The sequence below is a fragment of the Paraburkholderia strydomiana genome (assembly GCF_046030495.1).
Taxonomy (GTDB): Bacteria; Pseudomonadota; Gammaproteobacteria; order Burkholderiales; family Burkholderiaceae; genus Paraburkholderia; species Paraburkholderia strydomiana_A.
Genome location: NZ_JAQQCJ010000001.1, coordinates 628,251 through 683,786, shown reverse-complemented (window position 1 = coordinate 683,786; position 55,536 = coordinate 628,251). Strand labels below are relative to the sequence as shown.

Annotated in this window: 55 protein-coding genes, 1 pseudogene and 1 riboswitch (2 of these 57 running past the window's edge); of the genes and pseudogenes, 23 read left to right on the top strand and 33 right to left on the bottom strand. The window is 63.6% G+C overall.

What is annotated here, in order from left to right:
* Both PQQ53_RS03135 and PQQ53_RS03130 read right to left on the bottom strand, forming a co-directional pair.
* Positions 1-112: the start of an NADP-dependent malic enzyme gene (locus PQQ53_RS03135; RefSeq protein ID WP_408140350.1), read on the bottom strand. It extends 2,171 nt beyond the left edge of the window; the window shows 112 of its 2,283 coding nt (coding positions 1-112); its start codon is at positions 110-112; its stop codon lies off the left edge, out of view.
* Positions 113-438: 326 nt separating this feature from the next.
* Positions 439-1,671, bottom strand: a complete 1,233-nt coding sequence (locus PQQ53_RS03130) for an MFS transporter (RefSeq protein WP_408140348.1) — start codon at positions 1,669-1,671, stop codon at positions 439-441.
* 393 nt (positions 1,672-2,064) lie between these two features.
* Between PQQ53_RS03130 and PQQ53_RS03125 the strand changes: the two genes are divergently transcribed.
* A complete protein-coding gene (locus PQQ53_RS03125) occupies positions 2,065-2,751 on the top strand; it encodes an orotate phosphoribosyltransferase (RefSeq protein ID WP_042326936.1) in 687 nt (228 codons plus the stop codon).
* A 91-nt stretch (positions 2,752-2,842) separates the two neighbouring features.
* Here PQQ53_RS03125 and PQQ53_RS03120 read toward each other — a convergent pair whose 3' ends face one another.
* Entirely contained in the window at positions 2,843-3,532 is a 690-nt protein-coding gene (locus PQQ53_RS03120; protein WP_408140410.1) for a response regulator, read from the bottom strand.
* Between the two features lie 264 nt (positions 3,533-3,796).
* Here PQQ53_RS03120 and PQQ53_RS03115 point away from each other — a divergent pair, with 264 nt between their 5' ends.
* The 6 genes from PQQ53_RS03115 (at position 3,797) to PQQ53_RS03090 (ending at position 10,554) form a co-directional block, all read left to right on the top strand.
* Positions 3,797-4,396, top strand: a complete 600-nt coding sequence (locus PQQ53_RS03115; protein WP_408140347.1) for a YbhB/YbcL family Raf kinase inhibitor-like protein — start codon at positions 3,797-3,799, stop codon at positions 4,394-4,396.
* Positions 4,397-4,598: 202 nt separating this feature from the next.
* Positions 4,599-5,171: a flavodoxin family protein gene (locus tag PQQ53_RS03110; RefSeq protein ID WP_408140346.1), complete on the top strand. Its 573-nt coding sequence runs from the start codon at positions 4,599-4,601 to the stop codon at positions 5,169-5,171.
* 189 nt (positions 5,172-5,360) lie between these two features.
* Positions 5,361-6,308: an N-acetyl-gamma-glutamyl-phosphate reductase gene (gene argC / locus PQQ53_RS03105; protein WP_175165037.1), complete on the top strand. Its 948-nt coding sequence runs from the start codon at positions 5,361-5,363 to the stop codon at positions 6,306-6,308.
* 486 nt (positions 6,309-6,794) lie between these two features.
* Positions 6,795-8,210: a DUF2957 domain-containing protein gene (locus PQQ53_RS03100; protein ID WP_408323263.1), complete on the top strand. Its 1,416-nt coding sequence runs from the start codon at positions 6,795-6,797 to the stop codon at positions 8,208-8,210.
* A gap of 100 nt (positions 8,211-8,310) precedes the next feature.
* Complete coding sequence (locus PQQ53_RS03095; protein ID WP_408323262.1) at positions 8,311-9,558, top strand: DUF2957 domain-containing protein; 1,248 nt, start codon at positions 8,311-8,313, stop codon at positions 9,556-9,558.
* Positions 9,559-9,729: 171 nt separating this feature from the next.
* Entirely contained in the window at positions 9,730-10,554 is an 825-nt protein-coding gene (locus tag PQQ53_RS03090) for an OmpW/AlkL family protein (RefSeq protein ID WP_408152818.1), read from the top strand.
* Between the two features lie 291 nt (positions 10,555-10,845).
* On the opposite strand, the gene PQQ53_RS03085 is transcribed toward PQQ53_RS03090, so the two are convergent.
* A complete protein-coding gene (locus PQQ53_RS03085; protein WP_408140339.1) occupies positions 10,846-11,481 on the bottom strand; it encodes a LysE family translocator in 636 nt (211 codons plus the stop codon).
* A gap of 181 nt (positions 11,482-11,662) precedes the next feature.
* On the bottom strand, positions 11,663-12,532 hold the full coding sequence (locus tag PQQ53_RS03080) for an NAD(P)-dependent oxidoreductase (protein WP_408323261.1): 870 nt from the start codon (positions 12,530-12,532) through the stop codon (positions 11,663-11,665).
* A gap of 94 nt (positions 12,533-12,626) precedes the next feature.
* On the opposite strand from PQQ53_RS03080, the gene PQQ53_RS03075 reads away from it, so the two are divergent.
* Both PQQ53_RS03075 and PQQ53_RS03070 read left to right on the top strand, forming a co-directional pair.
* Positions 12,627-13,382 carry a Mut7-C RNAse domain-containing protein gene (locus PQQ53_RS03075; protein WP_408323260.1) on the top strand — a complete coding sequence of 252 codons (756 nt, stop codon included), beginning with the start codon at positions 12,627-12,629 and terminating at the stop codon, positions 13,380-13,382.
* A gap of 173 nt (positions 13,383-13,555) precedes the next feature.
* Positions 13,556-13,834, top strand: coding sequence for a hypothetical protein (locus tag PQQ53_RS03070; RefSeq protein WP_408323259.1), 279 nt, complete (start codon positions 13,556-13,558; stop codon positions 13,832-13,834).
* Between the two features lie 143 nt (positions 13,835-13,977).
* Here the strand turns inward: PQQ53_RS03070 and PQQ53_RS03065 are convergent, their stop codons facing one another.
* Positions 13,978-14,190 carry a hypothetical protein gene (locus tag PQQ53_RS03065; protein WP_408323258.1) on the bottom strand — a complete coding sequence of 71 codons (213 nt, stop codon included), beginning with the start codon at positions 14,188-14,190 and terminating at the stop codon, positions 13,978-13,980.
* 223 nt (positions 14,191-14,413) lie between these two features.
* Positions 14,414-15,167: pseudogene (locus tag PQQ53_RS03060) on the bottom strand (IclR family transcriptional regulator domain-containing protein).
* A 307-nt stretch (positions 15,168-15,474) separates the two neighbouring features.
* Here PQQ53_RS03060 and PQQ53_RS03055 point away from each other — a divergent pair.
* On the top strand, positions 15,475-16,404 hold the full coding sequence (locus PQQ53_RS03055) for a DMT family transporter (RefSeq protein ID WP_408323257.1): 930 nt from the start codon (positions 15,475-15,477) through the stop codon (positions 16,402-16,404).
* Between the two features lie 85 nt (positions 16,405-16,489).
* On the opposite strand, the gene PQQ53_RS03050 is transcribed toward PQQ53_RS03055, so the two are convergent.
* From PQQ53_RS03050 to PQQ53_RS03040, 3 genes are all read right to left on the bottom strand, one after another.
* Complete coding sequence (locus PQQ53_RS03050) at positions 16,490-16,741, bottom strand: hypothetical protein (protein WP_408140328.1); 252 nt, start codon at positions 16,739-16,741, stop codon at positions 16,490-16,492.
* Between the two features lie 770 nt (positions 16,742-17,511).
* Complete coding sequence (locus PQQ53_RS03045) at positions 17,512-18,198, bottom strand: DUF2242 domain-containing protein (RefSeq protein WP_408140324.1); 687 nt, start codon at positions 18,196-18,198, stop codon at positions 17,512-17,514.
* A gap of 177 nt (positions 18,199-18,375) precedes the next feature.
* The gene (locus tag PQQ53_RS03040) at positions 18,376-19,014 is read right to left on the bottom strand and encodes a lytic transglycosylase domain-containing protein (RefSeq protein WP_408152813.1); all 639 of its coding nucleotides are present in this window, start codon (positions 19,012-19,014) and stop codon (positions 18,376-18,378) included.
* Positions 19,015-19,589: 575 nt separating this feature from the next.
* On the opposite strand from PQQ53_RS03040, the gene PQQ53_RS03035 reads away from it, so the two are divergent.
* Together PQQ53_RS03035 and PQQ53_RS03030 are read left to right on the top strand one after the other, a co-directional pair.
* Entirely contained in the window at positions 19,590-19,850 is a 261-nt protein-coding gene (locus PQQ53_RS03035; RefSeq protein ID WP_408140321.1) for a DUF6723 family protein, read from the top strand.
* 112 nt (positions 19,851-19,962) lie between these two features.
* Positions 19,963-20,517, top strand: a complete 555-nt coding sequence (locus PQQ53_RS03030; RefSeq protein ID WP_408323256.1) for a hypothetical protein — start codon at positions 19,963-19,965, stop codon at positions 20,515-20,517.
* A 189-nt stretch (positions 20,518-20,706) separates the two neighbouring features.
* Here the strand turns inward: PQQ53_RS03030 and PQQ53_RS03025 are convergent, their stop codons facing one another.
* Positions 20,707-21,435: a thioesterase family protein gene (locus tag PQQ53_RS03025; RefSeq protein ID WP_408323255.1), complete on the bottom strand. Its 729-nt coding sequence runs from the start codon at positions 21,433-21,435 to the stop codon at positions 20,707-20,709.
* A gap of 159 nt (positions 21,436-21,594) precedes the next feature.
* On the opposite strand from PQQ53_RS03025, the gene PQQ53_RS03020 reads away from it, so the two are divergent.
* A complete protein-coding gene (locus PQQ53_RS03020) occupies positions 21,595-21,930 on the top strand; it encodes a hypothetical protein (RefSeq protein WP_408140315.1) in 336 nt (111 codons plus the stop codon).
* A gap of 1,179 nt (positions 21,931-23,109) precedes the next feature.
* Here the strand turns inward: PQQ53_RS03020 and glmS are convergent.
* The 5 genes from glmS to PQQ53_RS02995 all read right to left on the bottom strand — a co-directional run bounded on the left by glmS (position 23,110) and on the right by PQQ53_RS02995 (position 28,756).
* A complete protein-coding gene (glmS, locus tag PQQ53_RS03015) occupies positions 23,110-24,927 on the bottom strand; it encodes a glutamine--fructose-6-phosphate transaminase (isomerizing) (protein WP_408140313.1) in 1,818 nt (605 codons plus the stop codon).
* A 60-nt stretch (positions 24,928-24,987) separates the two neighbouring features.
* Positions 24,988-26,349 carry a bifunctional UDP-N-acetylglucosamine diphosphorylase/glucosamine-1-phosphate N-acetyltransferase GlmU gene (glmU, locus tag PQQ53_RS03010; RefSeq protein ID WP_408323254.1) on the bottom strand — a complete coding sequence of 454 codons (1,362 nt, stop codon included), beginning with the start codon at positions 26,347-26,349 and terminating at the stop codon, positions 24,988-24,990.
* A 127-nt stretch (positions 26,350-26,476) separates the two neighbouring features.
* Complete coding sequence (gene ttcA / locus PQQ53_RS03005; RefSeq protein ID WP_408323253.1) at positions 26,477-27,451, bottom strand: tRNA 2-thiocytidine(32) synthetase TtcA; 975 nt, start codon at positions 27,449-27,451, stop codon at positions 26,477-26,479.
* Positions 27,452-27,454: 3 nt separating this feature from the next.
* Positions 27,455-27,850 carry a dihydroneopterin aldolase gene (locus tag PQQ53_RS03000; RefSeq protein ID WP_149669888.1) on the bottom strand — a complete coding sequence of 132 codons (396 nt, stop codon included), beginning with the start codon at positions 27,848-27,850 and terminating at the stop codon, positions 27,455-27,457.
* 87 nt (positions 27,851-27,937) lie between these two features.
* Positions 27,938-28,756, bottom strand: coding sequence for an SDR family oxidoreductase (locus tag PQQ53_RS02995; RefSeq protein WP_408152809.1), 819 nt, complete (start codon positions 28,754-28,756; stop codon positions 27,938-27,940).
* 13 nt (positions 28,757-28,769) lie between these two features.
* Here PQQ53_RS02995 and PQQ53_RS02990 point away from each other — a divergent pair, with 13 nt between their 5' ends.
* Positions 28,770-29,960: a class I SAM-dependent methyltransferase gene (locus PQQ53_RS02990; protein WP_408152808.1), complete on the top strand. Its 1,191-nt coding sequence runs from the start codon at positions 28,770-28,772 to the stop codon at positions 29,958-29,960.
* Positions 29,961-29,992: 32 nt separating this feature from the next.
* The gene (locus PQQ53_RS02985; protein WP_408323252.1) at positions 29,993-30,187 is read left to right on the top strand and encodes a DUF2905 domain-containing protein; all 195 of its coding nucleotides are present in this window, start codon (positions 29,993-29,995) and stop codon (positions 30,185-30,187) included.
* Between the two features lie 68 nt (positions 30,188-30,255).
* Here PQQ53_RS02985 and PQQ53_RS02980 read toward each other — a convergent pair whose 3' ends face one another.
* The 4 genes from PQQ53_RS02980 to PQQ53_RS02965 all read right to left on the bottom strand — a co-directional run bounded on the left by PQQ53_RS02980 (position 30,256) and on the right by PQQ53_RS02965 (position 35,179).
* Positions 30,256-31,488 carry a multifunctional CCA addition/repair protein gene (locus PQQ53_RS02980; RefSeq protein ID WP_408323251.1) on the bottom strand — a complete coding sequence of 411 codons (1,233 nt, stop codon included), beginning with the start codon at positions 31,486-31,488 and terminating at the stop codon, positions 30,256-30,258.
* Positions 31,485-32,138 carry a glutathione S-transferase family protein gene (locus PQQ53_RS02975; protein ID WP_408323250.1) on the bottom strand — a complete coding sequence of 218 codons (654 nt, stop codon included), beginning with the start codon at positions 32,136-32,138 and terminating at the stop codon, positions 31,485-31,487. Before PQQ53_RS02975 ends, PQQ53_RS02980 begins: the two co-directional genes overlap by 4 nt.
* 38 nt (positions 32,139-32,176) lie before the next feature.
* Positions 32,177-33,130 (bottom strand): complex I NDUFA9 subunit family protein, encoded by a 954-nt coding sequence (locus tag PQQ53_RS02970; protein WP_408140298.1) that lies wholly within the window; start codon positions 33,128-33,130, stop codon positions 32,177-32,179.
* A gap of 81 nt (positions 33,131-33,211) precedes the next feature.
* Entirely contained in the window at positions 33,212-35,179 is a 1,968-nt protein-coding gene (locus PQQ53_RS02965; RefSeq protein WP_408152805.1) for a lytic transglycosylase domain-containing protein, read from the bottom strand.
* Positions 35,180-35,256: 77 nt separating this feature from the next.
* Between PQQ53_RS02965 and PQQ53_RS02960 the strand changes: the two genes are divergently transcribed.
* Positions 35,257-35,799, top strand: coding sequence for a 5-formyltetrahydrofolate cyclo-ligase (locus PQQ53_RS02960; RefSeq protein WP_408323278.1), 543 nt, complete (start codon positions 35,257-35,259; stop codon positions 35,797-35,799).
* 56 nt (positions 35,800-35,855) lie between these two features.
* On the opposite strand, the gene PQQ53_RS02955 is transcribed toward PQQ53_RS02960, so the two are convergent.
* The gene (locus PQQ53_RS02955) at positions 35,856-36,368 is read right to left on the bottom strand and encodes a winged helix DNA-binding protein (RefSeq protein WP_042327041.1); all 513 of its coding nucleotides are present in this window, start codon (positions 36,366-36,368) and stop codon (positions 35,856-35,858) included.
* 205 nt (positions 36,369-36,573) lie between these two features.
* Between PQQ53_RS02955 and pxpB the strand changes: the two genes are divergently transcribed.
* The 6 genes from pxpB (at position 36,574) to PQQ53_RS02925 (ending at position 41,564) form a co-directional block, all read left to right on the top strand.
* Complete coding sequence (gene pxpB, locus PQQ53_RS02950; RefSeq protein WP_408323249.1) at positions 36,574-37,227, top strand: 5-oxoprolinase subunit PxpB; 654 nt, start codon at positions 36,574-36,576, stop codon at positions 37,225-37,227.
* Positions 37,224-38,276, top strand: coding sequence for a 5-oxoprolinase subunit C family protein (locus PQQ53_RS02945; RefSeq protein ID WP_408323248.1), 1,053 nt, complete (start codon positions 37,224-37,226; stop codon positions 38,274-38,276). Before pxpB ends, PQQ53_RS02945 begins: the two co-directional genes overlap by 4 nt.
* Positions 38,277-38,295: 19 nt before the next feature.
* Positions 38,296-39,048 (top strand): 5-oxoprolinase subunit PxpA, encoded by a 753-nt coding sequence (gene pxpA, locus PQQ53_RS02940; RefSeq protein WP_408152802.1) that lies wholly within the window; start codon positions 38,296-38,298, stop codon positions 39,046-39,048.
* A gap of 294 nt (positions 39,049-39,342) precedes the next feature.
* Positions 39,343-40,092 (top strand): DUF969 domain-containing protein, encoded by a 750-nt coding sequence (locus PQQ53_RS02935; protein WP_408140287.1) that lies wholly within the window; start codon positions 39,343-39,345, stop codon positions 40,090-40,092.
* Positions 40,089-41,045 (top strand): DUF979 domain-containing protein, encoded by a 957-nt coding sequence (locus PQQ53_RS02930; RefSeq protein WP_408323247.1) that lies wholly within the window; start codon positions 40,089-40,091, stop codon positions 41,043-41,045. Before PQQ53_RS02935 ends, PQQ53_RS02930 begins: the two co-directional genes overlap by 4 nt.
* Before the next feature lie 366 nt (positions 41,046-41,411).
* The gene (locus PQQ53_RS02925; protein ID WP_408323246.1) at positions 41,412-41,564 is read left to right on the top strand and encodes a hypothetical protein; all 153 of its coding nucleotides are present in this window, start codon (positions 41,412-41,414) and stop codon (positions 41,562-41,564) included.
* Between the two features lie 22 nt (positions 41,565-41,586).
* Here PQQ53_RS02925 and PQQ53_RS02920 read toward each other — a convergent pair whose 3' ends face one another.
* The 7 genes from PQQ53_RS02920 to PQQ53_RS02890 form a co-directional block, all read right to left on the bottom strand.
* The gene (locus PQQ53_RS02920; protein ID WP_408140282.1) at positions 41,587-42,747 is read right to left on the bottom strand and encodes a TraB/GumN family protein; all 1,161 of its coding nucleotides are present in this window, start codon (positions 42,745-42,747) and stop codon (positions 41,587-41,589) included.
* The gene (locus PQQ53_RS02915) at positions 42,740-43,759 is read right to left on the bottom strand and encodes a peptide ABC transporter ATP-binding protein (protein WP_408140280.1); all 1,020 of its coding nucleotides are present in this window, start codon (positions 43,757-43,759) and stop codon (positions 42,740-42,742) included. The genes PQQ53_RS02920 and PQQ53_RS02915 overlap by 8 nt, the downstream gene beginning before the upstream one ends.
* Positions 43,756-44,760: an ABC transporter ATP-binding protein gene (locus tag PQQ53_RS02910; protein ID WP_408140278.1), complete on the bottom strand. Its 1,005-nt coding sequence runs from the start codon at positions 44,758-44,760 to the stop codon at positions 43,756-43,758. The genes PQQ53_RS02915 and PQQ53_RS02910 overlap by 4 nt, the downstream gene beginning before the upstream one ends.
* Position 44,761: 1 nt before the next feature.
* Positions 44,762-45,679: an ABC transporter permease subunit gene (locus tag PQQ53_RS02905; protein ID WP_408140276.1), complete on the bottom strand. Its 918-nt coding sequence runs from the start codon at positions 45,677-45,679 to the stop codon at positions 44,762-44,764.
* A gap of 89 nt (positions 45,680-45,768) precedes the next feature.
* Entirely contained in the window at positions 45,769-46,779 is a 1,011-nt protein-coding gene (locus PQQ53_RS02900) for an ABC transporter permease subunit (RefSeq protein ID WP_042327049.1), read from the bottom strand.
* A gap of 150 nt (positions 46,780-46,929) precedes the next feature.
* On the bottom strand, positions 46,930-48,558 hold the full coding sequence (locus PQQ53_RS02895; RefSeq protein ID WP_408140273.1) for an ABC transporter substrate-binding protein: 1,629 nt from the start codon (positions 48,556-48,558) through the stop codon (positions 46,930-46,932).
* Between the two features lie 195 nt (positions 48,559-48,753).
* Complete coding sequence (locus tag PQQ53_RS02890; RefSeq protein WP_408140271.1) at positions 48,754-50,397, bottom strand: ABC transporter substrate-binding protein; 1,644 nt, start codon at positions 50,395-50,397, stop codon at positions 48,754-48,756.
* Between the two features lie 175 nt (positions 50,398-50,572).
* On the opposite strand from PQQ53_RS02890, the gene PQQ53_RS02885 reads away from it, so the two are divergent.
* Positions 50,573-51,205: a class I SAM-dependent methyltransferase gene (locus PQQ53_RS02885; protein WP_408140269.1), complete on the top strand. Its 633-nt coding sequence runs from the start codon at positions 50,573-50,575 to the stop codon at positions 51,203-51,205.
* A gap of 57 nt (positions 51,206-51,262) precedes the next feature.
* Here PQQ53_RS02885 and metF read toward each other — a convergent pair whose 3' ends face one another.
* The 5 genes from metF to PQQ53_RS02860 form a co-directional block, all read right to left on the bottom strand.
* Positions 51,263-52,093 (bottom strand): methylenetetrahydrofolate reductase [NAD(P)H], encoded by an 831-nt coding sequence (metF, locus tag PQQ53_RS02880; protein ID WP_408140267.1) that lies wholly within the window; start codon positions 52,091-52,093, stop codon positions 51,263-51,265.
* 11 nt (positions 52,094-52,104) lie between these two features.
* A complete protein-coding gene (locus PQQ53_RS02875; protein ID WP_121315967.1) occupies positions 52,105-52,458 on the bottom strand; it encodes a phage holin family protein in 354 nt (117 codons plus the stop codon).
* A gap of 128 nt (positions 52,459-52,586) precedes the next feature.
* Positions 52,587-54,008, bottom strand: coding sequence for an adenosylhomocysteinase (gene ahcY, locus PQQ53_RS02870; RefSeq protein ID WP_408140265.1), 1,422 nt, complete (start codon positions 54,006-54,008; stop codon positions 52,587-52,589).
* A 33-nt stretch (positions 54,009-54,041) separates the two neighbouring features.
* Positions 54,042-54,178, bottom strand: a riboswitch (S-adenosyl-L-homocysteine riboswitch).
* A 111-nt stretch (positions 54,179-54,289) separates the two neighbouring features.
* Positions 54,290-55,054, bottom strand: a complete 765-nt coding sequence (locus tag PQQ53_RS02865) for a glycosyltransferase family 2 protein (protein ID WP_408323245.1) — start codon at positions 55,052-55,054, stop codon at positions 54,290-54,292.
* A gap of 110 nt (positions 55,055-55,164) precedes the next feature.
* Positions 55,165-55,536: the 3' portion of an LrgB family protein gene (locus PQQ53_RS02860; RefSeq protein WP_408140262.1), read on the bottom strand. The gene runs 351 nt beyond the window's last position; the window shows 372 of its 723 coding nt (coding positions 352-723); the start codon falls outside the window, past its right edge; its stop codon occupies positions 55,165-55,167.

Below are 55,536 nucleotides of genomic sequence, written 5' to 3'. Positions count from 1 at the left end.
CGAGCGACAGATCGAGCTGATTCGATAGCGGCTTGGTGGGCGTAACCGAAATCTTGCCGGGTTTCGGATTCTGGTGGTATGCGAGAGCGCTTTGCTTAAGTTGTTCGTCCATTTTTTGGCCTGCGAGACGTAAGAAATTGGGCCCGGCACACCGCACAGCCGGCGTCGCCTGCATCTGTCGAATGAAGCACCGACCGAGGCGGTTTTGCGCATGCGCCGGGTAGGCGTGACGTTGAACCGCGACGACGAACAGGGCAATGCGAGGACGATACGGAGTGCTTCGCGGGCCGGTTAGTGTACACCCCGCATGCGTCGATGCACTGAGTGGTTAACACGACTCGCCATCGGCGAAACAAGGGCTGGCGATGCTGCGGCGCCGCACGCATTGCGCGGTTTGTCGTCCGCACGTGATACGCAGGCCATGGCGGCCCGTCACGCTCATTCGAGCTCGGCGCCGCGTCGTTCGGGAATCAGAAAAAGTGTCGCGAAGATGTCGAGCAGATAGATCGACGCGAGCAAGGCAAGCGCCGCGCCGAACGAATAACGTGCGGCCAATGCGCCCACCACCACCGGCCCAAACCCGCCGACCGCCCGGCCGACGTTGAACAGCACGTTCTGGGCGGTGGCGCGCGCATCGGTCGGATAGAGCTCGGAAATCAGCGCGCCGTAACCGCCGATCATTCCATTGACGAACACGCCCATCGCCGCGCCGCCGAACAACAGAGCCATGGGCGTGCTCAGGTGCGCGTAGACGAACACCATCACCACGGCACCCGCCTGGTAGAACAGAAAAGTCGGCTTGCGGCCGAAGCGATCGGCCGCGATGCCGAACAGCCAGATGCCGCTCGCCATGCCGAGTATCGTCGCCGCGGTCCAGATGCCGGACTTGGTCAGCGAATAGCCGAAGGTCTGCGACAGATAGCTCGGAAGCCAGATCATGAGACCGTAATAGCCGAAGTTCTGCACCGAACATAGGATCGCCACACCGATGCTGGCGCGCGTGGTGCGACCATCGGCGACCAGCAGTTTGAACGGCAACTTGCGCATGCCGCGCGCCACGCGCTCGTTGAAGAGCGCCGGCTCCTCGACGCGGCGCCGCACGAAGAACGAGACGACGGCGGGCAGCAGTCCGAGGGCGAACATGCCGCGCCAGCCGATCACCGGCAATAGCAATGGGGTCAACAAAGCGGCCGCCAGCACGCCGGCCTGCCAGCCGAGCCCGACATACGACGATGCACGCGCCCGCTGCGACGCCGGCCACGCTTCGGCCACCAGCGCCATGCCGATGCCGAATTCGCCGCCGAGCCCAATGCCGGCGATGGTCCGGTACACCAGCAGGTCCGTATAGCCCTGCGCCAGCGCGCACAAGCCGGTGAAGACGGCGAACAGCAGGATCGTCCAGGTCAGCATCCGCACGCGACCGAAATAGTCGCTCAGCACACCGAAGATCAGACCGCCCGCGACGGCGCCGATCAGCGTCCATGTGACGAGCGAGCCGGCCTGGGTGGAGGTCAGATGCAGGTCGGCGGCGATCACCGGCAGCATGAAACCGAGGATCAGCAGATCGAAGCCGTCCATCGCATAACCCAGCGCCGACGCGAGCAGCGCGCGGCCCGCATAACCATTTTTCGCGGGGGCACGGGTGTCGGTAGCGGGGGCGGCGGCAGTCATTGAAAGCATTCCGTAGGTCAGAGGGGGAGCGCGAGGCGGCGCCCGAGAAATTCGCGTGAGTGTAAAGGCGCCCCTGGTTGCTCACAAGCCAGACCAAAATGCGGCGGCCGTGCTCCTGCGCAGAATCGACAGCCCGCCCCTGGCATGGCCCGCAACGCCTGCCTGGCGCGGCCGCTATGACCGCCATTCGCGCTAGCCGCGCACGACGGCCTCGTCCGAAGGGTCCATTTCAGGTAAAATGTCGGCCTACGCGCGCAGCAAAAACCGGCCTTTGTCCACGACAGGCGCCACTGACCGGCAGCGTATTCCGCCCAGCATGGCGCGGCATACCTCGCTTGCTGCGCCACCGGGCCGCGCGCCCGCTTCTCCCGCTCATACCCAAGGATCCCGCCCATGACAGGCTTCGATCGCCAGACGATCTCCGACACGACCGCAAAAATGCTGCTGGAAGTTCAGGCAGTGCACTTCAACGCGGAGAAACCGTACATTTTCACGTCCGGCTGGGCGAGCCCGGTTTATATCGACTGCCGCAAGCTGATTTCGTATCCGCGCGTGCGCCGTGGCCTGATGGAAATGGCCGAAGCCACTATCCTGCGCGACGTCGGCTATGAGCAGATCGACGCCGTCGCCGGTGGCGAAACCGCAGGCATCCCGTTCGCGGCATGGCTGTCCGACCGCCTCATGGTGCCGATGCAATACGTGCGCAAGAAGCCGAAGGGTTTCGGCCGCAACGCGCAGATCGAGGGCCTGCTGACCGAAGGTCAGCGCGTGCTGCTGGTTGAAGACCTGACCACCGACAGCCGCAGCAAGATCAACTTCATCAACGCGCTGCGCACCGCCGGCGCCACGGTGAATCACTGCTTCGTGCTGTTCCACTACAACATCTTCAAGGAAAGCGTGTCGGTGCTGAAAGACATCGACGTCGATCTGCACGCGCTGGCCACGTGGTGGGACGTCTTGCGCGTCGCCAAGGAAAACAAATACTTCGACACCAAGACGCTCGACGAAGTGGAAAAATTCCTGCACGCGCCCGCTGAATGGTCGGCAGCGCATGGCGGCGCGAACGCGACGCCGCAGTAAGCGGCAAACTCTGCGTTAGCGCCGACGTTCTAGCCGTCTGAATTGAAAAAGCCGCCTGTCTCACGACAGGCGGCTTTTTGTTTACTCGGCGCTAAGCTTTGTGGCCGGGATCGCCCGGTGCGGGCGACGACAGATTCAGCAAGCCGTTGCTCTGCGCATACTGGAACAATTCGGAATCGCGATCGATGCCGAGCTTGCGCATCGCCGCGTTTTTCTGAGTGCTGATCGTCTTGATGCTGCGGTTGAGCTGCTCGGAGATTTCCTTGATCGTCATGCCCGATACGAATAGACGCACCACTTCCAGTTCGCGTTTGGACAGCATGACGTCATCGCTCTTGCCGCCGGAATTCATGCGTAGCGCATCCAGCACCGCCTTCACCGACGGGCTCATATACTCGAGGTTGCGGCTGACATGTTGCACCGCGAGACCAATGTGGCTCAAATCGTCCGATTTATGGACGACAGACGTCACGCCAAGCTCCCTCAACCGTTTCAGCAGTGCTGCATTTTCCAGCATGGTGAGCACGACAATGGGAAGGTCCGGGAAATTGCGACGCAGATAGCCGATCAACTGCAGCCCGTCGCCATACTGGCCGCCGGGCATCGCCAGATCCGTAACGAGCACGTCGCAGGGCGCGGTTTGCAACATCTTGACCAGCTCAGTTGACTGCCGCGCACGACCGACGACTTCCATCCCCGGAAACTTGAGCAGCGCGTGCTCCGCACCGAACAGAATGACCGGGTGATCGTCGGCGACTACGACCTTGAGTGGATCAAGCATCGCCCTCCTTTTGATTGGTAAACCACTCTCCACAACTTCTACCATGTCTTTCTGTCTTGGTACTCACAGGAATGAGAACGCGGCGCCGGTGTCGCGCGGGCGATTCCTCCGACTATAGCCGATTTCCCCTTCGCAAATGCCGCAGCGTGGCAACAATGATGTATCGCAGAGCTAATGTTAGACTTGATTCGACCTTGGGGCACGATTAAGGACAACAACCATCGCGAGGACAAGCGCCTCGCGCCCTGACAGGAGAACCGGCACATGCGCTCGCGTTGCCTGGTTGTTTCGCTTGCTTTACCGCTGTACCGTACGCCGTTCTTCACCTGCGCGACGCTGGGGCTGGCTCTATTCATGATGCATAGTCCGCGCGCGTTCGCCGAGGCCACATTCACGCTGACGAGCGCCAGTTTCCATAACGGCAAGGTGGAAGCCGCACAGGTTTTCAATCAGGCCGACTGCAAAGGCGGCAACCGTTCACCGCAATTGACGTGGCGCGACGCGCCGCCAGGCACGCGCAGTTTCGCGATCACCATGTTCGATCAGGATGCGCCGGGCCGCGGCTGGTGGCATTGGGCGGTCGCCGGCATTCCGGCGAAGGTCGACAACTTGCCCGAGAATGCGAGTTCCTCCGGGTTCCTTACTAAACTCGGCGCGGTCGAGGCGCGCAACGACTTCGATACCGACGGCTATGGCGGCCCCTGTCCACCGCCGGGCAAACCGCATCGCTACATCGTGACTGTTTATGCACTGAGCACCGCCGACCTGCGCCTCGCGCAAGGGCGTCCGGCGCTGATGTTCGATCACGAAATCGGCACGGCCTCGCTCGGTAGTGCGCGGATGGTGGTCACTTACGGGCGGTAGCGTCGTCCGACGGGTTCGTCGGATCGAAACGCAGCGACGCGGCGAGCTCATGCAGATTGGCGTACGGTTTGCATCGACATGCCGCGCGCGCGGAATTTCTGTCATGCGCGCACGTTAATGTGCGGCGAGGCGGTGCGCGCGGCTCCCGGCGCACCATGGCCGCGCCTGATCCCATCCTGTTTCACTACTGCCGGAGAACCTCATGTCGAAGATCGTCATCGTTTATCACAGCGGCTACGGCCACACGAAGAAGGTCGCGGAAGCCGTGCTCGCGGGCACCATCGAAGCGGGCGCGCAGGCCCGGCTTTTGCCGGTTGGCGAAATCGACGACGCGACCTGGGCCGAACTGGCCGAGGCCGACGCCATCATCTTCGGCGCGCCGACCTACATGGGCGGTCCGTCGGCGGACTTCAAGAAATTCGCCGATGCGAGTTCGAAGCCGTGGTTCGGCCAAACGTGGAAAGACAAGATCGCGGCCGGCTTCACCAACTCGGCGACCATGAACGGCGACAAGTTCTCGACGATCCAGTACTTCGTCACGCTCGCGATGCAACACGGCATGATCTGGGCGGGCACCGGTATGATGCCGTCGAACACCAAGGCGGCGACCCGCAACGATCTGAACTACGTGGGCGGCTCGACTGGCCTGCTCACGCAGTCGCCGGCCGACGCGTCGCCGGAAGAGGCGCCGCCCGCCGGCGATCTGGAAACGGCGCGGATGTTCGGCGCCCGCGTTGCCGGCGTCACGGCACGGTGGATCGCCGCGCAGGGCTAGCGTGCGTCCTCTGTCGCGAACCGGGTGGCATCGGCTGGCATCTACCGCACAACAGGTCACGCCGATGTCACGTTCGGCGCGCATCGTCGTTTTTTTCGCCCCGTGTCGCACGTCCGCCGCCATGAGGTCTTAAAATAGCGTTCCGGCGCGGCGTCGCGCCCCTGTTTCCAGCAAGCGAGTGAGATCGAGATGAGCACGAAAGTTTTTGTCGACGGACAGGAAGGCACGACCGGCCTGAAGATTTTTGAGTACCTGTCGCAACGCGCCGACGTGGAGATCCTGCGTATCGAAGAAGCGAAGCGCAAAGACCTCGAAGAGCGCCGCCGTCTCATCAATGCGTCGGACGTCACGTTCCTGTGCCTGCCCGATGTCGCGTCGCGCGAATCCGCTTCGCTGGTCGCCAACGATCGCACCGTGCTGATCGACGCGAGCACCGCGTTTCGCACCTCCGCCGACTGGGCGTACGGCCTGCCCGAACTGGCCCGTACGCAACGCGAGCGTCTGCGTACGGCCAAGCGCATCGCCGTGCCTGGCTGCCACGCGTCGGCCTTCGTGCTGGCAATGCGTCCGCTCGTCGAAGCCGGTGTGGTCGCGGCCGACTTCGCCGCGCACGCTTATTCGATCACCGGCTATAGCGGCGGCGGCAAGAAGATGATTGCCGACTACGAAGCCGGCGGCAACGACAAGCTCAAGAGCCCGCGTCCCTATGCGCTCGGCCTCACGCACAAGCATCTGCCGGAAATGGCGGCGCACACGGGTCTGACTTCGGCGCCGATCTTCACGCCGATCGTCGGCGACTTCTACAAGGGTCTTGCCGTCACCACGTTCTTCTCGCCGAATCAGTTGGCGAAAAAAGCCACGCCGCAAGACGTGCAGGCGCTGTTCGCCGAGTACTACGCGGGCGAAGCCTTCGTGCGCGTCGCACCGTTCGATGCGGACGCGAACCTGGACAGCGGCTTTTTCGACGTGCAGGCGAACAACGACACCAACCGTGTCGACCTGTTCGTGTTCGGCAACGAAGAACGCTTCGTGACCGTCGCGCGACTGGACAATCTGGGCAAGGGCGCATCGGGCGCGGCGATCCAGTGTATGAATCTCGCCATCGGCGCGGCCGAAGAAAGCGGCTTGAAACGCTGAATAAACGCGGTATCGACGGCAATTCGCCGTCGTCCCCATCGAAAAGCCGGTCTGCAAAGACCGGCTTTTTTGCTTTAAAAACACTCCCGTTAATTCTCATCGCAAGCGCGATCGGTACGAGTCCGCATTTCTTAAAAAAGAAAAATCGCAGCGCTTTCGACTACCGGTAATTCATTCCTCCAATTCGTTCACCCCGCATAGTTTTCCGCCTAGGGAAATACCTGATTTTTTCTCGAACGGTCGTTCGAAGATGATAGAGCCTTTTTGCCGTAACGCCTGCCCATCAAGGGCGTGCGAGGAAGCAACGGCGTCGTCCCATTCGCGAAAATTGCTTTTTTGTTTAAAAGGGCCGCAAGTGTCCGCGCAGTGCGTACGCGCCGAAATTCGCGCTGTTTGAATCGGTCTTTTTAGACGGCTCATTCAATTGACATCGATTAACCGCGCAGCGAAATTACTTCGCACAATTACATGAATGGAGACAGCGGTATGTCGAACGCCATTAATCTCGGCCTCGCAATGGCCCTTGCCACAGCGCCATTACTCGTCGCTTGCGGTGGCGGCAAGGCCGACAGTCCAGGCACGATCGACACGCCGCAATGCTCCGGCGCGAGTTGCGGCGTGCAGGGGCCGCCCCCCACGGGCACCAGCGCGGCCGCGTTGTGCCCCGCTACCGCCGACATCGTCAAAACCACCTATCTGGGTGGAGCGGGAAGCGGTGAAGTCGTCCAGGTGAACATCGACGCGACGGCGATGACGTACACGCTGAAGTGGCTCGAATCGCCGATTCCGTTGCGCACGGGTCAGGTCACTCCGACCCGCGCCGGCACGCGAATCACCGGCGCGGTGATCCACCCGCCGGCCGGCGCGCTGCCGACCGCCGAACAAACGCGCTGTGCGTTCATTCTCGGCGCGGGCACCGGCACCGCACCCGGCGACGGCCAGCCCTACACCACGCCGGACTTCGTCAACAACCCCAATCCGCCGATGATCCTCGTCGGCCTCGGCGTCGCAGGCGGCGGCATCCCGGGCGCAACGGTCCAGTTCGACGGGCTGACTATTCCGCTCGTCGGCTCGGGCATCGGCAAGGTGCCGAGCCGCCACTTCGACTTCTATCCGTTCCTCGGCTTTGCCAGCACGACGACCGACCTCACCAAACTGGCCGGCACGTACAACGGCTTGCTGTATCACCTCGCGCCGTCGGGCAACTATGCGACGGTCGCGACCAACACGGTCGAAACCTTCGACGCGAGCGGCGCCTGCACGAGCAGCAATACCGCCAATCCGAACTACTCGCCGAACGCCGGTGGTTGTCTGACGACCGGCAATCCGCTGACGCTGAACAGCAATGGCTATTTCGACAGCCAGCTCGCGCCGCAGATCGTGCCGCAATTCCAGTTGCCGCTCATCGGCGCGAGCGGCAAGTCGGCGACCGCGCACATGATTCTCGGCCAGATCAACGGCGCGACCATGCCGCTGGTCGTGCGCACGGGCTCCATCAATCTCGGCACCGCTCCATTCCACCTCGACGCGAAGGTCGACGACGAATCCGGCATCGCCATGCTCGCTGCGGCCACGCCGCTTGCCTCCGGCGGTTTCGACGGCGGCTACGCGGGCGCCGACTCGAATTTCAGGAACACCGCGACCTTGATCCAGGGCGCCGTCGGCACGTTCATCAACCCGTCGACTTCCGCGCCCGAAGACCACTTCGGTTTGACCTACGGTCTGCAGAGCCCCGGCCTGGTCGGCGTGCAGGGCAGTGGCGCCGGCTTCGCGATTGCGTCGGGCGGCCTCTATGCCATCGCCATCCAGGGCACGGAGAACGGCGGCATCGCGCCGACCTCGGCCAACGCGGATACGCCGAGCACGCCCTACTTCGGCATCGGCGCGCAGATCAGCAAGTGACGCGCAATGAGCCGGCCGTGCGCGGCGCGGGCAAAACACAAAGCAAGACGTGGCTGGACTGGGAGCCGGCCACCTACAACGAGAAAATTCTGGAGGCGGTATGAATTGGAGAATCCTTTCGGTGCTCGCTTTTGCTGCACCGTTGCTGGGGGCGTGCGGTGGTGGTGGAGGCGGCGGTGATGGGCCGGTGACGGAAGTCCGTCTGTGTCCTGCGTCGCTCGATTACGGCACCGTGTTCACGGGCGGCGGCGGTGACGGCGAACTGGTCAAGTTGCAACTCGATACGACCAGGATGACGTGGCAGGTCAATTACATCGAGTCGCCGATCCCCGCCACCCCCGGCACCGTCGTCCCGACTCGCGCCGGCCAAACCGCGAGCGGCACGCTGACGCAGGAAACCCTGCTGCCGACCAACAAGCTCAACCAGTGCGCGTTCCGCCTGAACGGCGCGAGTCTCGACCCGAACCGGCCGGCGCGGATTTTCATCGGCGAAGGGGTGGCGGGCGGCACGATTCCCGGCGCGGAGATTTCGTTCGGCGGGATTCTCGGGGTGGGCGCGGTGCCCGATACCACCTTCCCGTATTACCCGTTCATCGGCTTCTCGTCGATTGAAACGAATCTCGCGAACGTCGCCGGCACCTACAACCAGCTTGGCTACCACCAGGTGCCGTCGCAAAACTTCGCGCCGGTCGCGGTCGATTCGAAGATCACGATCAACGCGGACGGCACCTGGAGCGAGTGCGACAACTCCGGCATCAACGCCGGCACCTGCCAGCAACCGGGCGGCAATTTCGCTCCGGCGGCCGACGGCAGCGGCGCGTTCCAGACCAACAACTTCCTCGGCCAGGCGAAACCGACGCTCGCGACCACGCCGAAAGCCCGCGGTTACATGATCGTCGGCAAACTGCGCAACCAGCTGGTGCCGATCCTCGTGCGCGCCGGCGCCGCGAACTCGTCGATCACCGTGCCGCAAAACGACGCGCTCGGCCCCTATGCCGACGACGAATCGGGCATCTCGATCCTGTCGCCGCAAAACACGATCGCGGTGAACTCGCAGAACGGTGAGTACATCGGCGTGGATAGCCAGTTCGATTACCGCACCACCGCGCTCGAAGGCACCGAGGCCACGCTGCTGGATCCGTTCAACGCCTCGCAGGCCTCGCTCGCGACCGCGCTGAATCTGGACTTCACGCAAACCGTGCCGGGCGTCGTGACGACCACGCATGTGGGCGCTTCGACCGGCACCGCGCCGACCGGAAAGATGATCTTCACGGGCGCTGTGTTCGGCTACCTCGATCTGACCAACGCGGCCTCGCCGTACTTCACGATCGGCGCCTTCGTCCAGTAGCGGGCTCAGCATGCGCCGCCCGTGCGCCGCGCGGCGTTCGCATTCCGGCTGCCGCGCGCACACGCGGCGCGGCAGCCATCGCCCCACGACCATCCAGCGCCCTGTCCGGGCCGACAGCCCGCGGCCGCTCGTCGCGTGCGAGGCGCCGCACGAGCGTCTGAGGAGAAAAACATGAAGAAGATCTGTCTCGCGTTGCTGGCCACGCTGCTGTCGGCCAGTGCGTACGCCCAGCATGCGGGCGACAACGTCGCCGTGCTCGGCTGGTTCCACGTGATGCCGCAGGATTCGAGCACGCCGCTCACCACCCACGTCGCGCCGACGCCGATCAACACGCCGCTGCGCCTGCCGAGTTCGTTCACGTCGGCCGGCACGGGCTTGTCGACCAATAACGCCGATACCGTGGGTCTCGTTTTCAGCCACTACCTCACCGACCACATCGCGGTGACGACGGTGGCGGGCGTGCCGCCCGTCTTCAAGATCTACGGGCACGGCGTTATCAAGCCGCCGGGACCGGCGGGCGCGCTCGGTCAGCAGGATCTGGGTGATCCGCAGGCCAATCCGATCGTGAAGAGCGTGCGCCAGTGGAGCCCGGCGCTGATGTTCCAGTACTACTTCAACTCGCCGACGGCGAAGTTCCGGCCGTTCGTCGGCATCGGCGTGTCGTACAACTGGTTCTCCGATGTCCAGCTCAGCGACAACTTCGTCAAGTCGACTCAGAACAACCTCGGCGCTGTGCTGGCCGCGGGCGCCGGCAAGCCGGGGCAGACGCAGGTGTCTGCAAAGGCGTCGTCGTCATGGGCGCCGGTGTTCAATGCGGGTCTCGCGTACAACATCACCGATCACTGGGGTCTCGTGGCCTCGGTCACCTACATTCCGCTGAAGACCACGTCGTCGGTCATCATCAAGGCGGCAGATGGTACGGAGTTGGGGGTGTCGAAGGCGGACCTGAAGGCCGATCCGATCATTTCCTTCCTGGCCATCTCGTACCGGTTCTGAGTTCTATGCCCCATATGACAAAGCCGGGGATCCTCCGCAACGGATCAGCCGGCTTTGTTTTTCCGCGCGACGTTCGGTACAGGCGACGCCGGCAAATTTTGGGCAAAAAAAAGCCCGCCTATGTGGGCGGGCTGAATCCATATCAGAGGAGACATGGAGGAGACAAGACAAACTATAGCAAATAGTTTGGTGCGTCGCAACATGCAAATTAGGGTTGACCCTCGATGTTGCTAAAATACAACATTCTTGTGAGAGGCTTTTTTCCCCGAGTGCGTGGACCGGGCCGCCTGCCTAATGGCGCACCAGTGCCATCATTGCTCCAAAGCCGATGAACACCCCGCCCGTCAGTCGATTGAACATTCGCGCGACGCTGCGGCTCTTCAGTCTCGCGCCGATACGGCTGCCGAAACCCGCGTACACCAGATACCAGCTGACCTCGATCGCCGCGAAGGTCGCGACGAGCACGCCAAATTGCGGCAGCTTGGGTTGCGTGGCATCGATGAATTGCGGCAGCAGCGCGGCCGCGAACAGGATGGCCTTCGGGTTACTGCTCGCCACCAGAAAACCGTTGCGAAACAGCGCGAAACGCGAACGTGCGGGCCTGGCGGCGAGTTCGTCGACGGTATCGGCGGCGGCTTCGTCAGCCGGTGCGCGCCATGCCTTGATGCCCAGATAGACGAGATAGGCCGCGCCGATCATGCGCAGCGCGTTGAACGTGGCCGGCCACGCCGCGAGAACGACGCCGAGCCCCGCCGCCGACACCGCGAGCATCAGCACCAGCGCCGACAGACAGCCCGCCATGGTCGCGCTGGAACGGCGCAAGCCGTGCTGGGCACCGTGCGTCATCACGAGCAGCATGTTGGGACCGGGAATCGCGGAAACGACGAAGACGGTGGCGACAAACAGCCACCAGGTATGCAGAGTCATGAGAATCGATGCGGATTGGGATCGGGCGGGTATTATGCCCGCCCGGGTGCGGGTGCGGGTGCGGGTGCGGCTCCGGATGCGGCTGCGGTTTGCATATGTGGCCGTGTCCGTGCGGCATCTGCGTCCGCGTTTGCGTCCGCAGAGGCAGCGAGGGGCTTCCCGCTCGCCGCCGCCCCGCTCTTTAACGCCCGGCTCGCCGCGCCGCCACCTGGCCCAGTACGGCGAAGTCCTTCTCGCCGTCGCCGTGCGCGACGGCTTCGATCAGACTGTCGCGCACCACGCTGGCGATCGGCATCGGCGTCGTCACCGAATCGGCTGCGGCGAGCGCCAGGCGCAGATCCTTCAGTCCGAGACGCGCCTTGAACAGCGCCGGCTCGAAGCGCTGCTCCGCGATCATCTTGCCGTAGCCCGAATACACCGGACCCGTGAAGAGCCCGCTTGTAATGACATCGAGAAAATCCTGCATGGCGAGGCCATGCCCCGTCACCATCGCCGCCGCTTCACCGAGCGTCTCGATCGCCGCGCCGAGCATGAAATTCGCGGCGAGCTTCATCACGTTCGCCTGTTGCGGCAGCGATCCGATGCGCCAGGTTTTCTGGCCGATCACGTCGAACACCGGCTGAACCCGGTCGATCGCCTCGGCCGGACCGCCGGCCACGATCGTCAGTTTGCCCGCAGCCGCGACATCGGGCCGCCCCAACACCGGCGCCGCCACGTAATGGAGTCCACGCGACGCATGTGCGGTCGCCAGTTCCTCGGCCAGCGCCACCGAGATCGTCGCCATGTTCACGTGGATCAGGCCACGCGGAGCGTGCTCCAGCAGCGAGGCGGTAATGACCTCGCGCAACGCACTATCGTCGGCCAGCATCGAGAACACCGCGTCGCCTGCAAACGCTTCAGCCGGCGTCGCAACAACCCGCGCGCCGAGATCGGCAAGCGGCTGCGCCCGGTCCGGCGAGCGGTTCCACACGCGCACCTGATGCCCGGCTTTCAAAATGTTTGCAACCATCACGGCGCCCATCTCGCCGAGCCCGATAAAACCGATGTCCATCTGTCGCTCCGTCTTCTAAAGAACTCGAAGTAAAGCACACCCATGCGACATGTGCAGGGCAGCGCGCAACAAAACACAGTGCGATACTGCTGCGATGGTCACCGCGACATTCCGCTTCTATGAGGAGCTGAACGACTTTCTCGCCCGGCCGCTGCGCCGGCGCGCGTTCAGTTACGCCTGCGCGTCCAACGCGACCGCGAAGCACATGATCGAAGCGCTCGGCGTACCGCACACCGAAGTCGAACTGATTCTGGTGAACGGCGAATCGGTCGGTTTCAATCATCCGTTGGTGGACGGCGACCGCGTCGCCGTTTATCCGAAGTTCGAGGCGCTCGACATCCAGCCGCTCCTGCGCGTGCGCGAACGGCCGCTGCGCGTGCTGCGTTTCATCGCCGATGCGCATCTCGGCGGCCTCGCGCCGCTGCTGCGGTTAGCCGGCTTCGACACGCTATACGACAACCACTATCCCGACGCCGATATCGAAGCGCTTTGCGTCGCGCAACAGCGCATCGTGCTGACACGCGACCGTGAGTTGCTCAAACGCCGCAGCATCACGCATGGCTGCTATGTCCGCACGCTCAAGCCGCGCGAGCAATTGCGCGAAGTCTTCGAACGGCTCGATCTGGCCGGCAGCGCGCAACCGTTCCGTCTATGCCTGATGTGCAATGCGCCGCTGCGGCGCATCGCCAAGGAGGAAGTCGGCGCCCGCGCACCCGACGGCGTGCTGGAGCGGCATGACCAGTTCGTCACATGCGACGTGTGCCAGCGCGTATTCTGGGAAGGTACGCACTGGCAGAGGATGCGCGCGCTGATAGACAGCGTGGCGGTTGCGCCGGAGCGGCCGGGTTGAGTATCGCTCGGGATTCGCGGTGAGGCTTCTGATGCTCGCCTGCTTTTCGCGGCTCACGCGCGTCGGCCGATCGGTTGCGGCGAGCCTGCTGCCCGCCCTGAGCGCCGCCTTTCCCGCGACGCGCGGCGCGGTGCGTACAATGCGGGATTACTTATCTGGCAGAGGCCTTCCGTATGGCGATGAAAAAAACCGACCTTGAAAAGAACAAGGCGCTCAAACTGAACAACGCAATGAAACAGTTGACCGCCGAGCGTTTCGGTAAAGCCGCAACGGCCGAGCCGAAGCTCGATCGCCGCGAGCAACGCAAGCTCGATCAGGCGCAAGGCCTCGTCGCGTTCGCATGCAAGCTGAACGGCGAACTGGTCACCGAGTTGAAAACGCGTGCCGCCACGCATCCCGAGGGTATGACCGGCTTGCTGAACGAAGTGATCAAGCGTGGCCTCGCGGGCTAATCGCCGCATAACCCCGCCGTCCATGCAAAAAGGCCAGAGCACAAGCTCTGGCCTTTTTGCATGGCAACGCCTTTTTCCGCGCCCGCGCTACGTTGGCCGTAGCGGCACATCGCGGCGGCTCGCCCGACGAATCGGGCGTTAGCTTAGTTCGGCGTGCCCTTGTCGTTCGTGCCAGCGGCCGAAGCTGCTGCCGAGACCGGAGCGCGCTTGCCGTGCGTCTTCAGTTGCTTGGAGTGGTGCTTCTTCGGCGCGCTGGTTGCTGCGGCCGGCGCTGCTGCGTCCGATGCCTGTGCGAAAGCTTGAACGGAGACCAGCGCGATCGATGCGGCTGCGAGCGAGACGATAACTTTTTTCATGTGTTGTTCCCCAAACCTTTGCGACTGAGTCAATGTGAATGAAATAAGCTGCGCGGTAAAGCAGGCAAGGCTTGAGCGCCTCCCCGCTCCCCGCGGAGAGTATTACCTGGCGTAGGCAGTTTGTCATGCGCAAAACTTGATATGTATTTTCCGGGAGACAGGTTGCTTTCGACGTGCTTTCAATCGTTAAGCATTCCATACCAGGGACATTACCTAGCTGTCTTCAGACGAGATTACGCAGCAGGCTGGCGGTTTCCTGCAGGGTCGGCAACACCCGCTGCAGCGCGGCGCTCGGCTGTTCCTGGCCGATCGGCATGCTGACGCTGATCGCCGCCACCACCGAGCCATGCCGGTCGCGCAACGGCACCGCGACGCCGCGCACGCCGAGTTCGAGTTGCTGGTCGGTAACCCACGTAACCGTTGCGGCGGATTTCGCCGAGCACTTCGCGCAGCCGTTCGATCGTCGAGTAGGTGTAGGGCGTGAACACCTTGATCGGATAGGACGCGAGCCACTGATCGATGCTTTCAGGCGCCTGGAACGCCAGCAACACCAGTCCCGCCGACGACAACGGCGCCGGCGCGCGCGAACCGAGCACGAAGCCGACCGCCATCGCGCGGTTCACGCCGTTGCGCGCGACATACACCACGTCGTGTTCGTCGAGAATCGCAACCAGCGCGGTTTCCTGCACGGTCGCGGTGATGCGCTGAAGAAACGGCTGGACGGTGCGCGGCAGGCGCGCCGAATCCAGATACGACTGCCCGAGCCGCAGCACGCGAGGCGCGAGCCAGAACAGCTTGCCGTCGGTATCCACGTAACCGAGTTCGCGCAGCGTCAACAGATAACGGCGCGCCGCGGTGCGCGACAGGCTCGCGCGAGCGGCGACCATTGTCGGCGTCATGCGCGCATGCTCTTCGTCGAATGCTTCGATGATCGCCAACGCCTTCGCGGCGCCGGCGATCCAGTCTTTGTCGTCCATCGCGGTTGTTTGAAAGTCGGCGGGTTGGCGTGAGGCGTCATTGGGTCGGATGGCCGTTGCGCGATTATCGCGCGAGTTGGAGACTTAGCGCGGGAAGGCTGGACTCAACGGAAACCGACCGACGCCGCGGCCACCTACGCGTTTTCCGATACTTGCCGGCTGCCCGCGTATCATGTGGGCGATCCTGGACAGGCAGTGCGCGCGTGCGCTGAAGCCCGCCAGCATTGCATAGAGCGCACAGCGCCGCCCCCTCTGCCCGAGGCGCCGCGAACGCCCCGCAAGAACCATCCCACTCGAATAACCGCCTGTGAATCCCGACACCCGCCAACACCTGCGCGCCAATCTGCTGATGCTGATCGCCGCAATGATCTGGGGCTCCGCGTTCGTCGCGCAACGCCTGAGTCTCGATGCGATCGGACCATTTTTGTTCACCGGCTTGCGCTTCCTGCTCGGCGCGCTCGTCGTGCTGACGCTGATCGTGTGCGTGCGGCGCTCGGCGCTCGCTGAACTGTCGAAGCGCGAACCCGGCGGCGCACGCGAGCTGCTCGGCGCCGGCGCACTGCTCGGCGTGGTGCTGGCCGCGTCGATCTCCTTGCAGCAGATCGGCCTGCAATACACTAAGGTCGCCAACGCCGGCTTCATCAGCTCGCTGTACGTGGTCATCGTGCCGTTGCTCGGTGTGCTGTTTCGGCATCGAACCGGCATCGCCACCTGGCTCGGCGCGTCGCTGGCGGCCGTCGGCATGTATTTTCTGAGCGTCGACGAGCACTTTTCGATGCTTTACGGCGACTGGTATCAACTGGCGGGCGCCCTCGTGATTTCCGTCCAGATGATGCTCGTCGGGCGCTTCGCACTGCGCCACGACACACTCATGCTCGCGCTGGTGCAATTCGTGACGTGCGGCGTGACGTGCCTCGCCGTCGGCCTCGCTGTCGAGCCAGTCAGTCTTGCCGTGATCGCGCGCGCCGCGCCGACGATCGCCTACGGTGGAGCACTGTCCGTGGGCGTCGCTTATACGATTCAGGTGGTCGCGCAAAAGTACGCGGCACCTTCGCACGCGGCGGTGATCTTCAGCATGGAAGGAGTGTTCGCCGCGCTCGCCGGTTGGCTCGTGCTCGGCGAAACGCTGTCGACGCGCGCGATGTTCGGCTGCGCGCTGATGCTGGCGGGTTTGATCGTCTGTCAGGTGATGCCGGGCTGGCGCCGCGGGCTCGACCGCGTGCGTCACGCGTCCTGACGACTAGCGTACTCGGTGCGCCTCGCCCGATACGCCGAAAACACCTAGCAGATGCGCACGGCGCCGTTCAGCGCGGGTGCATCAGCTACGCCGCGCGCGGATGAGCAAAAACGTTCGACGTATCGCCCGTCGGCGGAAACACGCACCAGCAACCGTCGTCGTGACGAAAGAAGAACAGACTTCGTAAGCCGCCTTTGGCAGACGTCTCCACGCGTACGTAACGCCGGCCGCCCACGCGGGTGCGACTGAATTCGGTGACGTGGACCGGCGCGGACTGCGCTGGCGCGAGCCACTTCTCCACCAGAAAACGCAGCGACTGTTCGCTCGCGGCTCTCATGATCCGCTCCTGACCGGTTTGTCCTGACACGCATCGCGCGAGGACTCGGCGCTGTCGCCGCTGTCGGCGGCATCCGCGTCGGCTTCGGCGGATGCGAGGGCAATGGCCCGGTTGGTGGCTGCCGCCCGCAACGTGCTGCAATGGGTGGCATGTCGGATATCCGCGAGAAGACGGACGAGCTGTCGTGCTGATCTGCGTTTCATACACCCCCCGCACTGCACCAATAACTTCATAAAACACTTTAACTCTATGCCTGGATGGGCGTTGCCGAAATGTTTTTCGCTAATTAGCAACAGTTGCGCTTGCAAAAAGAGAGACGCAATCTTTGTACCGTCCAACTTCAATGTGCGCGTTCGAGGGATGAGCGTCTGTACGCTGGCGAGCGCTTCATGCGCCGGAAAAGCCCGACCGGCGGCCTGCGGAAGAAATGGCTGAGAGGTGAGTTATCCACAAAGACCTCTGAATAACTTCGGGATAGCGCGTAGAACAGCCTGTGCGCGGATTCTTGATAAAGCGGACCCGTCAGAAGCCTGTGTCAGAGTTATCCCGGCTTTGTAGTTTTTCTACAGGCTTGTTCCGCAGGGTTATGGATTTCGCATCACGTTGATGCGATGGGACATTTGGGCGTTATCCACAGAAGGGGTTAGCCCTTGTTAACTACTACTACATACGTATACGTCTGAAGTAAAAGACATAGGATAAGTACCGCTGCGCGATGAGATCGAAGGCTGATCGGCCCTACCCAACCCTTCGTTAAGCCGGACTGCACCTCACGGCAACGCAACCGCTCCGCTTGCCGGTTGAACGGCGGCTGCCTGGCCAACTGGCGCAGGCAATTCGGGAACGAGCGTGGGCGTCGTCACTTCGACCGGCATCGGCAAAAGACGCGTTTCGATGTGGCTATTGGCAACCGGCTGCGTACGCACGACGGTTTGCAGATAGTGATCGACGAGACCGAAGAAACGGTCGTAGAACTTGCCCGACGGAATGGTTTCGCTCGAGATCTTGACCATCGCGTCGCTGTTCGAACGGATCGGCAGCGAAAGCGAACCCAGCACGCTGAGCCCGACGCTTGCCGAGGTATCGCTTTTCTTCAGCGCAAAGCCGTTCTGCACGGCGTTGACGTAAACGATGCTCGTATCGCTCGCCTCCTCGCCCGGCGTGCAGACCACATGAAACTCGACGACGACGTGCGTATCACCCGTCGGCTGAAAGTTCTTGGTTCCGTCGACGGTATCGTTGCGGATCATCGTCGTCAGGTAGCCCTGGCTCAACAGGGCGCGGCGCGCGGCTTCGCAGCTATCCGTGGTGCTCGAATTGAAATTGCGTGCATAAGGACTCGCGCCGGTTTCGAACAATTCCTGCTGGAATTTCGGTTGCGGTGCGCTGCTGCACGCGGCAAGGGTCAACAGGCCGAACAGGGCCGCGGTCGTGGTTTTGGAAAGCGAGGTCAACATGGTCGATTGCAAAGGACGCTGCGCGAGCGCGAATGGAAATGCATTGTAGAGCGGGTCGCCAGGTGTGCGTAAAAAGCATGCAGCGTTAGCCGCGTGCCGCCTTGCACGGCATGACGAACGCTTACCGCAACGAGTTGCAGCGCCGTAGGCGGAAAGAAAACGAAATAGAAAACCAGCTCAGTGCGATGGGGCAAACAAACCGCCCGCCGCCGCACCACTTGCCTGGGCCGTGGCAGTGATCGCAGGTACGGTAAACGCATTCGCCCAGTAACCGGGCGCCGCGCAACGATCATCCTTGCAAGTGTCTGCGGCCGCTTCGGGATGCTGGCTAAGGTCTTGCGGCGCGGCGATCTCGGCGAAATCTTCGGCGCGCAAGCTGACCTTTTGCGCGTAGGCCTTTGAACCGCCGTAGTTCTTGAGCGCGGCGTTCAGATCGCCGTTGGCCGAGCGCATGTAGCCGTACAGGATGGCCGAGCCCACTTCGATATTCGCGGTCGGCTCCGTGAGGTCCTTGACGTTCCTCAGCAGCCCACGATGAGCCTGTGGCACCACCTGCATCAGGCCGGTCGCACCGTTGGCGCCTTTGGCCTTTTCCTTGAAGCGGGATTCGATCGAGATGATGGCCAGCAGAAGCGCCGGGGGGAGAGAATATTTCGATGCGGCGGATTGCACTGCGTCGGAAATCTTTTGAGCTTTATCCTTTGCCAGACCGAACTTGTGCGTCAGATACGCGGACATGCGGTCGGTGTTCTCGTCGGCCGTTGCGGTTTGCATCAGGCCGAGCGAAAGCACGATCAGGCAAAGTAACCGGCTCATGACGGGACTGGAAGAATGAGGATTCACGCATTATAGCGCCGCGCCAAAACGAGGCGTCCGGCGGGTGGAATTTCTCTTTTTAAATCAAGGGTGATCGGACTCGGCGCTGTGCACCGGACGTGGTTTGCGTTCAGGTTGTCATCCTCGATCAGCGCGCGTCGGAATGCCCGCGAGCCGGATTGCGGAACTGGTTTTTTTGATTCTCAACGTTGTTCCGTTAGTTGCATTTATGCTTCAAGGCAGTCATCGAATTCGCTAATGTCAAAGTGAAAGCGCTGGTCCGCTGGTCCGCCGGTTCGAAGCGTTCGATCTCATGCATGGCCCTGAGTGAACGCCTTCGCCGAATCGGCGAAGATAGTCGGGCCGAGAATGCTCCAGTTTCGCGAGCAGCGAAGCTTTACGATGCAGCCGCTCCGCTCACAGCTTCACCAGGTCGTCGCCTCCCCCGACTGCCGGTTGAATTCCCCCGGATTTGAGACAATGAACGCCGCCCGCGAACATAGTTGCGGGCCAACCCGGTGTAGGCTTGCCGTTTCGCACGGATGCCGGCCCATCGAACAAGAGATGTTTCAGGTATGAGCAAGACTGCGTTTATTCCCAGCGTCCCCGGGACGTCGGAGGACGATTTCGAAGTATCGGCAATGTCGAAGATGGCCGGCTACCGGCGTTTCTTTGGCGTGTTGAAAGTGGTACGGTCCACCGATGGCCGCGTGCTGTTTCCGTTCGACGGCGCCCCGGAACTTGGCCCGTATACGACCAAGCTGGAGGCGATTGCAGCCGCGCAGGTGTACGGCGAACACATCGTGACCAGCGACTTGGCGCGCCCGGAGTTGTGAGGAGGGCGTGCGGCGATCCGTCGGCTGGTCGCCTCGCGTGATCATTTAGGAGCAACGAATGGCTAGTCTGCGCAGAAGGGGCTCATCGGCCGCTGCCATGTGGAACGCGGCCATGCTGATGACCGTGCTGACAGCCGCGGTCAATCAACCCGGCTTCGCGCAGAACGCCGACGTCGGTTACGAGGCCGCGCAAGCTGCGCTCGGGAAAGCCGACATCGTTCATGCGCAGGTACGCGTTGCCGCTATCAATGCCGCCACCAATAGCGTGACGCTGCGCGGCCCGCGCGGCAATCTTGCGGACGTGGACGTGAATCCCGCCGTGGTCGACGTTACCCGGCTGCGGGTCGGCGACAAGCTGAACGTGGCTTATCAACAGGCACTCCTGCTTCGCATCGACAAGCTCGCGACAAAAGGTGTGCGTGAGCGCGTCGAGACGACCGTGGCGATTCCGGCATCGGCGGGGGTGACGTCATCGGCGCACCGGGTGCGGGTTGTCGCGACGGTGACGAAGATCGATCGCAAGAACCGCCTCGTGACGCTGCGTGGACCACGGCACCAGCAGGTATTGCGGGCCGCGCAGGACATTCCGCTCGATCAGTTGAGAGTCGGCGATAGCGTGCGGGCGGAGTTTATTTCGGCAGTGGCCGTAGCGTTGGCAAGGAATTGATTGTTGCCTGCGCTGGCGCTGATGATCGTGCCAGCGCAGGAAGGTTCTGCTCTCCGAACGGCACGCAGTCCGGTCTGCTGCAAGGCTTCGCGTTTTCGCCGCTGCACGCGATGATGAACGCATTGCTCGCGTGTCTACATTGCCGACTGCTTCGCGCGGCTAGGCGCCGCGCGATTGCACCGCGTCCGGTTACGTCGAAGAGGATGGCTGAAACGCCATTCCGCCCTCGGCCTCGCTCCAGCTTGCGACCCATGCGGGTAATGCCGGCGGCGCTTGAGCAATGCCCGCCAGTGCCAGCAATTCGGCAGTCGTCACGGTACCGCCCTTTCGTTTCAGGAATCGCGCCCGAACAACGGCCAACGCGACTGGCACATCGTCACGCACGAAACCCTGTTCGATGAAGATGTGCTTTTCATCCCAACCGATAACGCGAGTGTGCACGTCATAGCGGTCACCCAGCTCCAGCGAGCGATGAAAGCGCAGCGTTTCCAACGTGACGACCGGATACCAGCCTTGTGCTCTCAGCTGCCGCCACAGGCCGCTGCGCATCATCAGATCGACGCGCGCAAGGTCGAGGATCGTGAAATAGCGTCCATTATTCATGTGGAGCAGTACATCGAGATCGTTTATCCAGACGCGAAACGGTGTGACGCACGTGTCGAGCACATGCAGGCGGCTGCGGCGAGCGCTGGTCAACAACAGAAGTATTAGACGGAGCAGGAGACTCATGCGAAAACCCGGGATCAGATAGCTGCCATGGGTGGCCAGGAAATGGATGGTAGCCGCGATGATGAAACACGGCGCGCTGGAAGCGGGCTCAATCTGTAGAGCACCGTCTCGAATGTATGTTTTGTGCCAGCAAGCAAGGCGCTCGCCGTGACGTTCGACGGTTCGAAGGCGGGAAATGAAAACAGCCACCGGGGGTCCATCGACTGATGGCTATTCGTTCAGCGAAATGGACGGCTGATCGCTCCCCGTTGCCGAACGGTGAAAACTTTTTTCTGCACCGAAGACATTTTCTCAATGTGCAGAGGTACATTAATTCGGTTACTTGGCCGTAAGTCACCGGAGCTACAAATGACGGACAACAACGAGTTAGCAGCCAGGCCCAAATACGTTCCGGAATCGCTGCGAACACTCGCGGAGTATCTGGAGCGTGCACTTGATAGCGCGACGAGCATCGTGATGATGCGGCCCACCGACGGTGTCTGTATCGTGTACCTGGGCGACCCCGCAGGTCTGCGCGAAGACCTCAAGCAGATTGCTACGATTGCAACATCGCTGGCAAACAGTATGCTCGAGTCGACTGTTTCGGGCGTGAACGAGCTGCAAATCAACGACCAGATCTATCGTTTCGCCCGCAGCTTCACCCAGATCGACGAGATGGCGGCCGTGGTCTTTTCAATGGCTTAGGCCTCGGCTGCGCCGACGATGCGACGCCGCGCCTAATCCTTAAAATGCCGGACGGCAACTTGGTCGGGGTGGCGCTGTCTCAAGAACCCTGACCCCTCGGCCGTTCGACTTGCATTGTCTTGCCAGACGCCGGCCCTGCGGCAACCGGTTCACAAGGAGGACTGATGCATCCGAGAAGATGTCTGGTATTTCTGTTTTCTATGGCAACACTCAGCTCGACCGGGGCATGGGCGAGCGATATTCAATGCGCTACCACGCGTCAACCCGCGGAGCGCGTCATATGCGACCACGCGATACTCAACAACGAGTACGACGATATCGCCGCTGAGCAGCAGGCCTTGCTGAATAGCGGGAAGCTATCGCCCGGGCAGCTCACCCGATGGAGGCAATCGCGAAACGCCTGCTCCGACGTCCACTGCATTGACACAGTATTTGCGCAATGGAAAACAATGGCCAGGTCGGTCGAAACCAATGCCGCCGTTGTGCCGGCGCCTGCTATTGCCTCAGCGACGGCATTAGCCCCTGTCGGACCTACTTCCGATGCGGACGCTCTTTCTGCATCCCAAGGCTTACCCGCGTCCGCGGCGGCATTGCCGACATCCGAAGCATCTCTTGTGCGTCATGGCAGCGCGGCCGGAGTTGCGCTCCCGCAGCCGGTCGCGAGCCAAGTCTCGTCGCCAGTGGCAACATCCTCGGCTTCCGGTGCGAGTGAATCTCGCGGCAGGACTGGGTTGACCGCTGGACTGCTGCTTGTCTTCCTCATTGCGATTGCCATGGGCACGTTCGTCATTCGTCGAAGCATAGGCCGTCGGCGCGGTGAAAAACGCGGCGGCGTCCGCGGTAAGCACACGCGCTGAACCAGGCCGACTCGGGTGAAGTTGGACGGCGTTGCGAAGAAGACCCCTGTGTCAGCAAACTCAGCGTGGAGGCGTGCTGGCAGCGATTGCCGGGCTACCTCATCCGATTCGGAACCCGATTCCGGGCGACCCATTATGTCGTGCTGTGCCTGCGCGGAAATAGAGCGTCTGAGTGACAGTCGCAAAAAAGGGCGCTGGAAAAAGCTCCAGCGCCCCTTTGACAATCATTCCGGCTACGCCATGTCAGGCGGGGCTGAGCGGCCGGGAAGAACCCCGTAACCGAAATTAATGCAACTCAGCATGGTGTCGCGAGCCGCTCCCCTCACTCCACCGTCACCGACTTCGCCAGGTTCCGCGGCTTATCCACATCCGTGCCTCGTGCACACGCCGTGTGATACGCCAGCAACTGCAGCGGCACGACATGCAGAATCGGCGACAGCAGACCATAGTGCTCCGGCATCCGGATCACATGCAGCCCTTCATCGTTGACGATTTTCGTATCCGAATCAGCGAATACATAAAGCTCACCGCCGCGCGCACGCACTTCCTGAATATTCGACTTCAGCTTTTCCAGCAGCGCGTCATTCGGCGCCACCGTCACCACCGGCATCGCTTCCGTCACGAGCGCGAGCGGCCCGTGCTTCAACTCGCCGGCCGGATAAGCCTCGGCATGAATATACGAAATCTCCTTGAGCTTCAGCGCGCCTTCCAGCGCGATCGGATAATGCATGCCGCGCCCGAGGAACAGCGCATGTTCCTTGCGCGAAAACTCTTCCGACCACGCGATGATCTGCGGCTCCAGCGCCAGCACGCTATTCAATGCGGCCGGCAAGTGGCGCAACTGCTTCAGGTAGTCGGCTTCCTGTTCTTCATTCAGATGACCGCGCAGTTTGGCCAGCGTGGCCGCCAGGACGAACAGCGCGACCAGCTGCGTCGTGAACGCCTTGGTCGATGCCACGCCGATCTCGCGGCCCGCGTGCGTCAGGAACGACAATGCCGTCTGGCGCACCATTGCGCTCGTGCCGACGTTGCACACCGCCAGCGTGTGCTTGTGTCCGAGCGACTGCGCGTGCTTGAGCGCCGCGAGCGTATCCGCCGTCTCACCCGACTGCGAAATCACCACAACCAGCGACCTCGGATTCGGCACCGACTCGCGGTAACGATATTCGCTGGCAATCTCCACCTGGGTCGGAATCTTCGCGATCGATTCGAGCCAGTACTTCGCGGTCAGTCCCGAGTAATAGCTCGTGCCGCACGCGAGAATCAACAGGCTGTCGATCTGCGCGAACACGTCGCCTGCACCTTCGCCGAAGATCGATGCGTCGAACGAATCGGTTTGCGGAATCGTGTCGGTGATCGCGCGCGGCTGTTCGAAAATTTCCTTCTGCATGAAGTGGCGATACGGGCCGAGTTCGACCGCGCCGCCATACGCCGCCACCTGACGCACGTCGCGCTGCACATCGTTGCCGTCGCGATCGGCGATACGCACGCCGTCGAGCGACAGTTCGCACACGTCGCCTTCCTCGAGGAAGATGAAACGTTCGGTACTGCCCGCGAGCGCGAGCGCATCCGAGGCGAGGAAGTTCTCACCGTCGCCGAGCCCGACCACCAGCGGCGAGCCTTGGCGTGCGCCGACCACCGTATGCGGCTGATTCCTGTGCAGCACTGCAATCGCGTACGCACCGTGCAATTGCGCGATCGCTTCACGCACGGCGGCGAACAGGTCGCCACGATACACGCTGTGAATCAGGTGCGCGATAACCTCGGTATCGGTCTGCGAGACGAACTCGTAGCCCTTGCCCCGCAGCATTTCACGCAGTGACTCGTAATTCTCGATGATGCCGTTGTGTACCAACGCGAGCGCATCTCTCGAGAAGATCGGGTGCGCGTTGTCCGTCACCGGCGCGCCGTGCGTCGCCCAGCGCGTATGCGCGATTCCCGTGATGCCCTCGAGATGCCCCTCGTGCACCTGCTCGTCGAGATCGGCGACACGCGCGACGCTGCGCGCGCGGTTCGGTCCGTTCTCGCCCAACACCGCGACGCCACACGAATCGTAGCCACGGTACTCGAGGCGCCGCAGTCCTTCGATCAGGACGGAAACAATGTTACGTTGCGCAACCGCGCCGACAATGCCACACATGGCTCATTCCTTTTCAGTGCTGGGTTTCAGGGAGCGCGCTTCGCGCACGCATCACGCCCATCAGCTCTTCTTCTTGACCGGGCGAACATAGCCCGTTTTGCTTGTTTGTTTTTTATCGTTCAGAACCAGCGCTTCGGCTTCGACGTCCTTCCAGACCGTCGTGCCCGCCGCGATCGTCGCGCCGCGCTTTACGCGCACCGGGGCGACCAGTTGCGTGTCCGAACCGACGAACACGTCGTCTTCGATGATCGTGCGGAATTTGTTCGCGCCGTCGTAGTTGCAGGTGATCGTACCCGCGCCGATATTCACGCGCGCGCCGATATCCGCGTCGCCGATATACGTGAGGTGATTCGCTTTCGAGCCGCGACCGAGCACCGCGTTCTTCACTTCGACGAAGTTACCGACATGAGACTCGTCTTGCAGCGATGCGCCTGTGCGCAAACGCGCATAGGGGCCCAGTACGACATTGGCCCCGACTTCGGCGCCTTCGATATGCGTGAACGCGTCGACGCGCGTGCCGGCGCCGATGCTCGCGTTGCGGATCACGCAGTTCGGCCCGACGGTAACGTTGTCGGCCAGCGTCACGCGGCCTTCGAACACGCAGTTCACGTCGATCGACACATCGCGGCCGCATTCGAGCGTGCCGCGCACGTCGAGGCGCGCCGGGTCGGCGAGCGTCACGCCCGCCACCAGCAGCGTATCGGCAACGTTGCGCTGATGGATCCGTTCGAGTTCGGCAAGCTGCTGCTTGCTATTCACGCCGAGCGTTTCCCACTCGTCGTCCGGCTGGGTGGTGACGACTTCGAACCCGGCTTCGATCGCCATTTCGACCGCGTCGGTCAGATAGAACTCGCCTTGCGCGTTGTCGTTCTTCAATGCCGCAAGCCAGCCGGCGAGACGCTCGGTGGGCGCGACGATGATGCCGGTGTTGATCTCCGAGATTTTCAGCTGCTCGGCGCTCGCGTCCTTCTGTTCGACGATGCGCGACACCTTGCCCTGCTGGTCGCGCACGATGCGCCCGTAACCGCTGGGGTCGTCGAGCGTAACGGTCAGCACGCCATAGCCACCCTGCCCCGCGCGGTCGGTCAGCGCGCGCAGCGTGCTGGCGCGTGTGAGCGGCACGTCGCCGTACAGCACCAGGGTGGGCGCGGACGGGTCGAGCAACGGCAGCGCCTGCTGGACCGCGTGGCCGGTGCCGAGCTGCTGCTCCTGCACCGCGAACTGCACGTCCGGCGCCGCGACGGCTTCACGTACGGCTTCGGCGCCATGGCCGATCACGACCACGAGCCGCGCAGGCTCGAGCGCGCGAGCCGTGTCGATGACGTGAGCGAGAAGCGGCCTGCCGGCCAGAGGATGGAGCACCTTGGGAAGCGCGGACCGCATGCGCTTGCCGGTGCCTGCCGCCAAAATCACGATGTTCATGGCGTCGGCAATTAGTCAGTTTGTGGCCGACGATTCTATCATGCGCTACATGCCGTAAAAGGCGCGCTGGCGCGCATTGGACGGCGGGCGCGATAGCGCGAAACCGCCCATTTTCCGGGTGTTTCCGTCAAAGATCGTCGAACTGGACGATCGAAATCGGCTTCGATGCGCCGAGCATGGCGCCGTCATCGTTGCCGGTGGAACACGGCTCTTCGTCGAACGCGATATCGCCCTGCGCATCGGCCTCGCCGGTTGCGCGCAGGCCCGCGAACGGGAACAGCTTGTGGTCCATCAGATGCGACGGCACGATGTTCGACAGCGCGTTGAACATGTTCTCGATGCGCCCCGGGAAACGCTTCTCCCAATCGCGGATCAGCGCCTTCATTTCGGCGCGCTTCAGGTTGGGTTGGCTGCCGCACAGATTGCACGGAATAATCGGGAATTCGCGCAACTCCGCGTATTTCTCCAGATCGGTTTCCTTCACGTAGGCGAGCGGCCGGATCACGATATTCTTGCCGTCGTCCGATTGCAGCTTGGGCGGCATGCCCTTCAGCTTGCCGCCGTAGAACATGTTCAGCAGCAGCGTTTGCAGGATGTCGTCGCGATGATGGCCGAGCGCGATCTTGGTCGCGCCGAGTTCACCTGCGACGCGGTACAGAATGCCGCGCCGCAGCCGCGAGCACAGCGAGCAGGTGGTCTTGCCTTCCGGCACCAGCCGCTTGACGATGCTGTACGTGTCCTGGTTCTCGATGTGAAACGGAATGTCGAGCTGCTTCAGGTATTCCGGCAGGATGTGCTCCGGGAAGCCCGGCTGCTTCTGGTCGAGATTCACCGCGACGATGTCGAAGTTGATCGGCGCGCGTTCGCGCAGCCGCATCAGGATGTCGAGCATCGCGTAGCTGTCCTTGCCGCCCGACAGGCAAACCATCACCTTGTCGCCTTCCTCGATCATGTTGAAGTCGCCGATCGCCTCGCCGACCTGGCGCGCGAGGCGCTTGAACAGCTTGTTGTTCTCGTACGCTTCCTTCTGCTCGCGGCGCGTGAGCGGCGACTTGGTCTTCGCGGCGGGCGCGCTGTCGTTCAGGATTTCCGGAGCATTCATGGCTCAATCCTCTTTGATTCGGAAAACTTCGACGCCCACGGCGTCGCAGTCGGGATACACGTCCGGCTTCTCGGTCGACACGCGCGCGGCCCGCACCTGCGGATGCTCGAGCATGGTCCTGACGAGGTCGTCGCAGAGCGTTTCCTGCAAGTGGATGTGCCCTTGCTCGACGCGGCGCGAGATGGTGGAGCGCATGAAATCGTAGTCGACGACTTCGTTCAGCTTGTCCTGAACCGGCGTGGACAGCGCGAGCGGCACGAACAGTTCGACGTTGATCACGACGCGCTGTTCGCCGCGCTTTTCGAAATCGTGCACGCCGATGTTGATGTGCACTTCGTAGTTGCGCAGAAAGAGCCGGCGGCAATCGGCGAGCCGGGGGTGCGAAAGAGCGGCAAACATGTTCGTTCCAGTCGAAAAAAGCGTGCGGGGCACGCAAAGGGGCGCTCACTGCGCGGCGGCCGCCTGTCCAGGCAGGCCGCGCGCGCCTCAGGCGCCCGTCAAAAACATAACGTCGCGCGGCAGCGGCACGAGATGCTGCCCGCCGTCGACCACCAGCGTCGTTCCGGTGACGCCGGCTGCATCCGCGAGATACAGCGCGGCGGCGACAATATCCTCGGGCCGCGACGCGCGGCCCAGGGGCGTGATTCGGTGTGCGGCCTCGAAACCGTCCTGCGTCTGGTCGGCGGATTGCATCGTGAGGCCCGGCGCGAGCCCGACCACGCGTACTTTCGGCGCCAGCGCCTGCGCCAGCGCCACCGTGGCGGTTTGCAGCGCCGCCTTCGACAGCGTGTACGACAGGTAATCCGGATTCATGTTGTACAGCTTCTGATCCAGCACGTTGATCACCACCGCGCGCTGGCTTTCGTCGCTGCGCGCGGCCTCCGGCGTCGCCTCGAACAGCATGCGCGCGAGCACCAGCGGCGCACCGAGGTTCATCGCGGTCAGCTTCAGCAGCAAGTCGTAGCCGACGTTGCGCGCCGTGTCCTCCTCGAAGCGCGACGCGTTGTTGACGATGCACACCGGCCGGCCCAAGGCCGCCGTACAGGCCGGCAGCAGCCGCTCGACCTGCGTCTCGTCGCCCAATTCCGCGTGCAGCGCGACCGCCCGGCGGCCCAGCGCGGCGATTTGCGCGACCACTTCGTCGGCCTCTTCGCGCGACGCGCCGTAGTGCACCGCCACGTCCCAGCCGCGCGCCGCAAAGCCGAGCGCGAGCGCGCGCCCGATGCGGCGGGCGGCGCCGGTAATCAGCACGACGCGGGGCGTGACGGGGGCGCGGTCAGCGGCGGTGTCCAGAGAGGCGGTCATTTACAATGCGGGGATGAATCCGAAAGCTCACCAACCCGATAGTTTACCTGCTCCCGGCCCAAGCGCGCTTGCGCAGTCCGAAGCACTGGTCGCGCGGCTGCGCGCGGAGCTCGACAGCGCCGGCGGCTGGCTGCCGTTCGACCGCTACATGGAGCGCGCGCTTTACGCGCCGGGCCTCGGCTATTACAGCGGTGGCGCGCGCAAATTCGGTCTGCGCGGCGACGACGGCAGCGACTTCGTCACCGCGCCGGAGTTGTCGCCGCTGTTCGCGGCGACGCTCGCGCGCCCGCTGGCCGAAGCCTTGGAAGCGAGCGGCACGCGCGGCGTGATGGAGTTCGGCGCCGGCACGGGCAAGCTGGCCGCCGGCTTGCTCAACGCGCTCGATGCGCTGGGCGCCGGGTTCGACAGCTACTCGATCGTGGATCTGTCGGGCGAATTGCGCGAACGCCAACGTGAGACGATCGCGGCGGCTGCGCCCGCGCTGCTGGCGAAAGTCCGTTGGCTGGACGCGTTGCCGGAGCGCTTCGACGGTGTGGTGATCGGCAACGAGGTGCTGGATGCGATGCCCGTGCGGCTGTTCGCGGCAACCGGCGGTGTCTGGCACGAACGCGGCGTGGTGTGGCGCAACGAGGCGTTCGCGTTCGACGACCGCCCGGTATCCGCGGAAGCGGACATCGCATTGCTTGCGGACATCGACACCGCCGGCGAAGACTACCTGACCGAAACGCACGAAGCCGCGAGCGCCTTCACGCGCACCGTCTGCACGATGCTCGCGCGCGGCGCGGTGTTCCTGATCGACTACGGTTTCCCGCGTCACGAGTACTACCACGCGCAGCGCGCGCAAGGCACGCTGATGTGCCACTACCGGCACCGCGCGCACGGCGATCCGTTCCTCTACCCGGGGTTGCAGGACATCACCGCGCACGTGGAATTCACCGGGATCGCCGAAGCCGGTGTCGAGACAGGCGCGGACTTGCTGGGCTTCACGTCGCAAGCGCGCTTCTTGCTGAATGCGGGCATCACCGACGCGTTGTCGGAAATCGATCCGGCCGACACGGCGCGCTTCCTGCCCGCGGCGAATGCGGTGCAGAAGCTGTTGTCCGAAGCGGAGATGGGCGAACTGTTCAAGGTGATCGCCTTTTCACGCGGCCTGGACGATACGCTGCAGGCGTTTTCCAGCGGCGACCGCTCGCACACGTTGTGATTTTTTGCCTGATTGGGCGTTAGGAATTCGTGATGATCCGCTGGCTCTTGACTACGTTCGTCGCGGTGGCGGTGTTGTCGGCGTGCTGGCCGTGGCTCAGGAAAATCGGCATTGGCCGGATGCCCGGCGACGTGACCTTGCGCGTGTTCGGCCGTGAGTATCCGTTTCCGTTCATGTCGACGCTGGTGCTGTCGATGATCCTGTCGCTGCTGGCGAGATTGCTTTAAGTCCGCGTTGCCTTTGACCACGGCGACATGCGCCGCGCAAAGGCCAAAGGCAACCACACCGAAACACCCTACCCCAGCGCCGCTTCCACCGCGCGCACCCGCTCCTGATGCACGGCGTCCTTGATGCCGGCAGGTGCATCGGCCATTCGTTTGGCGACCGCACCGGCATCCACGCCGCGCGCCGCGACGAGCGCCACCCTGAGCCGCTCGGCCTGCGGATAGTCCCGCATCTCGAACCCCAGCCGGCCGCGCGCATCGGCCTCGCAGGCCTGCAACGCTTCGGCGAAGCGCGCCGGTTTGCGAAGCGCGTCGCTGCGTTCGAGCAATCTCACCAACGCCGCCGCCCCCATCTCCGTTACGCGATGGATGTTGCCGTGCTCGCGCGCCACCAGCAGCGCGAGATCGCGGCAGTCGTTCGGCACCCGTAGCCGGTCGCAGAGTGGCTTGAGCAGATCCACGCCGCGCCCCTCGTGGCCGATATGCCGCGGCAGCACGTCTTCAGGCGTGGTCGCCTTGCCGAGGTCATGCGTCAGCGCGGCAAACCGGACCGGCAGCGCATAGCCCTGCTGGGCGGCATGGTCAACCACCATCATCACGTGCACACCGGTGTCCACCTCGGGGTGATAGTCGGCGCGTTGCGGCACGCCGAACAGTGCGTCGATCTCCGGCAGAATGCGCGCCAGCGCGCCGCACTCGCGCAGTACCTCGAACATGCGCGACGGCTTCTTCTCCATCAGGCCGCGCGACACTTCCTGCCACACACGTTCGGCCACCAGCGCATCCACTTCGCCGTCGGCGACCATCTTGCGCATCAGCGTCAGCGTTTCCGGCGCGACCGTGAAATCGACGAAGCGCGCCGCGAAGCGCGCAATCCGCAGAATCCGCACGGGGTCTTCGAGGAACGCGTCGCTCACATGCCGGAACAGCCGCGCCTGCAAATCGGCCTGACCGTTGAACGGGTCGATGACCGGACCGCTCAACTCGCCGTCCGGGCGCACTTCGCGCGCCATCGCGTTGATTGTCAGGTCGCGGCGCGCGAGGTCTTCCTCCAGCGTCACGTCCGGCGCGTAGAAGAACTGGAAGCCGTGATAACCCGCCGCCGTCTTGCGCTCGGTACGCGCGAGCGCGTACTCCTCGTGCGTCTGCGGATGCAGGAACACCGGAAAATCCTTGCCCACCGGACGATAACCCTGCGCCACCATCTGCTCGGGCGTCGCGCCGACCACCACGTAGTCGCGGTCCTGCACCGGTACGCCCAGCAACTCGTCGCGGATCGCGCCGCCTACCGCGTAGATGTTCATGGGCATACGTCTTGGTAGGCAATCGCGTGAGTCTCGCGGCGCGAAGCGTCGATCCATGCCGCCACCGCCGGCAACGCGGTGATCCGCTCGACGTAAGCTGACGCGGTTTCGGACAACGCCGGCTGCCACGTGTTGAAACGCATCGCGACCGGCGCATACATCGCGTCGGCAATGCTGAACTCGCCGAACAGGAAAGGTCCACCATGCGCGTCGAGGCACTCGCGCCAGATCCCCTCGATCCGCGCGATATCGGCGAGCACGCCCGGCGTTGCATTCTTGCCCGGGAACGACGCGCGAATGTTCATCCACATGTTCGAGCGCAACTCGCCGAAGCCCGAATGCATCTCGGCGCTCACGCTGCGGGCGAGCGCGCGCGCCCCCGCGTCGCGCGGCCACAGCGCGTGCTGCGGGAAGCGCTCGGCCAGTGTCTCGGCGATCGCCAGCGAATCCCAAACGGCCTGCCCCGCGTCATCGATCAGGCAGGGCACCTTGCCCGGCCCCGCTGGCGCATGAGCGAGGATCGCGGCGGTCGTGCCGGATTCGTACAGGTGGATCAGCACTTCGTCGAACGGAATGCCGAAGTGCTTCAGCAGCAGCCACGGCCGCATCGACCATGACGAGTAGTTCTTGTCACCAATTAGCAGTTTCATGCGTCGTATCAATGGGGAGAGGATTTGAACGAGGTACGTCAGCGTCCGGCGCTGGCGCGAAACGTGTCGAAGCGCGAACGCGTCGACACGCCGGTCAGATACACGGGCGCAATCGTTTCGATGCTGGCGGGCTCGAGGCCGAGTTCAGGCGCAAGCGGGCTGCTCAACACGTTGTCGACTTTCATCGAATCCAGATTGTCGCGCGAGATCACCGGCTCGCCAGGCGCCATTTCGAAGGTCAGCGCCTGCAGGCGCGCCAACGCGTCCGGCAAACGGATGATGCGCGCATGCTTGCCGATCACGTCGCCGCAATAGGTGACGAGGTCTTCGAGCGTGTAGACGGTCGGGCCGCCCAGTTCGTAGGTCCGGCCGCTCGCGGCGTCGAGATCGAGCACGTTGACAATCGCCTTCACGACATCGTCGACATACACCGGCTGAAATTTCGCATCCGGCATCGCGAGCGGAAGCACTGGAAACATCCGCTGCAGGAACGCGAACTTGTTGAGGAACTGGTCCTCGGGACCGAAGACCACGGACGGCCGGAAAATCGTCCACGCGAGGTTCGCTGCATGCACCGCTTTCTCGCCGTCGCTCTTCGAGCGCGAGTACATGCTGGGTCCGTTCGGATTGGCGCCGAGCGCGCTGAGGTGAATCAGCCGGTGCACGCCCTTGCCTTCGCAGGCGGCCACGATCCGCGTCGGCAGATCGACGTGCATGCGCGCGAACTCCGGGCCGTATGGCGTGCCGCGCTTGCCATTCAACGTGCCGACGAGATTGATCACGCAATCGGCGCCTTCGACAAAGCGCGCGAGCTGGACCGGATCGAACACGTCGGTTTCGATCACGTCGATGGGAAGCAGCGTGAGATGGCGGGCGTTGTAGCGCCGCCGCGTGGCGATGCGCACGTCTTTACCCGCTTCGACGAGCGCGTTGACGAGATGGCTGCCGATAAACCCGGAACCGCCGATGATCGCAATGGCTTTGTGTCGCATTTTCGACTCCCTGATGGAAGCCGCGGCAACGGCTGGCGTGGCGCGCCGAGGCCTCGAACGAGGCCGCGGCGGCACGGCGCTTTACGGTGCGATATAACCCAGACGCGCCTTCAGCGATTGCGGACGGCCTTCGAACAACGCCGCGTAGTAGACCGTGTTGGATAGCACGTTCTTGACGTAGTCGCGGGTTTCCTGGAACGGGATCGCCTCGGCGAAGATCGCACCTTCGACCGGATGCTGCAACGACTGCCGCCAGTTGCGCGGACGGCCGGGGCCTGCGTTATAGCCGGCGGTAGCCAGCACCGCGGACCCGTCGAACTGATTGTAGATCATCGACAGGTAGTTGGTGCCGAGCAGGATGTTGGTGTTGATGTCGTTCATCTGCTCGCGCGAAATCGGGCCGAGGCCGATCTTTTTCGCGACCAGTTGCGCGGTGCCCGGCATCAACTGCATCAAGCCGCCCGCGCCGACCTCGGAGCGCGCGTTGATGATGAAGCGCGACTCCTGGCGAATCAGCCCGTATGCCCACTCCACGTCGAGCCCGCTCGACTGCGCATCGCGCTCGACGATATCGCGGAACGGCGACAGATAACGCAGCGAGAAATCGTGCTCGCTCTTCGTGCGGTCCGCCGTGTTGACGGTGCGGTCATAGAGCTGGATACGGCGCGCGTATTCGGCGGCCGCGAGCAGTTGGCGGTCGCTCATCGTGCGCAGCGGCCAGTTCCATTCGCGATTGCCTTCGAGCCGCAGATTCATCGCATAGAACCGTTGCGCGAGATCGAAGCCCGGCGTGTTGCCGGCTTGCTGGACTTCGGCGTCGCTCACCGAGGTTTTCGGCGGCACCGAGATCTTCTGGCCGAGTTCCTCGGCGGCCAGTTGACCGTAGAAGTTAAAGCCCTGCGCGATCGACTCGAATTCCTGGTTGGCCGTGGTCGTGTCGCCCGCCTGCTTCAGCGCACGCGCGTGCCAGTAGACCCACGACGGCTGCTTGCGCAGCGCCTCCGGCATCTGCTCGATCGACCAGCGCACCATGTTCCAGTCGCCGGCGAGGAGCGCGGTGCGCGTGCGCCATTCATACGCGGGATTCGACAGTTGCGCATTCGCCGACAGCCGGTACCAGTCCACTGCGCTCGGCATCTGCTTGGCGGCTGCCTGATAGGCAATCGTGCCCCAGCCGATCGCGCGCTCCGGCGAATTCAGCGACGGCGCGACCGATGCGAACGTGGCCGCGGCCATCGCCGGATCGTTGCGCGCCATGCGCGTGATCGCCAGCAGCGCCAGCTGATGCGACTGCGCATCCGGACCGACGCCGCGCGCCAGCAGCAACGGCGGGGTGCTCGTCGCCTGGCCGAACAGCACCGGGTCGGGCGCCTGGTTGCCGAGCGCGTCGAGCAGCTTGCTGCCGGTGCCCGTGTAGTTCTGCTCGTACGCGAGACGGATCTGCTGCCAGACGTCGTCGGCACTGAACTGGCGATTCACGGCGAGCACGGTGATCAGATCGACGCAGCCGTCGCCGTACCACTTCGGATCGACCAGCAGCGCGCGCGCCGCGTCGGCGACGTTTTCGCCGCGCGAGGCGCGCGATTCGAGCGCATAGCACTTCACCTGGGTGTCGTCGTTCAGCACGAAGCGCGCGTATTGCTGATCGAAGTTGCGCCAGTCGTGACGCGTGCCAAGCACCGTGAGGTAGTCGTTGCGCAGACGGTCGGCGATCGCCTGGCCGTCGTACTTCTGCAGAAACGCCAGCACTGGCGCATCCGGCGCGTCGACGCGCGCATGGCCGGTCGAATCGAACAGTTGCGGCTTGAGCTGGAAGTACTCCAGATACGAAGGCGCCGGATAGTTCGGGATCATGCTCGCCAGTTGCGCCGCGCGCGCCGCATCGTTATTGCGGGCTGCCTCGCGCAACTGGACGAAAATCTGGTCGTCGTTGGTGAGCGGAGAAAAGGAAACGGGCTTGACGGCGGAGGCCGTGCTGCACGCGACGAGTGCCGCTGCGGCGAGCGCCAGACCGGCCGCGCGATATACTCGATAAAGGCGTTTTGACATCGTTGTTTCTGGAGCGCGAATTGGACCAAAGCATAGCATGCAACCCCGTGCCGGCCGCGAAAAAGGCGCTGCGCCGGATGCTATTGGAAACGAGGCTGCAAGCGGCTTCCGAGCCGGCGCACAACGCCGCGCTCGGCCGCCACCTGCTTGATGCGTTGGAGCACTATGGTGTGGACAGCGTAGGATTCTACTGGCCGCTTTCCGGCGAATTCGACGCACGCGCTGCGATCTCTCTGTGGCTTGCGGCCAACGCTCAACGAGAAGCCAGCTTGCCGATTATCAAGACACGCGGCGCACCGCTCGAATTCCATGCTTGGCGCCCCGACATGGAAATGAGGATCGGTCATCACAAGATTGCCGAGCCGGTGTCGGGCCAGGTGGTGATTCCCGAGTTGCTGTTCGTGCCCTGCGTCGGCTTCGACGACGGCGGCTACCGGCTCGGTTACGGTGGCGGTTATTACGATCGCACCCTGGCCGCCTGGCCGGGTTCGAAACGGCCGCTGACGGTGGGCATCGCGTATGAAGCGTGCCGCACGCCGGCACTGCAACGTGAAGCGCACGACATTCCGCTCGACCTGATCGTTACCGAGGCGGGTTTCCATCCACGCCCGGCAAGTTGAGCCGGGCATGCGGCGCGCGTACTGGCTTCACGCCGCCGCATCAGCCCGGCAGCCCGCTATAGGGACGCCGCCGCGCGCGCGGCCGTGTCGTACAGACCGGACGCGTTGCGCATCAATTGCGCCGCGTCGCCGATCTGTTCGTTGGTCAGGCCGCTTTCCTTCAGCGTCGAAATCAGACAGCTCTCACGCACCTCGCGATACTTCAGACACAACTCGCGGCCCGCTTCGGTCGCCGAAAAGAACACTTCCTTGCCGGTCTTTTCGCTTTTTACGTACCCTCTAGCTACGAGCTTCTTCAACGCATAGGTGGCGACGTGCGTGTCTTCGATGTTCAGCACGAAGCAGATGTCCGCGAGCTTCTTGCGACGCTCGCGGTGGCTGACGTGATGCAGCAGCGACACTTCGATCGCGGTCATGTCCTTGTCGCCGGCCGCCGACATGCAGCGCACCATCCACCGGTTGAAGGCGTTGCCCGCCATGATCAACGCGTATTCGAGTTCGGACAGCTCCGCGCTGGTCTCGGAGACGAGATGTTCCGACGAGACGATCTTGGTGGGATGACGCGACATGACGAAGAGTCCGAGGGACAGGATGAGAAGGTGTCGGGAGTGTACGACGAGCCGCCGATCCCGGCGAGCCTGGCACAAACGCTTATTGAGAAATTGTTGATATTTTATTGATAATGTACGCTTCAACTATCGCATACCGGCGCGGATCGCGCGTCAAGGGTTCCACCGTGCCCGCTTCCTGCCATCCGACCTGGGCCGTTAAGCCATGAGCCAACCAAGAATCTTTCCGCTCGGCGATGCCGCGCTTGTCTGCGAAGCGCCGCCGCCCGCCACGCTGGAGTGCCAGCGGCGCGTGTGGGCGGCCGCCGCGCTCGCGCGCGACTGGCCGCATGTGCTGGAGGTCGTGCCGGGCATGAACAATCTGACGCTCGTGTTCGATCCTCTCGAAGCCGATCGCGACGCGCTCGGCGAACAATTGCTGGCCGCGTGGGACGCCGCGGGCAAGACGCTCGAGTCCGGTCGCGAGGTCCAGATTCCGGTGCAGTACGGCGGTGAGTTCGGCCCCGATCTGCAGGCGGTCGCCGATCACACGGGCCTGACGGTGCGCGAGGTCGTGCAGCGTCACGCGGAGGGCGAGTACGTGGTCTTTTTCCTCGGCTTCCAGCCGGGCTTCGCGTACATGGGCGGCCTCGACGCCGCCTTGCATACGCCGCGCCGGGCGTCGCCGCGGCTGGAGGTGCCGGCCGGCTCGGTCGGCATCGGTGGTGAACAGACCGGCATCTATCCGGCCGTCTCGCCCGGCGGCTGGCAGCTGATCGGCCGCACCGAGCTGCCGCTGTTCGACCCGGCGCGCCGCCCGCCCACCCTGTTGCAGCCGGGCGACCGTGTGCGCTTCACCATCGCGGAGATACACGCATGATCGATGTGATTCGCGCAGGTCTGCTGACCACGATCCAGGATCTCGGCCGTCACGGCCAACGGCATCTGGGCGTCGCGATGGGGGGCGCGCTCGACCGGCTGTCGCTCGAAGTCGGCAACCGGCTGGTCGGCAACCGGCCCGACGCGGCCGGCCTGGAAATCACCTTCGGCCCGACCGCGCTGCGCTTTCTGCGCGCGACACGGGTCGCCATCACCGGCACCGAATTCGGCGCGACGCTCGACGGCAAGCCGGTCTATTCGTGGTGGAGCCTGCCGGTGCAAGCGGGCCAGGAGCTGGTGCTGAACGCGGCGAAACGCGGCATGCGCGGCTACGTCAGCGTGGCGGGCGGCATCGACGTGCTGCCGATGCTCGGCTCACGCAGCACCGATCTCGCCGGTCATTTCGGCGGACTCGGCGGCCGCGCGCTGCGCGACGGCGACCGCCTGCCGGTCGGCGTGCCGCAGCAGCGCGGCCAGGTCGGCTTCACGCCCGAGGCGCCGGAGTTCGGCGTGAAGGCGCCCAGCTGGTGCAAGTTCGTGCTGGTTCACGAGCCGCTGCGGCGCGGCCGTCATCCGTCGGGCGTGCCGTGGGCGGTGCCGATCCGCGTGCTGCGCGGCCCGGAATACGACAGCTTCACCGAGGCCGCGCACGAATCGTTCTGGGCCGATGAATGGCTCGTCACGCCGAACAGCAACCGCATGGGCTATCGCCTCGCCGGCGCCGAACTGGAACGCACCCGCAAAACCGACCTGCTCTCGCATGCGGTGCTGCCCGGCACGATCCAGGTGCCGCCGAACGGCCAGCCGATCGTCTTGATGAGCGACGCACAAACCACCGGCGGCTATCCGAAGATCGGCGCGGTGATCCAGGCCGATCTGTGGAAGCTCGCACAGGTCCGCCTGAACGCCGCGGTGCGATTCATCCCGACCACGCTGTTCGAAGCGCGCCAGGCTTTGCTGGAAGAACGTACGTACTTGCGGCAGATCGACGCCGCAATCGCGATGCATGAAGAACGCTGCGCACGCCTGTCGACGGTCGCGGCGCTGTAACACTCAGTAGGGGAACACCATGGAAATCGATTTGAACGCCGACCTCGGCGAAGGCTGCGGCTCCGACGAGGCGCTGCTCGACCTCGTCAGTTCGGCGAATATCGCTTGCGGCTGGCACGCGGGCGGCCCCAATGCCATGCGCGAATGCGTGCAGTGGGCGGTGCAGAAAGGCGTGTCGATCGGCGCGCATCCGAGCTTCAACGATCCTGAGAATTTCGGTCGCAAGGAGATGGATCTGCCGGCCGGCGAGATTTACGCGGGCGTGCTGTATCAGCTCGGCGCGCTGTCGGCGATCGCCCAGGCCGAGGGCGGGCGCATCGCGCACGTCAAGCCGCACGGCGCCTTGTACAACCAGGCCGCGCGCGACGCGAAGATCGCCGACGCGATCGTTTCGGCGGTGCACGATTTCGATCCGTCGGTGGCCGTGTTCGCGCTCGCCAACAGCGGCCTCGTGACGGCAGCGCGCAACGCGGGTCTCGTCGCGATCGAGGAAGTGTTCGCCGACCGCGGCTATCGCGCCGACGGCTCGCTCGTGCCGCGCAAGGAACCGGGCGCGCTGCTCGACGACGAAAACGAAGTCCTGGAGCGCACGCTCGCGATGATCCGCGAGCAGCGCGTGCAGGCCGTGGACGGCCAATGGGTACCGCTGAACGCGCAGACCATCTGTCTGCACGGCGACGGGCCCCATGCGCTGGCGTTCGCGCGGCGCATTCGCGGCGCGCTGGAGGCTGCCGGCATCGACGTTCACGCGGCCAACGCCGCACGCGTCTGAGCGGCGGCTTCGGCGGCCAGACAGACAGCGCGAATTACCTCCAGCGACACCTCCGACGCCCCGCTTTCGAGCGGGGCGTTTGCCAGGTGGAGGGCGCATTGCCATACCCGGCGGGCAAACCGCGAACGCAGGTGCAGGTGCAGGTGCAGGTGCAGTTTGAAGTGCAGAGGTACGCAGTTCGAAGCAACGCGGCCATCAAGAGCCGTGGCAACACCAGACGGCGCATGAACACCACGCGCCGGCCCACGTGAGCCGCTACCCGCGGCGAGGTTGAAACCCTGTTTGGAGATCCTGATGCAGTCAACTGTCAGTCTATGGCCGCTCATCGGCGTGGCCGTCATCATCGTCGGCTTTTTATTGCGGTTCAATCCGATGCTGATCGTCGCGGTCGCCGCGATCGTCACCGGTCTTGCCGCGCACTTCCCGCCTGAAAAAATCCTTGCGCAGATCGGCACCGGCTTCATCAAGACGCGCAACATCCCGCTGATCATTCTTTTACCGCTCGCCGTGATCGGCCTGCTCGAACGGCACGGGCTGCGCGAGCGCGCGCAAGCGTGGATCGGCGGCATCAAGGCGGCCACCGCCGGGCGTCTGCTGATCGTCTATCTGCTCGTGCGCGAGCTGACCGCCGCGGTCGGCCTGACCGGGCTCGGCGGGCATCCGCAAATGGTGCGCCCGCTGATCGCGCCGATGGCCGAAGGCGCGGCCGAAACCCGCTTCGGCAAGATCAGCGACGCGGTCCGTTTCAAGTTGCGCGCGTTCGCCGCCGCCACCGACAACGTGGGCCTCTTCTTCGGCGAGGACATCTTCGTCGCGTTCGGCGCAATCGTGCTGATGACGACCTTCCTGAAGGAAGCGGGCATCGTCGTCGAGCCGATTCACGTCGCGCTGTGGGGCATCCCGACCGCGATCTGCGCATTCATCGTGCACGGCTTCCGGCTGTATCTGCTCGACCGCCGGCTCGAACGCGAACTGCGCGGCAATGCCCGGGGCGGCAGCGCTGCCGTGTCGTCGGCGCAATCCGCCGCGGGAGACAAAGCATGACATTCACGATCACCTATCTGTTCTGGCTGCTGGGCGTGGTGCTGCTGATCGTCGGCGGCATGATCGTCACCGACAGGACGCATCCACGCCGCCTCACCGCGGGCGGCTTCTGGATTCTCTACGCGCTGATCTTCCTGATCGGCGACCGGCTGCCGCCGGCGGTGGTTGGCGTCGCCGTGATCGTCATGGCGCTGATCGCCGGTTTCGGCGGCGTCACCGCGGCCAAGCCGAAAATGCTGTCGCTCGACGCGCGCAGGGCAAGCGCCGCGCGTCTGGGCAACAAGCTGTTCGTGCCCGCGCTGACGATTCCGGTCATCACCGTGATCATCACGCTGTCGGCGAGCCACCTGGTATTCGGCGGTATGCCGCTGATCGAGAAGGCCAACGTCACGCTGATCGGCTTCGGCATCGGCTGCGTGATCGCGCTCGCGGTGGCTTGCGTGATGACGCGCGACACCGTCGGCCAGTCGATGAAAGAAGCGCGCCGGCTGGTCGATGCGCTGTCGTGGGCCGCGGTGCTGCCGCAGATGCTCGGCATGCTCGGCCTCGTGTTCTCCGACGCGGGTGTCGGCAAGGCCGTCGCGCACGTGACCACGTCCTACATCAGCCTCGACTATCGCTTCGTCGCGGTGGCCGTGTACTGCATCGGCATGGCGCTCTTCACGATGGTGATGGGCAACGGCTTCGCCGCGTTCCCGGTGATGACGGGCGGCGTCGGCGTGCCGATTCTGGTCGGCGTGTTTCACGGCAACCCGGCGGTGATGGTCGCGATCGGCATGTTCTCCGGCTACTGCGGCACGCTGATGACGCCGATGGCCGCGAACTTCAACATGGTGCCGGTCGCGCTGCTCGAACTGCCGGACAAGAACGCGGTGATCAAGGTGCAGATTCCCACCGCGCTCATCCTGCTGGTGATCAACATCTTCCTGTTGAATTTCCTGATGTTCCTGTAGGGCGCCTGCCTTCAAGGCGGCCTATGCCGACGCATCGCAGCCCGCCGCTGCGATGCGTCGCTGAAGCAGACTCATTGCGAATCGCGCGCGACCGAATTAGGAAGCGCCCGATCGTCGGAACAGGGGGTGGCACATAAGATCGCGGAAGGTCTCCCATCCCACGCGCCGGTGCGTGCCACGCGCGCCGCTTGCGATCCTCTGCAGGCGTCCATGGAACATCCATCCCACCGCGACGGCGACTCCGCTGCCCACGTCACCTCGTTGATCGACGACGCGCTGGCCGCACAACCAGGCCGGCCAGTTCGACGCCGCCGACGCGCTCTACCGGCAAACCCTCACGCTCGCGGCGGCGCTGGGCAAGCCGGTGTGGCTACTGCTGCCACCAACGCCGACTGGCGCAGGGTCAAAGCGCGCAACGACACGCCGTGGTATCCGGCAATGAGGCTGTTCAGGCAAAAGACATCGGGAGACTGGCAGACAGTGGTGGCGGAACTCGCGCAGGCTCTGCAACGGCAATAGGTTCGATCCGGCGCACCCGCGCTCAGCCCGGCTCGACCACGAATCCGCGCTGCCGCAAAAGCTGCAACACGCCTTTGGGGCCGCCCAGATGCAGCGCGCCTATCGCAACGAACACCGGCTTGTTCGGCGCGGCGATCTGCAGCATCCGCGACACGAAGCGCCGGTTGCGCTCATAGACGATCCTGTTGTCGATCGAGTCGGAGACATGCTTGTCGCGCGCCAGATTTTCGGATTTCGCGGCCTGCCATGCGGCAATTGCATCGGCATCGCCGACCCGCCACAGCCGATGCAGCGCGCGCACATCCGCGACGTTTTGCGCAGGCGTCTGCACCAGATCCTGCGCGAGCATTTCGCGCTGCTGCGCAAGCGAGAGTCCCGTGAACGCGCGCATCTGCTGCGGCAGCGTTTCGAGTCCGACGATCTTGCCGCGCGTCTTCAGGTACACGTTCTGCAATTGCGCTTCCGTGCCGTACTCGGTCTGCAGGCCGGCGCTCAGCGAATCGTAGGTTTCGACCACCAGCGACGCGAGCCAGGGCCGCATCTTCTTGATCGCATCGAGCGCGGCGGGATTGCCGCGCAGACGCATCGCCAGCTTGTGCCACAACGGTTCCGGCAACGAGCCCGGCAGACAGTCGCGCTTGCACACGCCGTACTTCGACACGTCGTCTTGCGAGATCAGCAGTTCGTCGGGGGAGAGTTCGAGCGCCAGCGTCGGCGAGGCGGCCAGCGCGGCGAGGATCGGCGGCCGGAACGGCTGGGCGGCGGGATAGTCGGCGGGATCGCCGACATGCAGCGTGCCCAGCACGTAGATCGTGGTCGTGCCGCGCGTGGCGACATAGAACGGCATGCGCGCCGGCTGCGTGCGCACCGGGCCGCTCGCGGTGGTGCCGGGCGGCGCTGGCGACGGCGGCGGCGGATTGAAGCCCGGCACGCTTGCGCGCGGCGGCGCCTGCTCGCCGGGCACCGGCACCGCCGGGCGCCCCGCCTGGGCCGGCGCAGTGGCCGCCGCGCCCGCTGCATGCGCGAGCTCGGCGGGCGCGGAGCCGAGATAAAGAGCACAGCACACGCCGACGAGCACGGCACCGTTCAGCGCACGCGCTCGCCAGCGCCGCGCGAAAGCAGCACCGCAGCCGCCATCACGCAAGCGGCGCGCAAGACGACGCGCCGCTGCCGCATCAGGCATCCACGTCCCCCACCTCCTCGGCGCGGTGACACGATACCTGACGGCCATCCACTTCGCGCAGCTTCGGTTCCTCGCTGCGGCAGCGGTCGATCATATACGGGCAGCGCTGATGGAACGTGCACCCCGAAGGCGGATTCAATGGCGACGGCATTTCACCTTGCAGCTTGATCTTGATGCTGCGATCCGCCTCGAAGATCGAAGGCGTCGCCGACATCAGCGCGCGCGTGTACGGATGGCGCGGCTTCGAGAAGATCCGCTTCTTGTCGCCGAGTTCGGCCACGCCGCCGAAGTACATCACCATCACATCGTCGGCGATATGCTCGACCACGGACAAATTGTGCGAGATGAACACGTAGCTGGTCTTGAACTGCTCCTGCAAGTCCATGAACAGGTTCAGGATCTGCGCCTGGATCGACACGTCGAGCGCCGACACCGGTTCGTCGGCGACCACGATCTGCGGATCGAGAATCATCGCGCGCGCAATCGCCACGCGCTGGCGCTGGCCGCCGGAGAACATATGCGGATAGCGCTTCGCGTGTTCGGGACGCAGGCCGACGGTGCGCATCATCTGCGCGATCCGTTCGGCGCGCTCGGTGGCGCTCAGTTGCGTATTGATCGCGAGCGGCTCGCCGAGCGTCTGCTCGACGGTCTTGCGCGGATTGAGCGACGCGAACGGGTTCTGGAACACCATCTGCACGCGCCGCCGCAGCGCCGCGATCTTCGCGTGATCGGCGCCGGCCACGTCCTCACCGTCGATCAGCAGACGCCCCGCCGTGGGCGCTTCGATCATCGTCAGTTGACGCGCGAGCGTGGACTTGCCGCAGCCGGATTCGCCGACCACCGCGAGCGTCTTGCCGCGCTCCAGCGCGAACGACACGCCGTTGAGCGCCTTCACCGTGCCCGACGCGAACATGCCGCGCTTGACCGTGTAGTAACGCGCGAGCTGGTCGGCGACCAGCACGTGATCGCCCGTAGGTTTGGCCTGGCGCCGCGTTTCGAGTACTGCATTCATCGTGCGCCTCCACGGGTGTGAACGTTGGCGTCGCCGCTCAGGTTCAGGGGTTTGATGCAGCGCACGCGCGCCACTTCGGCGTGACCTTGCATCGGCGCGAGCGCGGGCCGCGCCTTCATGCAATCGTCGACCACGTACTTGCAGCGCGGCGCGAACAGGCACCCTTTGGGCCGGTCGTCGCGCCCCGGCACCATGCCCGGCAGCGCCGCGAGCCGCACCGCGCCCACGTTGTGCTCGGGAATCGCCGCCAGTAGCGCTTCCGTGTACGGATGATGGGGCGCCGCGAAGATGTCCGGCACCTTGTTCGTTTCGATCACTTCGCCAGCGTACATGACCGCGACGCGCTGCGCGACCTCGGACACCACCGCGAGGTCGTGCGAGATCAGCACGAGCGCCATGCCGCGCTCCTTCTGCAGCTTGATCAGCAGTTCCATGATCTGCGCCTGGATCGTCACGTCGAGCGCGGTGGTCGGCTCGTCGGCGATTAGCAACTTCGGGTTGCAGGCGATCGCCATCGCGATCATCACGCGCTGGTTCATGCCGCCCGACATCTGATGCGGAAACGAACCGATGCGGCCTTTCGGATCGGGAATGCCGACCTGATCGAGCAGTTCGAGCGCGCGTTTGTCGAGCGCGCTGCCGCGCAGGCCTTCGTGCAGCTTCAGCACTTCCTTGATCTGATAGCCGACCGTGTAGCTCGGATTCAGACTCGTGAGCGCGTCCTGGAACACCATCGCGATGTCCTTGCCGATGATCTTGCGGCGCTCCTTCGCCGATGCGTTCAGCAGGCTCTTGCCGTTGAAGGTGATCTCGTCCGCGGTGACTTTGCCGGGCGCGTCGATCAGGCCCATCAGCGCCATCATCGTGACGCTCTTGCCCGAGCCCGATTCGCCGACCACGCCGACCACTTCGCCGGGTGCGACGTCGAGGTTGATGCGATCGACCGCGGGCAGACCGTTGAAATTCACCGCCAGATTGCGGATGGTCAATAAATTAGCCATGTCATGCCATCCGTTTCAGTTTGGGATCGAGTGCGTCGCGCAGCCCGTCGCCGAGCAGATTGATCGCGAGCACCGAGATCAGGATGGACAGACCCGGCATGGTGACGATCCACCAGGCGCTGTCGATGTAATCGCGCGCCGAGGCCAGCATCGCGCCCCACTCCGCCGACGGCGGCTGCACGCCGAGCCCGAGAAAGCCGAGCGCGGCAGCATCGAGAATCGCCGAGGAAAAACCGAGCGTGGCTTGCACGATCAGCGGCGCGGTGCAGTTCGGCAGCACTTGCGAGAACATCAGCCGCAAGGTGCCGGCGCCCGCTACTCGCGAAGCCGTCACGTACTCCTTCTGCAACTCGCCCTGCGCCGATGCGCGCGTCAAGCGCACATAGCCCGGCAGCGCGACGATCGCGATCGCGAGCATCGTGTTGACGAGACCGGGGCCGATGATCGCCACCACCGCGACCGCGAGCAGCAGCGACGGCAATGCGAGCAGCACGTCCATGATGCGCATGATCGGCGTGTCGGCCCACTTCTCGAAGAACGCGGCGATCAGGCCAAGCACGATGCCCGGAATCAGCGCGAGCACCACCGACACGAAGCCGATCCAGAACGACAGCCGTGCGCCGTACATCAGACGCGAGAGGATGTCGCGGCCCGCTTCGTCGGTGCCGAGAATGAACTTCCAGTTGCCGCCGTCGAGCCATGCGGGCGGAATCTTCACGAAGTCGCGGTATTGCTCGATCGGGCTGTGCGGCGCGATCAACGGCGCGAAGATCGCGACGAAGATCAACACCAGCACGATGACGCCGGCGCCGACCGCGCCGCGATTACGCGAGAAGTTGGCCCAGAATTCACGGGCCGCGATGGCGCGGCCGCTGGGCGGCGTCACTGCCTGGGGGACTGTATTTTGTATGTCTGCCATGGTCGTCATGCCTCCCGCAGAGCCGCCTCAAGGGAGGCATGCGCCCCCGCGGGGGGCAGCGAACGTGAGTGAGCGTGGGGGTTCATATTTCACCTCGTATGGCGGATGCGTGGGTTGAGCACGCCGTACAACAGATCGACGACGAGGTTCACGACGATCACCAGCGTGGCGATCATCAGGATACCGCCCTGCACGACCGGATAGTCGCGCCGGCCGATCGCGTCGATCAGCCATTTGCCGATACCGGGCCACGAGAACAACGTCTCGGTCAGCACCGCGCCCGCGAGCAGCGTGCCGACCTGCAAGCCGATCACCGTCACAACGGGAATCAGCGCATTGCGCAACGCATGCACGACGATCACGCGCCCAGGCGACAAGCCCTTCGCGCGCGCGGTGCGGATGTAATCCTCGCGCAGCACTTCGAGCATCGACGAACGCGTCATCCGCGCGACGACCGCCAAAGGAATCGTGCCGAGCACGATGGCAGGCAGAATCAGATGGCTCAGCGCGGATTTGAACGCGCCTTCGTCGGTGGACATCATCGCGTCGATCAGCATGAAGCCGGTCACGTGCGGAATGTCGTATTCGACCGCGATGCGGCCCGACACCGGCGTCCAGCCGAGCTTCACCGAGAACACCATGATGAGGATCAAGCCCCACCAGAAGATCGGCATCGAGTAGCCGGTGAGCGCGGTGCCCATCACGCCGTGATCGACCACCGTGCCGCGCCGGAGCGCGGCGAACACGCCCGCGGGGAGACCGACGATCAGCGCGAACAGCATCGCGCAGATCGACAGTTCGACGGTGGCGGGAAAGCGTGCGAGGAATTCGCCCATCACGCTGGTGTTGGTGATGATCGAGGTGCCGAGATCACCGTGCAGGGCGCGGCCAATGTAATGGACGTACTGCATCGGCAGAGGTTCGTCGAGCCCGAGGCGGTGCATCGCTGCGGCGTGCATCGCGGGATCGACGCCGCGCTCGCCCATCATCACTTCGATGGGGTCGCCCGGTATCAGGTGAATCAGCGCGAACGCGAGGATCGTAATGCCGATGAACGTCGGTATCACCATGCCAATGCGGCGCAAAACAAAGCGGAACATGGTTCGTCCCTATGGTCTTGATGAAGAAAAAACGCAACCGGCGACGAGGGCTTGTGACCCCGGTCGCCGGACCATTTCGACCAGTTTTCTAACCGTGCGAAAAGCGTACTGCGCGAAATTTACGACTTGCTTGCAGGCTGACGCCCCAGCTTACTTGACGCTCACGCCGTCGAAGCGCGCGTAGCCGAGCGGTTCGATGCGCATGTCGACCACCTTCTTGCTGACCGGCTGGTAGACCGTGGAGTGAGCGATCGGCGAGAACGGCAGTTGTTGCGCGAAGATCCGCTGCGCCTCCACGTAAGCCTTGGTGCGCGCGGCCACATCGGACGTCACGCGGCCCTTCTGGATCAGATCGTCGAACGGCTTGTAGCACCACTTCGAGAAGTTGTTGCCGTTGACCGCCTCGCAGCCGAGCAGCGTGCCGAGCCAGTTGTCCGGATCGCCGTTGTCGCCGGTCCAGCCGATCAGCATCGTGTCGTCCTCGCCTGCGTGCGCGCGCTTGATGTACTCGCCCCATTCATACGTGACGATCTTCGCCTTCACGCCGATCTTGGCCCAGTCGGCCTGGATCATTTCCGCCATCAGACGGGCGTTCGGGTTGTACGCGCGCTGCACGGGCATCGCCCACAGCGTGAGGTCGAAACCGTTCGGATAGCCGGCCTTGGCGAGCAGGGCCTTGGCCTGGGTCGGATCGTAAGGCGCGGCCTTCAGATCCTTGTAGAACGACCACTGGGTCGGCGGCATCGGATTCGTGGCCAGCTGACCCGCGCCCTGGTACACCGATTCGATAATCGCCTTCTTGTTGATCGCCATGTCGAGCGCCTGGCGCACTTCGACCTTGTCGACCGGCTTGTGCGTCACGTTGTACGCGAGGTAGCCGAGGTTGAAGCCCGGCTGCGACGGCATGTCGATGTTCGGCTCGGCCTTGAGCGGCGCGATGTCGGCCGGACGCGGATAGCTCATCACCTGGCATTCGTCGCGCTTGATCTTCTGCACGCGCACGCCGGCGTCCGGCGTGATCGAGAAGATCAGCTTCGAGATCTTCACCGCGTTCGGCTTCCAGTATTCAGGATTGCCGTCGAAGCGGATCGTCGCGTCCTTCGTGTAGCTGCGGAAAATGAACGGGCCCGTGCCGACCGGGAACTGGTTGATGTCGGCCGCCTTGCCGGCCTTCAGCAGTTGATCCGCGTATTCGGCCGACAGAACCGACGCGTATTCCATCGCCAGATTCTGGATGAACGGCGCGTTGACTTCCTTCAGCGTGAACTTGACCGTGTACGGATCGACCTTTTCGACGCCGGTGATCAGCTTGTCGAGGCCCATGTCGGTGAAGTACGGGAACTGCACCGGATAAGCCTTGCGGAACGGCTGATTCGTGTCCAGCATGCGCTGGAACGTGAACACGACGTCGTCGGCGTTGAATTCGCGCGTCGGTTTGAAGAACGACGTGGTCTGGAATTTGACGCCGTGACGCAGATGGAACGTATAGGTCTTGCCGTCCGCCGACACATCCCACTTCTCCGCGAGACCCGGTTCGACCTTGGTGCCGCCGCGTTCGAATTCGACGAGACGGTTATAAACGGTGAACGTGTTGGCCGTGAAGTCGACACCCGTCGTGTATTGAGCGGGATCGAAACCCGCGGGGCTGCCTTCCGAGCAGTAGACGAGCGTTTTGTTCGGAATCTCGGCGCGCGCGTTGTTCGCACCCACCAGCGATGCCGCTGCAGCAGCGACGAGCGTCGTAACACGCGCGGCGCGCAACAGGTTGTTTTGCTTCATGTTTCCTCCAGGTTCAGGGCCGGCTCCCGCCAGCGTAGCGCGATATTACTTGAGCTTGGCTTGCGGCAACAAGCGGAGGAAATTCCCCCTGTCGGCGATCGGAAACACTTCGTGCAAAGAGACAGCCGCACGCCGGCGAGGGCCGGATCGTGCGGCATCAGCGGGCAAGCGCGGCAGAAAGACCGCCTGCCGTGCCTATTTGAGGCCGACGTTCATGAATTGCGTCGGGCCGAACGGGTCGATCTTGAAACCCACCACGTTCTTGCTGATCGGCTGATAGACCGTGGAATGGGCAATCGGCGTAAACGGCACCTGGTCTTTGAAGATTTCCTGGGCCTGCATATAGGCTTTAGTACGCTCCGCCATATCGGTGGTGCCACGGCCTTTTTTGATCAGATCGTCGTAAGGCTTGTAGCACCATTTGGCAAAATTACTGCCATTCACCGCGTCGCAGCCCAGCAATACGGCAAGCCAGTTATCCGGATCGCCATAATCGCCGGTCCAGCCGATCAGCATCGCCTCATGCTCGCCCTGATGACCGCGGCGAATGTACTCACCCCATTCATAGGTGCCGATTTTCACTTTGACGCCGATCTTCGCCCAATCGGCTTGCAGCATTTCCGCCATCAGCCGCGCGTTCGGGTTATACGGCCGTTGCACCGGCATCGCCCACAGCGTGAGGTCGAAGCCGTCGGGATAACCCGCCTGTTTCAGCAGCGCTTTCGCTTTTTCGACGTCGTATGGCGCGTCTTTCAGGTTCTTGTCGTAGCCCCACTGCGTCGGCGGCATCGGATTGGTCGCCGGCTGGCCGGCGCCCTGGTAGACCGACTCGATAATCGCTTTCTTGTGAATCGCCATATCGAGCGCGCGGCGCACCAGCACGTTGTCGAGCGGTTTTTTCGTGGTGTTGTACGCGATATAGCCGAGGTTGAAGCCCACCTCGTTCGGCATCGCAAGCGATGGGTCGGCTTTAACCGCCGGAATATCGGCGGGCCGCGGATACGCCATCACCTGGCATTCGCCGCGTTTCAACTTTTGCAGACGCACCGCAGGATCGACGGTAATCGCGAATATGAGTTTGCTGACTTTGACCACGCCCGGCTTCCAGTAGTCGGGATTACCGTCGAAGCGAATCGTGTCGTCCTTCGTATAGCTGCGGAAAATGAATGGGCCGGTGCCGACCGGATATTGATTGATATCGGACGCTTTACCCGCCTTCAATAGTTGATCCGCATATTCCGCCGACAGGATCGACGCGAATGGCATCGCGATTTGCTGCAGGAACGGCGCGTCGACCTCCTTCAACGTGAAGCGCACCGTGTAGGGATCGACCTTCTCGATCTTCGTGATGTTTTTCGCCAGGCCTAAATCGGTGAAATACGGAAACGGCACCGCGTACGCCTTGCGGAATGGCTGATCGGGATCAAGCATTCGCTCGTAGGTGAAGACGACATCGTCGGCGTTGAATTCGCGCGTCGGCTTGAAGAACGACGTCGTCTGGAATTTCACGCCGTGGCGCAGATGGAACGTATAGGTCAGGCCGTCCGGCGACACCTCCCATGTTTCGGCGAGGCCCGGTTCGATATCGGTGCTGCCGTGCGCGAACTCGATCAGCCGGTTGTAGACCGTGTACGAACCCGCGCTGAATTCGACGCTCGTCGTGTATTGCGCGGTGTCGAAGCCCGCCGGGCTGCCTTCGGAGCAGAACACGAGGGTCTTGTCGGGCAGCGTGGCCGCGTGCGACGCGACGGGCGCCATGCCGCTCGCGGCGACCGCGAAAGCGGCAAGAGCGGGCAGGCAGAACTGGTGAAGCGCAAACAGCCTCTGTGACACTGTCATATCGTCCTCCGCACAGCAGCCGGGTCAGCTGCGCTTCGATCATAGACAGCACAAAAATGAGCTTCAACAGGGACTTACCACGTCGCGCGCAGCGCAGCCGTATGTGCGCGGCGATCTTTTTTGAAATAACCGGCGCGAGATAATGGCCGATTTAGGCGACTCTTTAATTGGCATCATGACCTCGTACCAATTCACCAACAACTGGTTCGACGCCCTCGCCAAAGGCGTGTGGGATCAGTTGATGACGCACCATGCGCCCGCGAGGATTCTCGAAATCGGTTCGTACGAAGGCGCGAGCGCCTGCTATCTGATCGACACGCTGGCGCCTCGCCAGCCCATCGAACTGCATTGCATCGATAGCTGGGAAGGCGGCATCGAACACCAGGCGGGCGGCGTCGCGCCAGCCGACATGAGCGCGGTCGAGGCGCGCTTTCATCACAATGTGACGCTCGCGGCCGGCAAATATCCGGGCCGCGCGCAGCTCACGGTACACAAGGGGTATTCGGACGAATGCCTCGCGCGTTTGATCGCCGCGGGCAGGAAGGGTTACTTCGACTTCGTGTATGTCGACGGGTCGCACCAGGCGGCCGACGTGCTGGCCGATGCCGTGCTTGGCTTCAGGCTGTTGAAGGTGGGCGGCGTCATCGTGTTCGACGACTACCTGTGGTCGGAGCAGTTGCCGTCAGGGAAAGACCCGCTGCGTTGCCCGAAGCCCGCGATCGACGCGTTCGTCAATCTGAACTTTCGCAAGCTGGAGCTACTGTCCGCGCCGTTGTATCAGCTCTATGTGCGGAAGGTGTCGGACTAGTCCGCGCGGCCGTTGCAGCCGCGCGGATTGCTTACTGCCTGCTGCTTGAGCGCTTGATTACGCGCCGAGCCGTTCGCAGATCGCCTTGGTCGCCGCGGCGCCGTTCAGCGTATAGAAATGCAGCCCCGGCACCTTCGCGTCGATCAGCCGTTGGCACAGGTCCGTTACCACATCGAGCCCGAACGCGCGAATCGACTCGCGGTCGTCGCCGAAGCTCTCCAGCCGGCGTGCGACCCAGCGCGGCACTTCGGCGCCGCACATTTCGGAGAAGCGCATCAGCTGCGAGAAGTTCGTGATCGGCATGATGCCCGGCACGATCGGCACATCGACGCCGAGCTTGCGCGCGTCGTCGACGAAACGGAAATATGCGTCGGCGTTGAAGAAGTACTGCGTGATCGCCGAATTCGCGCCCGCCTTTACCTTGTTCGCGAAGTTTTCCAGATCGTGACGCGGCGAGCGCGACTGCGGATGGTATTCCGGATAACCGGCCACCTCGATCCAGAACCAGTCGCCGAACTCGGCGCGGATGAAGCTCACCAGTTCCGACGCGTAGCGCAGTTCGCCTACCTCGCCCATGCCGGACGGCAGATCGCCGCGCAGCGCGACGATGTGGCGAATGCCATGCGCGCGGTACTCGTTGAGGATCGCGCGAAGGCTCTCTTTCGACGAGCCGATGCACGACACGTGCGGCGCCGCCTCGAGCCCTTCCTTCGCCATGTCGACGACGGTATCGAGCGTGCCCTGTTGCGTCGAGCCGCCGGCGCCGAACGTGACGGACACGAACTTGGGCTTGAGCGACGCGAGTTGTGCGCGCGTGGCGCGCAGCTTGTCGACGCCTTCCTGCGTTTTCGGCGGGAAGAATTCGAATGAAAGTTCGATCGGGTTCATGATTCAGTAAGTCAACCTAAGCTGCGGTTGCCGAAAATGAGCGCGGACAGCAGCCACGAAACAATGCTGTACAGAATCGAGCCGAAGAACGCCGACCAGAATCCCGACACTTCGAAGCCCTTCAGCAGCGACGCGCACAGCCAGAAGCACAGCGCATTGACCACCAGGATGAAGAGTCCGAGCGTGAGAATCGTGACGGGCAGCGTCAGCAGGATCAGCACCGGGCGCAGGATCGTGTTGATCAACCCGAGCACCACCGCGACCAGCAAAGCGGTGCCGAAGCTGCGGATATGGATCGACGGAACGAGATAGGTGATGATCAGCAGCGCAAGCGCGTTGATCAGCCAGGTCAACAGCACGGTCATGTAGAGCTCCTTGTCGGCAGGATGTCCATTAACGGAAGAAGCACGGAAAAAGGCGGGGCATGGCGAACAAAGCGGCGCATTACGCGCCGCCCTGTCTTCAAACCGTCATGCGAAACCCGCCCGCGTGCTTAATAACGGTAGTGGTTCGGCTTGAACGGGCCGTTCTTGTCGACGCCGATGTAGCCGGCCTGATCGTCGGACAGCACGGTCAGGGTCGCGCCGATGCGCGCCAGATGCAGACGGGCGACCTTCTCGTCCAGATGCTTCGGCAGCACGTACACCTTGTTCTCGTACTTCTTGCCCTGCGTGAACAGTTCGATCTGCGCGAGCGTCTGGTTCGTGAACGAGTTCGACATCACGAACGACGGGTGGCCCGTCGCGCAACCCAGGTTCACGAGGCGGCCTTCAGCCAGCAGGATCACGCGCTTGCCGTCCGGGAAAATGATGTGGTCGACTTGCGGCTTGATGTTGTCCCACTGGTACTGACGGGTCGACGCGACATCGATTTCCGAATCGAAGTGACCGATGTTGCAGACGATCGCGTTGTGACGCATCGCCTTCATGTGGTCGTGGCCGATCACGTGGTAGTTGCCGGTGGCCGTCACGAAGATGTCGGCCTTGTCGGCGGCGTATTCCATCGTCACGACGCGGTAGCCTTCCATCGCCGCCTGCAGCGCGCAGATCGGATCGATTTCGGTGACCCACACGGTCGCGCCCAGACCGCGCAGCGATTGCGCGCAGCCCTTGCCCACGTCGCCGTACCCGGCGACCACGGCGATCTTGCCCGCGATCATCACGTCGGTCGCGCGCTTGATGCCGTCGACGAGCGACTCACGGCAGCCATACAGGTTGTCGAACTTCGACTTGGTGACCGAGTCGTTGACGTTGATCGCCGGGAACGGCAGGCGGCCTTCCTTTTCCATCTGATACAGACGGTGTACGCCGGTCGTGGTTTCTTCCGTCACGCCCTGGATGTGCGACAGACGCGTCGAGTACCAGGTCGGGTCCGCGTCGAGGTGCTTCGCGATCGACTTGTACAGCGCAACTTCTTCTTCGTTGGTCGGCTTCGAGATGACCGAACGGTCTTTCTCGGCCTTCGAGCCAAGGATCAGCAGCAACGTGGCGTCGCCGCCGTCGTCGAGGATCATGTTGGCGAATTCGCCATTCGGCCATTCGAAGATGCGGTGCGAGAATTCCCAGTATTCGTCGAGCGATTCGCCCTTGAACGCGAACACCGGCGTGCCGGCTTGCGCGATGGCCGCAGCGGCGTGATCCTGGGTCGAGAAGATGTTGCACGATGCCCAGCGGACGTCGGCGCCGAGCGCGGTGAGCGTCTCGATCAGTACGCCGGTCTGGATCGTCATGTGCAGCGAACCTGCGACGCGCGCGCCCTTCAGCGGCTGCTGCGCCTTGTACTCTTCACGCGTTTGCATGAGACCGGGCATTTCCGTCTCGGCAATGGTGAGTTCCTTGCGACCCCAGTCGGCAAGCGACATGTCGGCAACGATGAAATCTTTGGAAGCTTGCGAATCGATAACTGCGGCGTTCATCACGCCCTCCTTTCTAAGAAATTGACTAGAAATTTGACGTGAGCGCGGTTCGATGCGGTGGATAGGACAGCGCGATGCGCATCCGAGCCCTCCGATTGAAGCCTTCGAGCCTGGCGGGCGGCCGGCGAATATGCTGATTCGCGGTACCCGTCGCAACGCTCCTCGAAGACGAACGGCGATTGTAGCAAATCGAGATGGCTTCGGGGCGTGCGGGCGCGGGGTGGATTGCGGCGGGGCGGGTTGGGGTGTGGAGCGTGGCGAAGAGGCCCGCGTGACAGGCGTCAGCGTTCGATTACCCGCGCCGCGCGCAAGCGCCCGACGCCCTCGCGAGCGGTGTCGAGGAACTGCCGGGAGAAGCGGAATGCATCGGCGATATCGGCCTCGGCTGGAATCTGCAGCCCCAGCGCGACGCGGAAGTAGCGTTCGGCATGGATGCCTGCGTGGTAATGCATGCGCACGCGCTTCACGTCGTCGAGACGCGGGTTGCCGAAAATCTCGCGCAGCGCCCACGAAAATGCGCCGTCTTCGCCGCCCAGGCGTCGAAACGCATCGTCCATCGGGAAGCCGCCGAGCGCCGCGTACACCGCACGGCGGATGATCAGGCTGCTCGGCACCGTATTGCTGAGGGTCTGCGCATGTGCCGCGAAGTCGGGATGCGCGGTGAGTTCGACGGGAAAATCCGTGTACTCGACGTCGAGCCGCACTGAGACTTCCGCCGGATTCTGCGCGAGGAACGCGCTTGCGGCGCTCAATGCGCCGGGCAGGTATTCGTCGTCGGCGTCGAGGAAGGCGAGCAGATCGTGCGCGGCGTGCAGCGCACCCCAGTTGCGCGCCCGCGCGGCGCCGCCGTTATACGGCATGCGCAACAGACCCACACGCGGATCGAGGCGGCCGTAATGAGCGACGATCTCCACGGACGCATCGGTCGAACCGTCGTCCACCACGACGATTTGCGCCGCTTCAGGTTGGATCAGGCAGCTTTGCAAAGCGCGAGCGAGCGTGGCCGCGCCGTTGTAGCAGGGAATGAGGATCGAGATGGGCGTCATGAGTTGAAGCGGGCGGGTCGACGGTGGAAAGCCGTCGATGTTATCCGGCTTCTCGCGGCGTCCATCTTGAAAACGCCGAGGCTTGACGACCTGAGCGACGGGCCGCAGCCTCAAATTGGCAGCAGCCCCAGCATCGGCGCGAGCAGCACCATCACGACGCCGGCGATCATCATGGTCAGACTGGCGACCACGCCCTCTTCGCTACCGAGTTCGCGTGCCTTGGCGGTGCCCACGCCGTGGGCCGCCGCACCGAACAGCGCACCGCGCGCGAGCCGCGTGCGCAGCGGCACGAGGCCCAGCACGAGTTCGCCGAAGAGCATCCCGCAGACACCCGTGGCGATCACGAAGAGCGCGGTGAGATCCCGCGGCGCGTGAATCCGGTCGGAGACAGCGAGCGCGAACGGCGTCGACACCGAGCGGGTCATCAGGCTGCGTTGCAGCTCCGGCGACAGATGCAGCAGCTTCGCGAGCATCAACGAGCC

Excerpts from the sequence above, each read along its gene's own strand:
- PQQ53_RS03130 (WP_408140348.1), bottom strand. The coding sequence starts at position 1,671 with ATGACTGCCGCCGCCCCCGCTACCGACACCCGTGCCCCCGCGAAAAAT.
- PQQ53_RS03125 (WP_042326936.1), top strand. The coding sequence starts at position 2,065 with ATGACAGGCTTCGATCGCCAGACGATCTCCGACACGACCGCAAAAATG.
- PQQ53_RS03120 (WP_408140410.1), bottom strand. The coding sequence starts at position 3,532 with ATGCTTGATCCACTCAAGGTCGTAGTCGCCGACGATCACCCGGTCATT.
- PQQ53_RS03115 (WP_408140347.1), top strand. The coding sequence starts at position 3,797 with ATGCGCTCGCGTTGCCTGGTTGTTTCGCTTGCTTTACCGCTGTACCGT.
- PQQ53_RS03110 (WP_408140346.1), top strand. The coding sequence starts at position 4,599 with ATGTCGAAGATCGTCATCGTTTATCACAGCGGCTACGGCCACACGAAG.
- argC (WP_175165037.1), top strand. The coding sequence starts at position 5,361 with ATGAGCACGAAAGTTTTTGTCGACGGACAGGAAGGCACGACCGGCCTG.
- PQQ53_RS03100 (WP_408323263.1), top strand. The coding sequence starts at position 6,795 with ATGTCGAACGCCATTAATCTCGGCCTCGCAATGGCCCTTGCCACAGCG.
- PQQ53_RS03095 (WP_408323262.1), top strand. The coding sequence starts at position 8,311 with ATGAATTGGAGAATCCTTTCGGTGCTCGCTTTTGCTGCACCGTTGCTG.
- PQQ53_RS03090 (WP_408152818.1), top strand. The coding sequence starts at position 9,730 with ATGAAGAAGATCTGTCTCGCGTTGCTGGCCACGCTGCTGTCGGCCAGT.
- PQQ53_RS03085 (WP_408140339.1), bottom strand. The coding sequence starts at position 11,481 with ATGACTCTGCATACCTGGTGGCTGTTTGTCGCCACCGTCTTCGTCGTT.
- PQQ53_RS03080 (WP_408323261.1), bottom strand. The coding sequence starts at position 12,532 with ATGGACATCGGTTTTATCGGGCTCGGCGAGATGGGCGCCGTGATGGTT.
- PQQ53_RS03075 (WP_408323260.1), top strand. The coding sequence starts at position 12,627 with ATGGTCACCGCGACATTCCGCTTCTATGAGGAGCTGAACGACTTTCTC.
- PQQ53_RS03070 (WP_408323259.1), top strand. The coding sequence starts at position 13,556 with ATGGCGATGAAAAAAACCGACCTTGAAAAGAACAAGGCGCTCAAACTG.
- PQQ53_RS03065 (WP_408323258.1), bottom strand. The coding sequence starts at position 14,190 with ATGAAAAAAGTTATCGTCTCGCTCGCAGCCGCATCGATCGCGCTGGTC.
- PQQ53_RS03050 (WP_408140328.1), bottom strand. The coding sequence starts at position 16,741 with ATGAGAGCCGCGAGCGAACAGTCGCTGCGTTTTCTGGTGGAGAAGTGG.
- PQQ53_RS03045 (WP_408140324.1), bottom strand. The coding sequence starts at position 18,198 with ATGTTGACCTCGCTTTCCAAAACCACGACCGCGGCCCTGTTCGGCCTG.
- PQQ53_RS03040 (WP_408152813.1), bottom strand. The coding sequence starts at position 19,014 with ATGAGCCGGTTACTTTGCCTGATCGTGCTTTCGCTCGGCCTGATGCAA.
- PQQ53_RS03035 (WP_408140321.1), top strand. The coding sequence starts at position 19,590 with ATGAGCAAGACTGCGTTTATTCCCAGCGTCCCCGGGACGTCGGAGGAC.
- PQQ53_RS03030 (WP_408323256.1), top strand. The coding sequence starts at position 19,963 with ATGCTGATGACCGTGCTGACAGCCGCGGTCAATCAACCCGGCTTCGCG.
- PQQ53_RS03020 (WP_408140315.1), top strand. The coding sequence starts at position 21,595 with ATGACGGACAACAACGAGTTAGCAGCCAGGCCCAAATACGTTCCGGAA.
- glmS (WP_408140313.1), bottom strand. The coding sequence starts at position 24,927 with ATGTGTGGCATTGTCGGCGCGGTTGCGCAACGTAACATTGTTTCCGTC.
- glmU (WP_408323254.1), bottom strand. The coding sequence starts at position 26,349 with ATGAACATCGTGATTTTGGCGGCAGGCACCGGCAAGCGCATGCGGTCC.
- ttcA (WP_408323253.1), bottom strand. The coding sequence starts at position 27,451 with ATGAATGCTCCGGAAATCCTGAACGACAGCGCGCCCGCCGCGAAGACC.
- PQQ53_RS03000 (WP_149669888.1), bottom strand. The coding sequence starts at position 27,850 with ATGTTTGCCGCTCTTTCGCACCCCCGGCTCGCCGATTGCCGCCGGCTC.
- PQQ53_RS02995 (WP_408152809.1), bottom strand. The coding sequence starts at position 28,756 with ATGACCGCCTCTCTGGACACCGCCGCTGACCGCGCCCCCGTCACGCCC.
- PQQ53_RS02990 (WP_408152808.1), top strand. The coding sequence starts at position 28,770 with ATGAATCCGAAAGCTCACCAACCCGATAGTTTACCTGCTCCCGGCCCA.
- PQQ53_RS02985 (WP_408323252.1), top strand. The coding sequence starts at position 29,993 with ATGATCCGCTGGCTCTTGACTACGTTCGTCGCGGTGGCGGTGTTGTCG.
- PQQ53_RS02980 (WP_408323251.1), bottom strand. The coding sequence starts at position 31,488 with ATGAACATCTACGCGGTAGGCGGCGCGATCCGCGACGAGTTGCTGGGC.
- PQQ53_RS02975 (WP_408323250.1), bottom strand. The coding sequence starts at position 32,138 with ATGAAACTGCTAATTGGTGACAAGAACTACTCGTCATGGTCGATGCGG.
- PQQ53_RS02970 (WP_408140298.1), bottom strand. The coding sequence starts at position 33,130 with ATGCGACACAAAGCCATTGCGATCATCGGCGGTTCCGGGTTTATCGGC.
- PQQ53_RS02965 (WP_408152805.1), bottom strand. The coding sequence starts at position 35,179 with ATGTCAAAACGCCTTTATCGAGTATATCGCGCGGCCGGTCTGGCGCTC.
- PQQ53_RS02960 (WP_408323278.1), top strand. The coding sequence starts at position 35,257 with ATGCTATTGGAAACGAGGCTGCAAGCGGCTTCCGAGCCGGCGCACAAC.
- PQQ53_RS02955 (WP_042327041.1), bottom strand. The coding sequence starts at position 36,368 with ATGTCGCGTCATCCCACCAAGATCGTCTCGTCGGAACATCTCGTCTCC.
- pxpB (WP_408323249.1), top strand. The coding sequence starts at position 36,574 with ATGAGCCAACCAAGAATCTTTCCGCTCGGCGATGCCGCGCTTGTCTGC.
- PQQ53_RS02945 (WP_408323248.1), top strand. The coding sequence starts at position 37,224 with ATGATCGATGTGATTCGCGCAGGTCTGCTGACCACGATCCAGGATCTC.
- pxpA (WP_408152802.1), top strand. The coding sequence starts at position 38,296 with ATGGAAATCGATTTGAACGCCGACCTCGGCGAAGGCTGCGGCTCCGAC.
- PQQ53_RS02935 (WP_408140287.1), top strand. The coding sequence starts at position 39,343 with ATGCAGTCAACTGTCAGTCTATGGCCGCTCATCGGCGTGGCCGTCATC.
- PQQ53_RS02930 (WP_408323247.1), top strand. The coding sequence starts at position 40,089 with ATGACATTCACGATCACCTATCTGTTCTGGCTGCTGGGCGTGGTGCTG.
- PQQ53_RS02920 (WP_408140282.1), bottom strand. The coding sequence starts at position 42,747 with ATGCCTGATGCGGCAGCGGCGCGTCGTCTTGCGCGCCGCTTGCGTGAT.
- PQQ53_RS02915 (WP_408140280.1), bottom strand. The coding sequence starts at position 43,759 with ATGAATGCAGTACTCGAAACGCGGCGCCAGGCCAAACCTACGGGCGAT.
- PQQ53_RS02910 (WP_408140278.1), bottom strand. The coding sequence starts at position 44,760 with ATGGCTAATTTATTGACCATCCGCAATCTGGCGGTGAATTTCAACGGT.
- PQQ53_RS02905 (WP_408140276.1), bottom strand. The coding sequence starts at position 45,679 with ATGGCAGACATACAAAATACAGTCCCCCAGGCAGTGACGCCGCCCAGC.
- PQQ53_RS02900 (WP_042327049.1), bottom strand. The coding sequence starts at position 46,779 with ATGTTCCGCTTTGTTTTGCGCCGCATTGGCATGGTGATACCGACGTTC.
- PQQ53_RS02895 (WP_408140273.1), bottom strand. The coding sequence starts at position 48,558 with ATGAAGCAAAACAACCTGTTGCGCGCCGCGCGTGTTACGACGCTCGTC.
- PQQ53_RS02890 (WP_408140271.1), bottom strand. The coding sequence starts at position 50,397 with ATGACAGTGTCACAGAGGCTGTTTGCGCTTCACCAGTTCTGCCTGCCC.
- PQQ53_RS02885 (WP_408140269.1), top strand. The coding sequence starts at position 50,573 with ATGACCTCGTACCAATTCACCAACAACTGGTTCGACGCCCTCGCCAAA.
- metF (WP_408140267.1), bottom strand. The coding sequence starts at position 52,093 with ATGAACCCGATCGAACTTTCATTCGAATTCTTCCCGCCGAAAACGCAG.
- PQQ53_RS02875 (WP_121315967.1), bottom strand. The coding sequence starts at position 52,458 with ATGACCGTGCTGTTGACCTGGCTGATCAACGCGCTTGCGCTGCTGATC.
- ahcY (WP_408140265.1), bottom strand. The coding sequence starts at position 54,008 with ATGAACGCCGCAGTTATCGATTCGCAAGCTTCCAAAGATTTCATCGTT.
- PQQ53_RS02865 (WP_408323245.1), bottom strand. The coding sequence starts at position 55,054 with ATGACGCCCATCTCGATCCTCATTCCCTGCTACAACGGCGCGGCCACG.